Annotated in this window: 48 protein-coding genes (1 of these 48 running past the window's edge); 36 read left to right on the top strand and 12 right to left on the bottom strand. The window is 70.2% G+C overall.

What is annotated here, in order from left to right:
* The 4 genes from ABD401_RS18565 to ABD401_RS18550 all read left to right on the top strand — a co-directional run.
* Positions 1-720 carry the 3' portion of a hypothetical protein gene (locus ABD401_RS18565; RefSeq protein WP_344607466.1) on the top strand. The gene continues 300 nt to the left of window position 1, outside the view, so only the last 720 of its 1,020 coding nucleotides appear in the window; the start codon falls outside the window, past its left edge; it ends in the stop codon at positions 718-720.
* Positions 721-836: 116 nt separating this feature from the next.
* A complete protein-coding gene (locus tag ABD401_RS18560; RefSeq protein WP_344607464.1) occupies positions 837-1,721 on the top strand; it encodes a hypothetical protein in 885 nt (294 codons plus the stop codon).
* 137 nt (positions 1,722-1,858) lie between these two features.
* Entirely contained in the window at positions 1,859-3,676 is a 1,818-nt protein-coding gene (locus tag ABD401_RS18555; RefSeq protein WP_344607462.1) for an acyclic terpene utilization AtuA family protein, read from the top strand.
* Positions 3,673-4,611 (top strand): phosphate acyltransferase, encoded by a 939-nt coding sequence (locus tag ABD401_RS18550; protein ID WP_344607460.1) that lies wholly within the window; start codon positions 3,673-3,675, stop codon positions 4,609-4,611. Before ABD401_RS18555 ends, ABD401_RS18550 begins: the two co-directional genes overlap by 4 nt.
* On the opposite strand, the gene ABD401_RS18545 is transcribed toward ABD401_RS18550, so the two are convergent.
* A complete protein-coding gene (locus ABD401_RS18545; RefSeq protein ID WP_344607458.1) occupies positions 4,592-5,848 on the bottom strand; it encodes a hypothetical protein in 1,257 nt (418 codons plus the stop codon). The two genes, ABD401_RS18550 and ABD401_RS18545, sit on opposite strands and share 20 nt — an antisense overlap.
* A gap of 464 nt (positions 5,849-6,312) precedes the next feature.
* Here ABD401_RS18545 and ABD401_RS18540 point away from each other — a divergent pair, with 464 nt between their 5' ends.
* The 7 genes from ABD401_RS18540 to ABD401_RS18510 all read left to right on the top strand — a co-directional run bounded on the left by ABD401_RS18540 (position 6,313) and on the right by ABD401_RS18510 (position 14,919).
* The gene (locus ABD401_RS18540) at positions 6,313-7,332 is read left to right on the top strand and encodes an ester cyclase (protein ID WP_344607456.1); all 1,020 of its coding nucleotides are present in this window, start codon (positions 6,313-6,315) and stop codon (positions 7,330-7,332) included.
* A gap of 92 nt (positions 7,333-7,424) precedes the next feature.
* Positions 7,425-8,030: an NADPH-dependent FMN reductase gene (locus tag ABD401_RS18535; RefSeq protein WP_344607454.1), complete on the top strand. Its 606-nt coding sequence runs from the start codon at positions 7,425-7,427 to the stop codon at positions 8,028-8,030.
* Between the two features lie 42 nt (positions 8,031-8,072).
* Positions 8,073-10,352, top strand: coding sequence for a glycerol-3-phosphate 1-O-acyltransferase (locus ABD401_RS18530; RefSeq protein WP_344607452.1), 2,280 nt, complete (start codon positions 8,073-8,075; stop codon positions 10,350-10,352).
* Positions 10,349-11,833: an HAD-IB family hydrolase gene (locus ABD401_RS18525; RefSeq protein ID WP_344607450.1), complete on the top strand. Its 1,485-nt coding sequence runs from the start codon at positions 10,349-10,351 to the stop codon at positions 11,831-11,833. Before ABD401_RS18530 ends, ABD401_RS18525 begins: the two co-directional genes overlap by 4 nt.
* A complete protein-coding gene (locus ABD401_RS18520; RefSeq protein ID WP_344607448.1) occupies positions 11,830-13,266 on the top strand; it encodes a wax ester/triacylglycerol synthase domain-containing protein in 1,437 nt (478 codons plus the stop codon). The genes ABD401_RS18525 and ABD401_RS18520 overlap by 4 nt, the downstream gene beginning before the upstream one ends.
* 10 nt (positions 13,267-13,276) lie before the next feature.
* Positions 13,277-14,128, top strand: coding sequence for an alpha/beta fold hydrolase (locus ABD401_RS18515; protein ID WP_344607446.1), 852 nt, complete (start codon positions 13,277-13,279; stop codon positions 14,126-14,128).
* Entirely contained in the window at positions 14,125-14,919 is a 795-nt protein-coding gene (locus tag ABD401_RS18510) for an alpha/beta hydrolase (RefSeq protein ID WP_344607444.1), read from the top strand. Before ABD401_RS18515 ends, ABD401_RS18510 begins: the two co-directional genes overlap by 4 nt.
* 99 nt (positions 14,920-15,018) lie before the next feature.
* Here ABD401_RS18510 and ABD401_RS18505 read toward each other — a convergent pair whose 3' ends face one another.
* Positions 15,019-15,897, bottom strand: a complete 879-nt coding sequence (locus ABD401_RS18505; protein ID WP_344607442.1) for a prephenate dehydratase — start codon at positions 15,895-15,897, stop codon at positions 15,019-15,021.
* Positions 15,898-16,566, bottom strand: a complete 669-nt coding sequence (locus ABD401_RS18500; protein WP_019877523.1) for a TetR/AcrR family transcriptional regulator — start codon at positions 16,564-16,566, stop codon at positions 15,898-15,900.
* Between the two features lie 188 nt (positions 16,567-16,754).
* On the opposite strand from ABD401_RS18500, the gene ABD401_RS18495 reads away from it, so the two are divergent.
* From ABD401_RS18495 to ABD401_RS18470, 6 genes are all read left to right on the top strand, one after another.
* The gene (locus ABD401_RS18495) at positions 16,755-17,153 is read left to right on the top strand and encodes an SCP2 sterol-binding domain-containing protein (RefSeq protein WP_019877522.1); all 399 of its coding nucleotides are present in this window, start codon (positions 16,755-16,757) and stop codon (positions 17,151-17,153) included.
* Between the two features lie 160 nt (positions 17,154-17,313).
* Complete coding sequence (locus tag ABD401_RS18490; protein WP_028985041.1) at positions 17,314-18,360, top strand: zinc-dependent alcohol dehydrogenase; 1,047 nt, start codon at positions 17,314-17,316, stop codon at positions 18,358-18,360.
* Between the two features lie 47 nt (positions 18,361-18,407).
* Positions 18,408-19,745, top strand: a complete 1,338-nt coding sequence (locus tag ABD401_RS18485; RefSeq protein ID WP_344607438.1) for a cytochrome P450 — start codon at positions 18,408-18,410, stop codon at positions 19,743-19,745.
* Positions 19,746-19,943 carry a ferredoxin gene (locus ABD401_RS18480; protein WP_019877519.1) on the top strand — a complete coding sequence of 66 codons (198 nt, stop codon included), beginning with the start codon at positions 19,746-19,748 and terminating at the stop codon, positions 19,941-19,943.
* Between the two features lie 6 nt (positions 19,944-19,949).
* Complete coding sequence (locus ABD401_RS18475) at positions 19,950-21,179, top strand: NAD(P)/FAD-dependent oxidoreductase (protein WP_344607435.1); 1,230 nt, start codon at positions 19,950-19,952, stop codon at positions 21,177-21,179.
* 65 nt (positions 21,180-21,244) lie between these two features.
* Positions 21,245-21,562 (top strand): PRC-barrel domain-containing protein, encoded by a 318-nt coding sequence (locus ABD401_RS18470; protein WP_344607433.1) that lies wholly within the window; start codon positions 21,245-21,247, stop codon positions 21,560-21,562.
* Between the two features lie 94 nt (positions 21,563-21,656).
* Here ABD401_RS18470 and ABD401_RS18465 read toward each other — a convergent pair whose 3' ends face one another.
* Positions 21,657-22,817 (bottom strand): thiolase family protein, encoded by a 1,161-nt coding sequence (locus tag ABD401_RS18465; protein ID WP_344607431.1) that lies wholly within the window; start codon positions 22,815-22,817, stop codon positions 21,657-21,659.
* A 188-nt stretch (positions 22,818-23,005) separates the two neighbouring features.
* Here ABD401_RS18465 and ABD401_RS18460 point away from each other — a divergent pair, with 188 nt between their 5' ends.
* The 6 genes from ABD401_RS18460 to ABD401_RS18435 all read left to right on the top strand — a co-directional run bounded on the left by ABD401_RS18460 (position 23,006) and on the right by ABD401_RS18435 (position 29,736).
* Complete coding sequence (locus ABD401_RS18460) at positions 23,006-23,836, top strand: SDR family oxidoreductase (RefSeq protein WP_344607429.1); 831 nt, start codon at positions 23,006-23,008, stop codon at positions 23,834-23,836.
* Positions 23,837-23,840: 4 nt separating this feature from the next.
* The gene (locus ABD401_RS18455) at positions 23,841-25,106 is read left to right on the top strand and encodes a LuxR C-terminal-related transcriptional regulator (RefSeq protein WP_344607427.1); all 1,266 of its coding nucleotides are present in this window, start codon (positions 23,841-23,843) and stop codon (positions 25,104-25,106) included.
* A gap of 70 nt (positions 25,107-25,176) precedes the next feature.
* A complete protein-coding gene (locus ABD401_RS18450; RefSeq protein ID WP_344607425.1) occupies positions 25,177-26,523 on the top strand; it encodes an FAD-dependent oxidoreductase in 1,347 nt (448 codons plus the stop codon).
* Positions 26,524-26,678: 155 nt separating this feature from the next.
* Positions 26,679-28,283: an ABC transporter substrate-binding protein gene (locus ABD401_RS18445; protein WP_344607423.1), complete on the top strand. Its 1,605-nt coding sequence runs from the start codon at positions 26,679-26,681 to the stop codon at positions 28,281-28,283.
* Positions 28,284-28,465: 182 nt separating this feature from the next.
* Positions 28,466-28,960: a MarR family winged helix-turn-helix transcriptional regulator gene (locus tag ABD401_RS18440; RefSeq protein ID WP_344607421.1), complete on the top strand. Its 495-nt coding sequence runs from the start codon at positions 28,466-28,468 to the stop codon at positions 28,958-28,960.
* A 20-nt stretch (positions 28,961-28,980) separates the two neighbouring features.
* A complete protein-coding gene (locus tag ABD401_RS18435; RefSeq protein WP_344607419.1) occupies positions 28,981-29,736 on the top strand; it encodes an SDR family NAD(P)-dependent oxidoreductase in 756 nt (251 codons plus the stop codon).
* Positions 29,737-29,831: 95 nt separating this feature from the next.
* On the opposite strand, the gene ABD401_RS18430 is transcribed toward ABD401_RS18435, so the two are convergent.
* The 4 genes from ABD401_RS18430 to ABD401_RS18415 are packed head-to-tail and all read right to left on the bottom strand — an operon-like array spanning position 29,832 to position 33,390.
* On the bottom strand, positions 29,832-30,605 hold the full coding sequence (locus ABD401_RS18430) for an enoyl-CoA hydratase/isomerase family protein (protein ID WP_344607417.1): 774 nt from the start codon (positions 30,603-30,605) through the stop codon (positions 29,832-29,834).
* 9 nt (positions 30,606-30,614) lie between these two features.
* The gene (locus ABD401_RS18425) at positions 30,615-31,376 is read right to left on the bottom strand and encodes a 3-hydroxyacyl-CoA dehydrogenase (RefSeq protein ID WP_019877506.1); all 762 of its coding nucleotides are present in this window, start codon (positions 31,374-31,376) and stop codon (positions 30,615-30,617) included.
* Positions 31,377-31,430: 54 nt separating this feature from the next.
* Positions 31,431-32,315: an alpha/beta fold hydrolase gene (locus ABD401_RS18420; protein ID WP_344607414.1), complete on the bottom strand. Its 885-nt coding sequence runs from the start codon at positions 32,313-32,315 to the stop codon at positions 31,431-31,433.
* A 19-nt stretch (positions 32,316-32,334) separates the two neighbouring features.
* On the bottom strand, positions 32,335-33,390 hold the full coding sequence (locus ABD401_RS18415) for a phosphotransferase family protein (RefSeq protein WP_344607412.1): 1,056 nt from the start codon (positions 33,388-33,390) through the stop codon (positions 32,335-32,337).
* A gap of 363 nt (positions 33,391-33,753) precedes the next feature.
* On the opposite strand from ABD401_RS18415, the gene ABD401_RS18410 reads away from it, so the two are divergent.
* From ABD401_RS18410 to ABD401_RS18390, 5 genes are all read left to right on the top strand, one after another.
* Positions 33,754-34,920, top strand: a complete 1,167-nt coding sequence (locus ABD401_RS18410) for an FAS1-like dehydratase domain-containing protein (RefSeq protein ID WP_344607410.1) — start codon at positions 33,754-33,756, stop codon at positions 34,918-34,920.
* A complete protein-coding gene (locus tag ABD401_RS18405; protein ID WP_344607408.1) occupies positions 34,917-36,137 on the top strand; it encodes an acyl-CoA dehydrogenase family protein in 1,221 nt (406 codons plus the stop codon). Before ABD401_RS18410 ends, ABD401_RS18405 begins: the two co-directional genes overlap by 4 nt.
* 40 nt (positions 36,138-36,177) lie before the next feature.
* On the top strand, positions 36,178-37,278 hold the full coding sequence (locus ABD401_RS18400) for an acyl-CoA dehydrogenase family protein (RefSeq protein ID WP_344607406.1): 1,101 nt from the start codon (positions 36,178-36,180) through the stop codon (positions 37,276-37,278).
* 242 nt (positions 37,279-37,520) lie between these two features.
* Positions 37,521-39,134 carry an ABC transporter substrate-binding protein gene (locus ABD401_RS18395; RefSeq protein WP_344607404.1) on the top strand — a complete coding sequence of 538 codons (1,614 nt, stop codon included), beginning with the start codon at positions 37,521-37,523 and terminating at the stop codon, positions 39,132-39,134.
* Positions 39,135-39,575: 441 nt separating this feature from the next.
* Positions 39,576-41,084: an IS1634 family transposase gene (locus tag ABD401_RS18390; RefSeq protein ID WP_425566200.1), complete on the top strand. Its 1,509-nt coding sequence runs from the start codon at positions 39,576-39,578 to the stop codon at positions 41,082-41,084.
* 176 nt (positions 41,085-41,260) lie between these two features.
* Here the strand turns inward: ABD401_RS18390 and ABD401_RS18385 are convergent, their stop codons facing one another.
* Positions 41,261-42,196: a glycosyltransferase family 2 protein gene (locus ABD401_RS18385; RefSeq protein ID WP_344607402.1), complete on the bottom strand. Its 936-nt coding sequence runs from the start codon at positions 42,194-42,196 to the stop codon at positions 41,261-41,263.
* Between the two features lie 556 nt (positions 42,197-42,752).
* Between ABD401_RS18385 and ABD401_RS18380 the strand changes: the two genes are divergently transcribed.
* The 4 genes from ABD401_RS18380 to ABD401_RS18365 are packed head-to-tail and all read left to right on the top strand — an operon-like array spanning position 42,753 to position 45,958.
* Positions 42,753-43,352 (top strand): hypothetical protein, encoded by a 600-nt coding sequence (locus ABD401_RS18380; protein WP_344607400.1) that lies wholly within the window; start codon positions 42,753-42,755, stop codon positions 43,350-43,352.
* A 55-nt stretch (positions 43,353-43,407) separates the two neighbouring features.
* Complete coding sequence (locus tag ABD401_RS18375; RefSeq protein ID WP_344607398.1) at positions 43,408-44,388, top strand: GDP-mannose 4,6-dehydratase; 981 nt, start codon at positions 43,408-43,410, stop codon at positions 44,386-44,388.
* Positions 44,389-44,390: 2 nt separating this feature from the next.
* Positions 44,391-45,098, top strand: a complete 708-nt coding sequence (locus tag ABD401_RS18370) for a sugar phosphate nucleotidyltransferase (RefSeq protein ID WP_344607396.1) — start codon at positions 44,391-44,393, stop codon at positions 45,096-45,098.
* Positions 45,095-45,958 carry an NAD-dependent epimerase/dehydratase family protein gene (locus ABD401_RS18365; RefSeq protein ID WP_344607394.1) on the top strand — a complete coding sequence of 288 codons (864 nt, stop codon included), beginning with the start codon at positions 45,095-45,097 and terminating at the stop codon, positions 45,956-45,958. The genes ABD401_RS18370 and ABD401_RS18365 overlap by 4 nt, the downstream gene beginning before the upstream one ends.
* Here ABD401_RS18365 and ABD401_RS18360 read toward each other — a convergent pair.
* Complete coding sequence (locus ABD401_RS18360; protein WP_344607392.1) at positions 45,955-47,727, bottom strand: glycosyltransferase; 1,773 nt, start codon at positions 47,725-47,727, stop codon at positions 45,955-45,957. The two genes, ABD401_RS18365 and ABD401_RS18360, sit on opposite strands and share 4 nt — an antisense overlap.
* A gap of 218 nt (positions 47,728-47,945) precedes the next feature.
* On the opposite strand from ABD401_RS18360, the gene ABD401_RS18355 reads away from it, so the two are divergent.
* The 4 genes from ABD401_RS18355 to ABD401_RS18340 all read left to right on the top strand — a co-directional run bounded on the left by ABD401_RS18355 (position 47,946) and on the right by ABD401_RS18340 (position 53,913).
* Positions 47,946-48,863: a glycoside hydrolase family 16 protein gene (locus ABD401_RS18355; RefSeq protein ID WP_344607390.1), complete on the top strand. Its 918-nt coding sequence runs from the start codon at positions 47,946-47,948 to the stop codon at positions 48,861-48,863.
* A 44-nt stretch (positions 48,864-48,907) separates the two neighbouring features.
* The gene (locus tag ABD401_RS18350) at positions 48,908-50,341 is read left to right on the top strand and encodes a glycoside hydrolase family 16 protein (protein WP_344607388.1); all 1,434 of its coding nucleotides are present in this window, start codon (positions 48,908-48,910) and stop codon (positions 50,339-50,341) included.
* Positions 50,342-50,353: 12 nt separating this feature from the next.
* Positions 50,354-52,903: a bifunctional glycosyltransferase/CDP-glycerol:glycerophosphate glycerophosphotransferase gene (locus ABD401_RS18345; RefSeq protein WP_344607386.1), complete on the top strand. Its 2,550-nt coding sequence runs from the start codon at positions 50,354-50,356 to the stop codon at positions 52,901-52,903.
* 164 nt (positions 52,904-53,067) lie between these two features.
* Positions 53,068-53,913, top strand: a complete 846-nt coding sequence (locus ABD401_RS18340; RefSeq protein ID WP_344607384.1) for an FkbM family methyltransferase — start codon at positions 53,068-53,070, stop codon at positions 53,911-53,913.
* A gap of 7 nt (positions 53,914-53,920) precedes the next feature.
* On the opposite strand, the gene ABD401_RS18335 is transcribed toward ABD401_RS18340, so the two are convergent.
* Positions 53,921-56,491, bottom strand: a complete 2,571-nt coding sequence (locus tag ABD401_RS18335) for a bifunctional glycosyltransferase/CDP-glycerol:glycerophosphate glycerophosphotransferase (protein WP_344607382.1) — start codon at positions 56,489-56,491, stop codon at positions 53,921-53,923.
* 53 nt (positions 56,492-56,544) lie between these two features.
* A complete protein-coding gene (locus ABD401_RS18330) occupies positions 56,545-57,555 on the bottom strand; it encodes an FkbM family methyltransferase (protein WP_344607380.1) in 1,011 nt (336 codons plus the stop codon).
* Between the last annotated feature and the right edge of the window lie 116 nt (positions 57,556-57,671).

Genomic DNA, 57,671 nt, shown 5'->3' with positions numbered 1-57,671 from the left:
CCCGGCAAGGCCCCGACGATCACCTCGCAGACCTTCGGTCGGTTCTCGGTGAACGGCCAGGACTTCGGCTTCAACCAGAACGGGTTCCGCTACCTGGGCCAGGAGGCCAGCTCCAAGGACGCGATCGCCCAGGCGAACGAGGTCCTGAAGAACGCCGGGATCCAGCTCGACGTCGCGCCGATCGAGACGGCCACCGACGCCGCCACCGGGGCGATGACCTACACCATTGGTGGTCTCAAGGTCACGACGACGCAGGCGGTTCCCGGGGCGGAGCCGCTGACGGTCACGTTCATCCTGGGCCGCGCTTCGGTCAGCGCGCTCAACGACGCCATCGACTTCGCGAAGTCGGACAGCGTCGGATCGGGGTCGGCCAACTCGGGGGCGAGCACCGACTCCACGACCGCCGGCGGCATCAGCGGCGCCGACACGGGTGCAACCGTGGACGCCGCTGGTGCCCCGGCGGTCGATCTCGGCACCGGCGCCGTCGGTGCCCTGCCCGGTACGGACACGGGCCTGAGCCCGCTGCCCGAGGGCGTCGCCGACGTGGCCGGCCCGCTCGTCTCCGGGGAGATCCTCCCGACCTCACTCGGGTTCGTTCCTGCCGCCGCTCAGCGCGGCACCGACACGGAGCTGCTCTACGGGCTGCTCCTCCTGGGTGGCATGGCGGTGCTGGGCGGGCACCTCCTGTTCGGTCGGTTCGCGATGAACCGCGGCGTCTGACGGCGCTCTGGTTCCCGAGGTCCGTCGTCCCGGTCGGGGGCGGCGGACCTCGGCCGTTCGTCCCCGGTTCCCCAGCCCGACCTCCGGAAGCTCAACGCTGACCCGAAGGACTCCTGATGAATCGACTTCAGGGTGACGCGGGACCCGTCCCGCTGCCCACGCCGGAGACGTACGGCCGTGACCTCAACGAGGTCATGCAGACCGTCGCCACCGTCGGCCTGTGGGCGGGCACGATCGCTCTGCTCGTCTACGCCGCCAGGATCGGCCGCCAGGAGCGCTCGCCGCTCCCCGTGTTCATCGTCCTGGCCGTCGCCGCCGGCAGCATCTTCGAGCCCATCTACGACATCACCTACCACCTGCACTGGCTCGGAGCAGACGCCGAGGGCAACGGCCCCCAGTGGACGCTCTTCACCTCGTTCGGACTGCCGCAACCGGTCTGGGTCATGCCGGCCTACGTGGTCGTGTTCGCGTTGCCGGCGGTGCTCCTCTACCGCGCCTTCGCGGCCGGAGTGACGCTGAAGAAGATCTACTCCTACGCCGCGTTGACCGCCTTCACGACGGCGCTGTTCGAGACCATCGCGGTGAACTCGGGCCTGTACACCTACTACGGGGAGGCGCCGATGCGGTTCCTCAACTACCCGTTGTTCATCGCGTTCATGGAGTGCGCGCAGATCACCGGCTTCGCGGTGCTGTGCGCGGTGATCAAGCTGCGCGCCACCAAGTGGCAGCACAACCTGATCGTGTTCATGGTGTTCCCGGCGAACTTCGCGTTCGAGTGCCTCGGTGCGGGCTTCCCGACGCTGGTCGCGATGAACGCGCCGAACCCCTCGACGGCGATCATGTGGGCCATGGCTCCGGTGAGCATCGGCCTGGCCGCGGCCGGCCTGTACTGGACCAGCCAGGCGCTGTTCGCGGTCCAGCGGCTCGCGGAGCTCGAGGGCCGGGCCCCGTCGCTCTCGCCGATGAGCCGCACGGAGCGGATCGCCGCCACCGTCGTCTGACGACCGATAGTTGGTACCTTCGCCCGCCGGCTTTTCCAGTCGGCGGGCGGATGTGCTTAAGCTCCCAGCAGCTCCATCCGGCGGCGCACGTTAACTGTGGTTAACTGACCCGACACCGTCTCACCCGGAGGTTCCCCGTGACCGAGAAGATCGTCATCGCCAACTGCGGCGGGTTCTGGGGGGATGACCCCACGGCGGCGAAGCGGCAGGTCGAGGGTGGGCCGATCGACTACCTGGTCATGGACTACCTGGCCGAGGTGACGATGGCGATCCTGCAGAAGCAGAAGGCCAAGCGCCCTGAGCTGGGGTACGCGGGGGACTTTCTGACCCAGCTGCGGGACGTGCTGGTGCCGTGTGTGGAGAAGGGCGTCACGATCATCGCGAACGCCGGCGGGGTGAACCCGCATGCGTGTGCGGCGGCGGTGGAGAAGCTCGCGACCGAGCTCGGGGTCCGGGACAAGGTCAAGCTCGGTGTGGTGTCCGGGGACGACCTGTACACGGACCTGGACGATCTGCTCGCCTCGGGTCAGGCGCTGACGAACATGGAGACCGGCCGTCCGCTCAGCGACATCCGCGAGCGGGTGCAGTCGGCGAACGTCTACATCGGGGCACCGGCGATCGTGCGGGCCCTGGAGCTGGGCGCGAACGTGATCGTGGCCGGGCGGGTCACCGACACCTCGGTGGCGATGGCGCCGATGATCCACCGCTTCGGGTGGGCGGCCGACGACTGGGACAAGCTCGCGGCCGGGGTGGTGGCGGGGCACATCATCGAGTGTGGCTGCCAGTGCACGGGCGGGAACTTCACCGACTGGCACCTGGTCCCGGACCACCGCAACATGGGCTACCCGTTGGTCGAGGTGTACCCGGACGGGGAGTTCGTCGTCACCAAGCACCCGGGCACCGGGGGCCTGGTCAGCGTCCACACGGTCTCCGAGCAGTTGCTGTATGAGATGGGCGGCCCGGCCTACCTGTCCCCGGACTGCATCGCGCGCTTCGACTCGATCGAGCTGGCCCAGGAGGGCCCGGACCGCGTCCGCGTCTCCGGCATCGTCGGCGCGCCGCCGCCCGAGCTGCTCAAGGTCGCCGTCTCCTACTCCGACGGGTACCGCTCGGTCGGGCGGCTGCTGCTCTCGGGCCCGGACACGCTGCGTAAGGCCAACAAGGTCGCGGAGATCTTCTGGCACGCGGCCGGCGGGATGGACGCCTACGAAGAGGCCTCGACGCAGTTCATCGGCTGGGACGCCTCCCACCCCTCGCTGACCGCCACCGAGCCCAGCGAGGTGCTGGTCCAGTTCGGGGTCCGCGACCGGGACCGGGCCAAGATCGAGGCGAACTTCGCCCCGATGGTGGTCGGCATCATGCTTCAGGCCCTGCCCGGCATGACGGTGCCGGCCGACCAGGGCCGCCCGCGCGTGGCCGAGGTCGTGGCCCACTGGCCCGCGCTGATCGCCCGCGACGCGGTCAAGGCCACCGTCACCGTCGACGGCAACACCGAACCGGTCTCCTCGGCCGCCGCGGCCTACACCGATGTCCGCGTCGCGCCCGCGCCGCTGGGCAAGGCCACCCCGGCCGACGACGCCCGCGAGCTCGCCGACCTGCCCGGAGATTCGCAGACCGTCACCGTTCCGCTGATGCAGCTGTGCATCGCCCGCTCCGGCGACAAGGGCGACACCGGCAACGTCGGCATCCGCGCCCGGAGCCCGGAGATCTACCACTGGATCAAGGCGAACCTCACCTCCGAGGTCGTCAAGCAGCAGTTCAAGGGCATCTGCAACGGCGAGGTCGAGCGCTTCGAACTGCCCAACCTGCTCGCCCTGAACTTCCTGCTGCACGAAAGTCTCGGCGGCGGTGGCGCGAACTCGCTGCGCTTCGACGCCCAGGGCAAGACTTTCGCCCAGTACCTGCTCGCGATGGAGGTCACCGTCCCGGCCGCCCTGGTGGCCACCGCCGCGTGACGCTCTCGGAACGGCTGCGGGCCGGCGCCGCGGCCCGGCCCGCCCGGATCGTCTTCTGCGAGGCGGACGATCCGCGCGTCCGGGCCGCCGCCGGAACCTTCGGGGACGGCCTCGGCACGCCGGTGTTGCTGACCGCCGAACTGCGGGAGCAGGTCCGACCCGACCTGACGCCGGGTCATGTCGAGCGGCGCGCCGCCCGGGGCGTCTCCGCCGAGGACGCGGCCGCCGAACTCGACGACCCGCTTCTCGTCGGTGCGCTGATGGTCCGCGCGGGGCTCGCCGACGGGGCCGTGGCCGGCGCGGTGGCGACGACGGCCGCGACCGTCCGTGCCGCGCTCCGCGGCATCGGTCCGGCGGCCGGGGTGTCGACGGTCTCCAGCTTCTTCCTCATGGACTGCCCGCACGCCGCGGGCGGTCCGCGGACGGTCGTCTTCGCCGACGGGGGAGTGGTGCCCGACCCGACCGTCGAACAGCTCGCGGACATCGCCGTGGCGTCGTCGGGCAGCGCGCAGGCGCTGCTGGGCGAGACCGCCCGGGTGGCGCTGCTCAGCTTCTCGACCAAGGGCAGCGCCCAGCACCCGCGGGTCGACAAGGTCCGGGCGGCCCTCAAGCTCGTCCAGGAGCAGCACCCCGACCTCGCGGTCGATGGTGAACTTCAGGCGGACGCCGCGCTCGACGCAACTGTGGCCGCGGCGAAGGCGCCCGGCAGCCCTGTCGCCGGTGCCGCGAACGTCCTGGTCTTCCCGGACCTCGACGCCGCGAACATCGCCTACAAGCTCGTCGCCCGCCTCGGCGGGGCGGTCGCGGTCGGCCCGGTGCTGCAGGGCCTCGCGCTCCCGATGAACGACCTGTCGCGCGGCGCGAACGCCGACGAGATCGTCGACCTCGCCTGCGTCACCGCACTCCAGGCCGCCGCTATCCGGCCACCGGCGTAGCGCTCGGCTCCGGCGTTGCGGCCGGGCTCGCCGCCGGCGTCCCGCTGGGCTCCGGCGACTCCTCGCCACCCGGCGAGGCGTCGGGGGAGGCGCTGGGTTCGCCGATGGGCTCGTCCGGGACCTCCGGCAGCGGCGGCGGGGCGACCGCGGGGCGCTCGGTCAGCAGCGTCCGCGGGTAACCCGGGTCGCGCTCGCCGAGCCGGGCGTCGTCCCACATGCCGTTGCCGAGCAGCGCGAGCACCTGGGTGATCTCGATGGCCTCGGTCTTGAGCTCGGCCGGGACCAGCCGGCTGACCTGGGCCACGCGCATCGCCTCGGCCTGGGTGAGCAGGCCGAGCATGACGCGGGTGTTGAGTTCGCGCTCGTCCTGCGGGTCCGGGGCGGCGTAGAGGGCGTCGGCGGCCGCGGTCAGCTCCTTCGCGAGCCGATCCAGTTCGTCGGACGATCCGTCCCGGATCGCCTTCACCTCGGCTTCGACCGGGGGGATCTTCGCGGCCTCCACCGCCGCCTTCCAGTCCTCGATCGTGCCCTCGGGGCGCACGTTCTGGTACTCGCGGTTCTGCGGCACACCCGGCTGGGGCTGGGACAGCGGCGCGCCGGGTGCCAGGTCGGTCCCGGCGAATGACGGGACGTCGACGGCCCGGTTGTACTCGAAGCCAGGGACCTCCTGCTCCTGTGTGGTGAAGGGCGCGAGTTCGTCACTGCCGAGGTCGTAGGTCCGGTCGGCGATGTACCGGACGCGGCCCATGATCAGCTGGATTTGCCGGTTGAGCTGTTCGTTGTCCTTCCCGCGGAGCGCGGCGCCGAGCTTGGCGAGCCGGGCGTGGGCGATGTAGAGCTCGACCGCGTCGCGGTAGTTGGTCAGCGCGCGGGGGGCAGGAGGGAAGGGCTCCCGCTCCGCGAGCGACTCCCGGGTGGTCAGGAACTGACCGAGGGCGAGGTCAGCGGCTGCGTCGACGCTCCGCTCGTCGGCCTTGTCCGTCCGCCACTCGTTGACGGTCTGCAGGTACGAGACCGCGCCCTGGGACATCCCGGCGAAGTCACCGACGACCTCCCGCTTCCAGCGGTCGCCGGCGGTCTCCTTGTCGTCGTCCGAGCCGCTCAGGGCGAGGGCGACCCCGCCCGCACAGAGGACGACGAGCGCGACCACCGCCGCGATCCACTGATTGCGCCGCTTGCTGTACCAGCGGTTGCGCCGGGCGGCTTTACCGGTCACCCGGCCGGGTCGACGAGCCATGATCTCCGCATCCTGCGAGGGGTCCTGGGACGGGCGCCCCGGAGGGGCCCTGAAGTCTAACGACGCAGTTCGCGTCGGGGTCGGCGCCGAACGCCGGCTCTTCTACCTTGTCAGCTGTGTTTGGCCGTCAGTAACCTGTCCCCCGGGAGGGTCCCGCTGCCCACCCCCTTCGACGGTGCCCATCGCGGATGTCAGCCGCACCGGGCCCGACGGGGAGCCGGCGCACTGGGGATGGTGAGCCGGAGAAGCCGCGACCGCATGCGGAGGCTTCGAACTCCCCGCGTGCCGTCGGGTCGGTTCCACCGGGACGGGAACCGACCCGACGGCCTTCTCCTTCTCGCGGCCGTCCATCGCGCGCCTCCCTTCCCGTGTCGCGTCACTGAGAGTCGCTGTTAACCAAATCCTGGCCCTCGAACGGGCTTGCGCCGGTTCAATGTGCCCGGTTAGTGTTAACCACGATAAACGTGGACGCCCCCGGCGTCCCGTCCGACCCCCGACCGGAGGGACTCGCCGTGCACTACAACTTCGGGATCGAGTGGCTGAAGGCTTTTCGGGACGCCCCCGAGACGGTCTGCGCGCTCTATGAAGATGAGGGCTTCGTCTTCGAGGACGTCATGCTCGATCAGCACAACATTCACACCAAGCCCGACCTGCTGCGCCTGTTCTCGCTGTACGCCAACAAGGACGCGACGAACGGCTTCGGCATCCACAACTTCAAGATCCGGTCCTACGTCGGGGACCGCCGCTCAGGCCTGCTGCGCTGGGAGTGGGCCCCCGAGCACGCCGGGATGTTCATCGGCCTGGACGTCGCGGGCAAGCCCTTCGGCACCCAGGGCCACACCTTCCACATCTACAACGAGGCCGGCCGCATCGTGCGCGAGTCCTCCTGGTGGGACGCCGGCGCGGTCCTGCGCCAGGTCGGCCCGGTCAGCCCGACCAAGAGCCTGACCGGGGTCACGGGTGTGGCCAAGGCGGGCGACGGGTCGGCCTTCACCCGCGCCGGCTCCGGCCTGGAGCACGCGCAGCGTTGGTGTGCGGCGGTCAGCAACGACGTCGAGGCGCTCGGCCACCTCTACTCGGACTACTTCACGTCCGAGTGGAACATGGTCGACGACCACCTCGAGGACACCATCACCGACCGCGAGATGCTCGCCGCGCAGCTCGGCGGCCTCTCCAGCGGCGAGAACGGCCGCTGGACGCTGGAGGCGACCGAGGTCTTCGAGGGCAACGGGCACCAGCTCACCCACTGGAACCTCACCGTCGAGGGCGCGAGCACCTACCGGGGCCTGCCGACGAACGGCCAGACGATCCGGACCCTGGGCTCGACCTTCCACCAGTTCGACGAGGAGGGGAAGATTCTCCTGGAGTCGACCTGCATCGAGGACAACCGCGTCTTCGTGCAGCTGGGCGTCCCGATTCTCCGCCCGCACTACTGGGAGGAAGACTTCGACATGGCGGCCTTCGTGGCGAGCCTGGGCGCCTGAGCACGAGTTCGTCGCCGGCGCGGACGCCCGCTAGGTTGGGCGTCTGCGCCGGTGTTGATTCCGGCGTGACCGGAACACAGGAGGCGAGTGGCATGACCGAAAGCCCGATCCGGGTGCTCTGCATCGGGGGCTCGACGCGCCCGAACTCGAGTTCGGAGAAGGCCGTGCGGGTCAGTGCCGCGGCCGCGGAGGCCGAGGGAGCGGTGGTCGACCTGATCGTCAGCCGCGACCTGATGCTCCCCATTTACGACACGGAGACGTCGGAGCGGACCCCGGAGGCGGAGCGGTTCGTCGCGGCGGCCCGGGCCGCCGACGCCCTGATCGTCGCTTCGCCGGGCTACCACGGTTCGATGTCGGGGATGATCAAGAACGTTCTCGACTACCTCGAGGACACCAACAAGGACGAGCGCGTGTACCTCGACGGGGTCCCGGTGGGCTGCATCGCCGTGTCCTACGGCTGGCAGGCCACCGTCTCGACGCTGCAGAGCCTGCGCACGACCGTGCACGCGCTGCGCGGCTGGCCGAGCCCGTTCGGCGCCACCATCAACGCGACGGAGAAGATCTTCGATGGCGACGGCGCCTGCATCGACGAGCGCGCCAAGTTCGGCCTGGAGACCGTGGCCAAGCAGGTCGTCGAGTTCGCCAAACTGCGCAAGGCGGGGCTGGTCACGGACCTGGCAGTGGCCGGTACCGTCTGACCACGGCCGGTCCCGGCCGGTGGCCCGTCGACAGGAGCCTCGGTGAGCGTCCCTCCGGATGTACCCGTCGTCGTACTGGCGCAGGGGCGCACACGGACCGAACAACAGCTGATCCGCGAGTGGGTCGCCGCGAACCACCGCGGGGCCCCGATCCGCGACCTCGACTCCGAGGCCAGCTTCGACGACCTGTCCGACGACACCCTCCTGGTGCCGGTCCGGGTCACCTGGGTCTCGACCTCGTCCTCCTCGCGCCGGCCCTCCGAGCTGCTGGCCCACCTCTCGCCGCGGCGCCCACCGGGCCCGCTGCAGAAGGTCCTGGTGCGCAACTCCCCGGGCCGGGCCGGCGTCGTCCGCGGCGAGCCGGCCACGGTCGGGGACCTGCGTGCCCGGTTCGCCGAGGAGACCGGCAACGCGTCGTCGTTCGCGACCTTCGTGAGCCGGGTCGCCACGGTGGCCGTCGACCGGGCGGAGCGCCGCCTGATCGGTGACCGTTACAAGGTCCCGCGCCAGGTGGTCGAGCAGATCACCGCGTCCTCCCGCTTCCGCGCCAAGGCCGCCGAGCTCGCACAGCAGCTCAGCCGACCCGAGGCCGAGGTGCTCGCCGAGGCCCGCGAGTGCCTGAACGAGCTCGTCACCGTGCAGAGCCCGGCTGCGATCGACGCGTTCCGCACCGTCCTGTCGCCCATGCACTCGCGGGCGTGGAAGGTGCAGGTCGACACCTCGAACCTGGAGCGCCTGCGCGCGCTCAACAAGGAGCAGGCGCTGGTCTTCCTGCCCGCGCACCGCTCGTACGTCGACCCGCTGGTGCTCGCCGAGGTCCTCCACGAGAAGGACTTCCCGCGCAACCACCTGCTCGGCGGCAACAACATGTCGTTCTGGCCGATCGGGCCGCTCGGCAAGCGGGCGGGCGTCATCTTCATCCGCCGGGCGGACACCGACGCCGCCGGCGACGCGATCTACAAGTTCGCCCTGCGCGAGTACCTCGGATATCTGACGGCCAAGAAGTTCAACCTCGAGTGGTACATCGAGGGTGGCCGGACCCGGACCGGCAAGCTGCGGCCGCCGAAGATGGGCCTGCTCGCGTACCTGGTCCGCGCGCTCCAGGACGAGCGGACCGAGGACGTCGCGATGGTCCCGGTCTCGATCGTCTACGACCACATGGCCGAGGTGCGCGCGCTGGACGCCGAGCAGGGCGGCGCTGCGAAGGCGGCCGAGAGCACCCGGTGGCTCGCGCGCTACGTCCGCGGGCAGCAGCGGATGAGCGGCAACGCCTGGATCCGCTTCGGGGAGCCCTTCTCGCTCCGGCAGGCGCTCGACGAGGCGGGGGAGGGTCCCGCGCAGCTGGACAAGGTCGCGTTCCGCATCTGCGACGGCATCAACCGCGCGACGCCGGTGACCTCGTCGGCGTTGCTGACGTTCACGCTGCTCGGCAGTCACGACCGGGCTCTCACCCTCGCCGAGGTCGGTCGCGTCCTGGCCCCGCTGCTCGACTACCTCGACGCCCGCGGCATCCCGCGGACCGACAACGACTCCGCCTCGCCGCACTCGCTCCGCGAGGAGGCCGGGCTCCGCGCCGCCCTCGACCACCTGGTCGCCGTCGGCGTCGCGACGGTGTTCACCGGTGGCCCCGAGCCGGTGTGGTCGATCCAGGCCGGGCAGCACCGGGTCGCCGCGTTCTACCGCAACGGCGCCCTGCACCACCTGGTCACGCGCGCGATCGTCGAACTCGCCCTGCTCGAGGTGTCCGCCAAGCCGGTGTGCGAGTCCTCGATCGCCGAGTCGTGGGCGGAGGCGCAGCGGATGCGCGACCTCCTCAAGTTCGAGTTCTTCTTCCCGCCGAGCGAGCAGTTCCGCTCCGACGTGGTGAAGGAGCTCCAGCTGCTCGACCCGAACTGGGAGAACCAGGACGGGCCCGACGGCGGCGCCAAGATCCTGTCCTCCTCGCGGCTGCTGGTCGCGCACCGGGCGCTGCGCTCGTTCTTCGACGCGCAGCTCGTCGTCGCGACCGCGCTCGCCGAACGGGACCCGGCCGCGGAGGTCGTGACCGGTCCGTTCCTGGAGGAGTGCCTCGGTCTCGGGCAGCAGATGCTGCTGCGCGGGCGCCTGCACCGCGCGGACTCCGTGTCGCGGGAGCTGTACTCGACGGCGCTGCGTCTGGCCCGGCACCGCGGGTTGCTGGAGACGGCGGCCCCGGGCACCGTCGAGGCCGAAGCGGTGCAGGCCGCCCGGCATCACTACCTCGCCGAGGTGACCGACGTGCTCGAACGGCTCGGCCGGATCGACCGGCTCGAGGCTGACCTGCTCGAAGAGGTGCTGGGATGACTCTGGACAAGCTGCTGGCGGACGTCTTCTCCTCGCCCCGCGGGCCGGAGATCGGCGCCTTCTTCGACTACGACGGCACGCTGATCACGGGCTACTCCGCGACGACCTTCTACAACCAGCGCTTCAAGGACCTCGACATCGGTCCCCAGGAACTGGCCAGGACGCTGTGGACCGCCGTGCGGGGAATCCACACGGAGGAGGACTTCGCCGCGCTCCTCGAGCTCTCCCTCGGTGCCTGGAGCGGCAAGACCGAGGAGGACATGACCAAGCTCGGTCAGAAGCTCTTCGTCTCCGAGATCGCCGGCAAGCTGCACACGGAGATCTGGGAGCTGGTCGAGGCCCACCGCGCGATGGAGCACACCATCGTGCTGGCGTCGTCGGCGACGCGGTTCCAGGTCGAGCCGATGGCCGAGGCGATCGGGGCCGACCACGTGCTGTGCACCCCGCTCGAGGCGATCGACGGCGTCCTCACCGGCCGCACCGGCGGCACGCCGCTGTGGGGGAGTCAGAAAGCCAACGCCGTCGTCGATCTCGCCCGCGCCAAGGGCATTGACCTGACGCGCTCGTTCGCCTACAGCAACGGCGACGAGGACGTCCCGTTCCTGTCCACGGTCGCGCACCCCACCGCGGTCGCGCCCGACAAGGGTCTGCGCGAGGAGGCGGAGCGGCGCGGTTGGCCCGTGCTGGACTGCGTGCCGCGCGGGAAGCGCCCGGGCGTCGTCGATCTCGCCCGCACCGGCGCGTTCTACGGCGCCTTCGCCGGAGCGTTCGTGGCCGGCCTGGGCGCGGGCCTGCTCAACCGCAGCCGCGGGCAGATCGTCGACATCACCTCGACGATCGGCACCGACCTCGGCTTCGCGCTCGCCGGGGTCGAGGTGAAGGTCATCTCCGGCGCCGAGCACCTGTGGTCGCGCCGGCCCGCGGTGTTCATCTTCAACCACCAGAGCAACATCGACGCGGTCGTCGCGATGAAGCTGGTGCGCCAGAGCTACACGGGCGTGGCGAAGAAGGAGGCGAAGAACATCCCCGGCTTCGGCCAGCTGTTCCAGATCGCCGACGTCGCCTTCATCGACCGTGGCAACGTCAAAGACCCCAAGGCCGCGCTGGCGCCGGCGGTCGAGAAGCTCCGCAACGGCCTGTCGATCGTGCTCTCCCCGGAGGGCACGCGCTCGCCCACCCCGCGCCTCGGGCCCTTCAAGAAGGGCGCGTTCCACATGGCCATGCAGGCCGGCGTCCCCATCGTCTCGATGGTGATGAAGGGTCAGAACGAGGTCATGTGGCGGGGTTCTCAGACCGTGCGGTCCGGTGTCATCGAGGTCGTCGTGCTCCCGCCGGTCGAGACCACCGACTGGAAGGCCGAGGACGTCAGCGCGCACGCCGAGGCGATCCGCAACGACTGGCTGCACACGCTCGCGCACTGGCCGGGCCGGCCCTCCGCTCCCGAGTCGGTGACCGACGGCGCCGGAAAGGCGACGCCGTGACCACCGAGACCCCCATGGCGAGCGCCGAGTGGGGCGGCGGCAGCGACGTGATGAACGCCTTCGAGGCGCTCATGTGGCGGGTCGAGGACGCCTCCCCGGTTCGGTCGACCTGCGTCGGCATCGAGCTGCTCGACGGCACGCCGAACTGGAACGCTGTCGTCGAGACGCACCACCGCCTGACCCGGCTGATCCCGCGCCTGCGGCACCGCGTCGTCTCCCCGCCGATGGGGCTGGCGCCGCCGCGGTGGGCCGAGGACCCGAACTTCGACCTGCACTACCACCTGCGCCGGACGCGTCTGCCCGACGACGCGGGCTGGGCGGGCCTGCTCGCTGCCGCGGAGAAGGCGGCGATGCGCGGCTTCGACCGGGCGCGCCCGCCGTGGGAGGCCGTGCTCTACGAGGGCATGCCGGACGGCAAGTCGGCGTACGTCCTGAAGCTGCATCACTCGATCTCCGACGGTCTCGGGATCATGAAGCTGCTGACGTACCTGAATCCGCCGGCCGGGCTGGAGACCCCGCCCGGCCCGGAACTGACGCCCCGTCCGAGCAAAGTGATGACGCCCCTCGACGCCCTGCGCGCCCACGCGGTCGAGGGCGTGCTCGGGACGCCGGACGTCCTGCGGAAGGCCGGCGGCACCGCGCTGCGGGCGCTGTCGAACCCGCCGGAGTCGGTCCGCGCCTCGGCGCGTTACACCTCCTCGCTCAAGCGGGTGCTCTCGCCCCCCGCGGCGGAACCGTCCCCGCTGCTGGCGGAGCGGAGCACCAACTGGCGCTTCGCCGCGCTGGACGTCGACTTCGCCGCGCTGCGCGCGGCCGCGAAGACCGTCGGCGCCTCGATCAACGACGCCTACCTCGCCGCCCTGCTCGGCGGGTACCGGCTCTACCACGAGGCGATGGGGGTGCCCCCGCAGCCGGTGCCGATCGCCATCCCGATGTCGCTGCGTCCCGCGGAGGCCGCGAACGGCGGCAACGAGATCGCCAGCGCCCGCCTCGCCGGACCGATGGAGATCGTCGACCCCGCGAAGCGGATGCTCGAGATCGGGGATCAGGTGCGCCGCGCCCGCGCTGAGCCGGCGATGAACAACCTCAGCGTGATCGCCCCGGCGATCGCCCGGCTCCCCGCGGGCGTCATCGCCCAGATCGCGGGCGGCATGACGAGGGCGAACGACCTCCAGGCGAGCAACGTCCCCGGTCCCCGGGTCGAGGTCCACCTCGCCGGGGTGCGCGTGGAACGGTTGTACGGGTACGCCCCGCTGCCGGGGTGTCCCGCGATGATCACCCTCGCGACGCACGGCCCGGTCGCGTGCGTCGGCGTCAACTACGACGCGGCGTCGTTCACCGACCCGGAGACCTTCGTGCACTCGCTCGTGGGCGGGTTCGACGAGGTGCTGCGGGTCGGCGGCGACAACCCGCCGCCGGTGCTGGCGCGCTAGGAGGGCGGCGATGAGCGAGCCGTTGACCGATGCCTACGTGGGCGGCACCGGGACCCCGATGGTGCTCTTCCACGGCATCAACGGGTCCTGGCGCATCTGGCGCCCGGTGATCCCGACGCTCGAGCAGCGGCATGCGCTGTTCGTCCCGACGCTGATCGGCCACCGGGGCGGCCCGGAGCTCGCGGCCGGCCCCAACGGCATCCGCGTCATCGCGGACGACATGGAGAACCGGATGGACAAGGCGGGGATCTCCCGCGCCCATCTGGTCGGCAACTCCCTGGGTGGCTGGCTCGCGCTGGAGATGGCGGCCCGCGGCCGCGGCCGGTCCGTCGTCGCGTTCTCGCCGGCGGGCACGTACACCTCCGAGCGCGACCTGCGCCGGATCGGGACGCTGCTCAAGGTGGCGAAGGCGACCGCGCATCGGAAGTCCGTCGCCCGACTGATGGCGAAGCCGCGTACCCGGAAGGTGCTGCTGCGCTCCGCGATGCTGCGCGGCGACCTCATCCCGGCTGAGGACCTCGCCGGCATGAACGAGGACCTGCAGGCCTGCACGATGCTCGACGGCCTGCTCGCCTCGCTTCGGCAGACCGGCCCGACCCGCGAGCTCGCGATCGCGGCCGACTGCCCCGTCCGCATCGTGTGGGCCGAGCGCGACCGCACGATCCCGTACAAGCGCTACGGCGCGCCGTGGCGGGAGATCCTTCCCGGCGCCGAGTTCCTCACGATGCCCGGCATCGGGCACGTCCCCATGTACGACGACCCCGCGTTGGTGACGCGCACGATCCTGGAGTTCACCGACCGCGTCGACCACCCCACGACCCCACCAACCACCCGACGTGCGACGGAGGAACCCGCCGAATGACCACCACCGACTTCGAGCTCACCGGCTCCCAGGGCAAGCTCGTCGTCCGTAAGGCGACGCCGGCCACGGCACAGCGCGTCGTCGTGATCGCGCACGGCTTCGGTGAGCACTCCGGCCGGTACGCGCACGTCATCGACCGCCTGGTCGCCGACGGGGCCGTCGTGTACGCGCCGGACCACCGGGGCCACGGCCGGTCCGACGGCCCGCGGGCGGTCGTGGACGACGTGGAGGCGATGGCGGACGACCTGAACCTGGTCGTGGCGCGCGCCGCCGAGGAGAACCCCGGCCTGCCGCTGGTGCTCATCGGCCACTCGATGGGCGGGCTGATGTCGCTGCGCTACGCCCAGCGGTACGGCTCGGCGCTGACCGGGCTCGTCGTCTCCGGCCCGTTCCTCGGCAACCCGGCGATGGCGCCGCTGCTCGACATGGAGGTCCTGCCGGACATCCCCATCGACCCGGCCGCGCTCTCGCGCGACCCCGCCGTGGGCGAGGCCTACGCGGCGGACCCGCTGGTCTACCACGGTCCGCTGATCAAGGAGTCGTTCGTCGGCATGTTCGCCGCCGTCGAGGCCGTCGCCGCCGGCCCGGTGCTCTCGCTCCCGGTGCTGTGGGTGCACGGCGAGGCCGACCAGCTCGCCGACTACCCGTCGGCGAAGGTCCTCGTCGAGAAGGTCGCCGGCAACGACCTCCTCGCCCGTTCGTACCCGGGCGCCGCGCACGAGGTCTTCAACGAGACCAACAAGAACGAGGTGCTCGACGAGGTCGCGACCTTCGTCGCCCGCGTGGCCTGACGCCTCGTCACCCTTCTGCGGGATGACGTCCCGTACGCGCCCGTGTCAGCCCTCCTGCGGGCTGACACGGGGCGTCCCCGGGACGTCATCCCGGGGGCGTCAGTCGCCGGCGTTGACGAACTCGTGCCGGAGCGGGGAGCCGGAGAACGTGCCGAGCATCTTGAGCTCGGCCGCGAAGAAGGTGAGTTCCTCGAGGGCCCGCGCCAGACCCGGCGAGGCGGGGTGGCCGTCCACCTCGGCGTAGAACTGGGTGGCCGCGAACTGTCCGTCGACCATGTACGACTCGAGCTTGGTCATGTTCACGCCGTTGGTGGCGAACCCGCCGAGTGCCTTGTACAGCGCGGCCGGCAGGTTGCGGACGCGGAACACGAACGCGGTCACGACGTCGGGGGCGTCCTCGGGGACCTCCGCGGGCTCGCGCGCGAGCATGACGAAGCGGGTCGCGTTGTGCGCCTCGTCCTCGACGTTGCGCTCGGCGATCTCAAGTCCGTAGAGCTCGGCGGCCGGCTCGGGGGAGAGGGCCGCGGCCGTCGGGTCGCCCGCCTCCGCGATCTCGCGCGCCGCGCCGGCGGTGTCCCCGGCGACGACCGGGCGCAGACCGAGGCGGCGGATCGCCTTGCGGCACTGGCCGAGTGCGTGGGCGTGACTGTGCGCGGTGCGCAGCTTCTCCACCGGGGCGCCGGGCAGCACCATCAGGTGGAAGTGGATCGGCAGGAAGTGCTCGCCGACGATGTGCAGCCCGGACGTGGGCAGCAGGTGGTGGATGTCGGCCACGCGACCGGCCACGGAGTTCTCGATGGGGATCAGCGCGCGCTCGACCTCACCGTCGACCACGGCGGCGAAGACGTCCTCGAAGGTCGGCAGCGGCACGGTCGGGTGGTCCGGCCACGCCTGAGCGCACGCCAGCTGCGAGTTGGAGCCGGGCTCACCCTGGTAGGCGATCCGGCCGGGGGATCGACCGGGAGACGGTGAACTCACTCAGTCCTCAACTTCCAGCAGGGTCAGCGCCGCGTCGATCCAGATCGGTAGGTGCCGGTCCGCGGCCGGGTCCCGGGCGTCGAAGGTGTAGGTGAGCATGACCCCGCGCATCGAGGTGAAGAGCAGGTCGCGCACCGCCGGGAAGTTCGGGTGCGCCGAGAGCTTGGGCCCGTACATGACCGCGACGGTCTGCCGGATCGCCGCGCCGAGGCGATGCTCCTCGGGGCGGAGCGTCTCCCGCAGCTCCGGACGGGTGCGGCAGGCGACCCAGAGCTCGACCGCGGCCCAGAAGTAGGGCTGCTCGAACGTCGACCAGCACCGCTTGACGGCCGCGATCACCCGCTCGCGGTCACCGCCGGACTCCGGACCCAGCCCCGCGGCCCAACGCTCGCCGTCGAGCAGGCGCTCCGCGGCCAGGTGCTGGGCGGCCGCGACCAGCAGCGCGTCGCGGGAGGGGAAGTGGTGCAGCAGACGGCCGCGGGAGACTCCGGCGCGCGCCTGGATCGCGAGCGTCGTCGTGTCCGCGTAGCCCTTCTCGGCCAGGCAGTTCACGGCGGCCTCAAGGATCAGGGCGCGGCTGTCCGCGCTCCGGTCCCCGCGTCGGCGGCCGGCGCCCGGCGCTCCGTCGGTGGGACCGCCGGAGGAGGGGGCCTGCGCAGGGTCCGTCACGCACGTCAGCGTAGTGAACGGGGCCGGAATACCCCTCGACCTGCCAAGAGATATCCCGTTCGGCGCGTTGAACACCACCGAAGGCAGATGTGGTCTGATGCACACGTAACGGATGCTGCTCGGGCGGAGGCTGCAGGTTCGCCGTCCCGGGCCGGCAGCCGACCGACTAGCCAAAGGAGCAGCTCAGCATGGCTTACTTCGCCGACGCCAACGAGGTCGACAAGTACATCGGTGGTGTCTTCCGCGCTGCCGCGGAGCACCCGGAGAACGGCCCGAAGTTCAAGTCCGCGGGCATCGTGATGAAGGTCCTCTACACGGACCCCGACGTCGAGATGAACATCGTCATGCGCGACCCGATGCAGGTCGTCCTCGGTCCGATCGACGAGGAGGCCGACGTGACGCTGATGATGAAGGCCGACACCGCCGACAAGTTCTGGCGCGGTGAGTACAACCTCGCCGTCGGCATGGCCAAGGGCGAGGTCAAGGCCAAGGGCCCGGTCAACAAGATCCTCAAGCTCGTCCCGCTGACCAAGCCGCTGTTCCCGATGTACCGCGAGGCGATCGCGGAGAAGGACGCCCAGGGCTGACCTCCCCGGCGTCGGCCGTACCGGCGCCGTCGTACTGCAGCCGCGGCGGCGCCGGGCACCACCCGGACCCGGCGCCCGCCGCGCAGCTTCCCGGACATAAAATCCGGACAGCCTGTCCGAGCGACGGGGTCCGAGACGAAGGAGAGCAATCGTGGCGACGATGAAAGCGGTGGTGCTGCGGGGCCCGCACGACGTGGTCGTCGAGGAGGTGCCCGTCCCCTCCGAGATCGGCCCCGACGAGGTCCTGCTGAAGGTCGAGAAGACCGCCATCTGCGGCACCGACCTCCACGTCTACGACGGGCGTATGGAGCTCGAGCCCGACCTGCGCCTCGGCCACGAGTTCCTCGGCACGGTCGTCGAGGTCGGTTCCGCTGTCGGCCTGTTCAGTGAGGGTGACCGCGGCGTCGCGTCCTGCGTCGTCAACTGCGGCTTCTGCCACCAGTGCCGTCGCCAGCAGCCCGGCAAGTGCCAGGGCGTGCGGATGTACGGCATGGGCCTGACGTTCGGCGGACTCGACGGTGGTCAGTCCGAGTACGTGATCGTCCCCGCCGCGGACCTCTCGATGCGGAAGGTCCCCGAGGGCACCGCCGGCACCGACGACGACTTCCTGTTCGTCGGCGACATCATGACCACCGGCTACGAGTCGGTCCGTCACTTCGGCCGCCCCGGCGACATCGTCGCGATCGTCGGCGCCGGCCCGGTCGGCATGTGTGCGGCGATGGCCGCCCAGGCGCTCGGCATGGGCAAGGTCATCGTGATCGACAAGGTCGCCTCCCGGCTGAAGGAGGCCGAGGCCTTCGGCGCCATCGGTATCAACGCCGACGAGACCAACGTCGTCGACGCCGTCTACGACCTGACCGAGTGGCGCGGCGCCGACCTCGTGATCGACGCCGTGGGTCACCCGTCGGCCCTGGAGACCGCGCTGAAGCTGCCGCGCTTCGGCGGCTCGCTCTACATCCCCGGCGCCTACGCCGAGGAGTCGCTGGAGCTGCCGTGGGGCGAGATGTGGATGAAGAGCCTCAACATCTCCGGCGGCATCTCGAACTTCACGCTCTACATGGACGAGGTCATCAACCTCATCGCCGCCGGCAAGCTCTCGCCCTCCGCCGTCATCTCGCACACCTTGCCGCTCACCGAGGCGGCCGAGGCGTACCGCATGTTCGAGGCTCGCGAGGCCACGAAGATCCTGCTCGACCCCGCACGCTGATCCTGATCATCTGACTCTCCGTCACGTCCCGGACAGGAGCACCAGAAATGACGATCGAGCACCAGCTTCCCGACATCGACTGGGATGACGACGGCCAGGCCGACTTCCTCCCGGCGACGAACCTGAACAAGCCGGACTACGACCCGGTGGACGTCTCGTCGAAGGCGTTCTGGAGCCAGTTGCTCGAGGATCAGGACCGCTCGTTCGCGATCCTGCGCCGGGAGCGTCCGGTGTCCTGGCAGCGTCCCGTCGAGGACGCGGTGACCCCGGACCCGGACGACCCCGGCTTCTGGGCGCTGACCCGCCTGGAGGACATCCAGCGGGTCAGCCGCGACAACGAGACCTTCATCTCGGGGCAGGGCGTGCTGTTCGACATGCTCCCGCCGATCTTCCTGGAGATGTCGCAGTCCTTCCTCGCGATGGACGACCCGGAGCACGCGAAGCTGCGCCGGCTGGTGTCCTCCGCCTTCACCCCGAGGCAGGTCCGGCGCATGGAGGACAAGATCCGCGAGATCACCACGCAGTGCGTCGACGACATCGTCGACAAGGGGAAGATCGACTTTCCGGCCGAGTTCTGCAGCCGCTTCCCGCTGAGAGTCCACTGCGCGATCTGGGGCGTGCCGGACCACCTCGCCGAGGAGACCGGGGCCGCGGCCCGCGACGTCGTCGCCTGGGCCGACCCGGACCTGCTCGCCGGCCGGGACCCGCAGGAGGTCCAGGTCGAGGCCTGTGCCCGCCTGCACGACATCGCCGCCGAGATGATCTCGGAGCGACGGCAGAACCGTCGTGACGACCTCATGCAGGCGCTGATGGACGCCGAGATCGACGGCGAACAGCTCGACGAGGCGCAGATCGGCGCCTTCTTCGTGTTGATGTCCGTGGCCGGCACCGACACCACGCAGCACACCACGACATTCGCCGTGATGGGGCTCACGGAATTCCCCGAGCAGAAGAAGTGGCTGCTCGAGGACTTCGACAACCGCATTGACGGGGCGGTCGAGGAGTTCATCCGTTTCGGCACGCCGGTGATGACCTTCCGGCGCACCGCGGTGCGGGAGACGGAGATCGCCGGGCAGCGCATCATGCCTGGTGACAAGGTGGTTTTCCTCTACGCGTCGGGCAATCGCGACGACACGTTGATCGACCGCCCGTGGGAGCTGGACCTCTCCCGGGATCCCAACCCGCACTGCGGATTCGGCGGGGGAGGGGTGCATTACTGCCTCGGCAGCCAGCTTGCGAAAATGATGCTCCGGCACGCACTGAAGGAGTTGCTGTTCCGGATCCCGGAGTTTCAGACCAGCAACCCGCGCTTCATGGGGACAAACTTCATGCGGGCGGTCACCCACCTGGACTTCGAGTTCACGCCCGAGCGCAAGGAGACATGAATGCCACGCATCGTGGTCGACTACAACAAGTGCACCGGCCTCGGCATGTGCGAGGCCGAGGCGCCTGACCTGTTCGAGGTCCAGGACGACGGCAGCCTGAAGGTGCTCAACGACACCCCGGGTTCCGACGAGCTCGCGGCGGCGCAGGCGGCGGTCGACGCGTGCCCGACCGAGGCCCTGACTCTGGTGGAGGACTAAGCACCCGTGCGGAACTCCCGACTCGTCGTCGTCGGCGCCTCTCTGGCTGGTCTGCGGGCCATCGAGGCCGCACGCCGATCCGGCTATGACGGCCCCATCACGCTGATCGGCAACGAGCCGCATCTGCCCTACGACCGGCCCCCGTTGTCCAAGGCGTTCCTCGACGCCGACGAGGACGAGAACGGCGCGCCGGTGGTGCCGACGTTCCGCGACGAGGCCACGCTCCGCGACGAGATGAACGTCGACCTGCGGCTGGGGGCGCCGGCCACGGCACTCGCGCCCGCCGGCCAGGTCGTCCTCCTCGACGGCGACGCCGTTCCCTACACCCAGCTGATTATTGCCACGGGTGGCGATGCCCGGAACCTGCCCGGTGGCGAGTCGCTCGAGGGCGTCCACGTGCTGCGGACCCTCGACGACGCCCTCGCCGTCCGCAAGGCGCTCGACGCGGGCGCGCGGACCGTCGTCATCGGCGCCGGCTTCATCGGCAGCGAGGTGGCTTCCGCCGCGCGCAAGCGCGGGCTGGAGTGCACCGTGCTCGAGGCGCTGCCGGTCCCGCTCGTCCGGTCGGTCGGGCCCGAGACCGGCAAGGTCGCGGCCGAACTCCACCGCAAGTACGGCACCGACCTGCGCTGCGGGATCGGCGTCAAGGCGCTCGAGGGCTCGACGCGCGTCGAGAAGGTCGTGCTCGACGACGGCACGGTCATCGAGGCCGACCTGGTCGTCGTCGGCATCGGCGTCCGCCCGTCCACGGGCTGGCTGGAGAGCTCCGGCATCGCGCTGCACGAGCGCGACGGCGGGATCCTCTGCGACGAGTTCCTGCGTACCAGCCTGCCCGGCGTCTATGCCGCGGGCGACGTCGCGCACTTCCCGAACCCGCTCTTCGACGGCGAGATGATGCGCGTCGAGCAGTGGACCAACGCGGCCGAGCAGGGCGCCCTGGCGGCCAAGAACGCGCTGTTCCCCGACGAGGCCAAGCCCTCGCAGGCCGTGCCGTACTTCTGGTCGGACTGGTACGAGTCCCGGATTCAGTTCGTCGGGATCCCGCACTCCGAGGAGGTCCGCGTGGTCTCCGAGGAACTGGGCGAGGAGAAGTTCCTCGCGCTCTACCGGCGCGGCGACCGGCTCGGTGGCGTGCTCACCATCGACCGGCAGAACCAGATCATGAAGTACAAGCGCATGATCGCCCAGCGGGCGTCCTGGTCGGAGGCCCTGGAGTTCGCCGGCATCACCGGCTGAGCCTGGGGTAAGCCCGTCCCCACAAGCCGTTCCCGGTGCACACTGGGACGTGGGGGGTGGGTTGCATGCCGGACAGCTCGGTGCTCAAGGGCCAGCCGCTGGTCGACGCCGACGGGGAGACCGTCGGCCGGATCGACGACGTCTACGTCGACCCGGGCTCGGGCCGGGCGGAGTTTCTCGAGGTGCGGACGAGCCGCTTCCGCCGGAAGCGGCACCTCGTCCCGCTGACGCGGATCAACGTCGCGGGCGGGGCGGTCACCGTGCCGTACCCCCGGGAGAAGATCGTCGAGGCCCCGCTGCGCCCGCGCCGCGAGCTCACCGCCGACGACGAGGCCCTGCTGCGCGACTACTGGCACCTGCCGGCCGTGAAGAACCGGCCGTGAAGAACCGGCCGTGAAAAAAGGGTGACACCCCTTACTTCGCAGTAAGGGGTGTCACCCTTTTTTGACACAGTGGGCGCGCGCGGAGCGCGCCGCGTCAGAGCAGCTCGACGATCGTGGCGTTGGCCATGCCGCCGGCCTCGCACATGGTCTGCAGGCCGTACCGGATGCCGTTGGCCTTCATGTGGTGGACCAGGGTGGTCATGAGGCGGGCGCCGGAGCCACCGAGCGGGTGGCCGAGGGCGATCGCGCCACCGTTCGGGTTGAGGGCGGCCGGGTCGGCGCCGAGCTCCTGAAGCCAGGCGAGCGGGACCGGGGCGAACGCCTCGTTGACCTCGAACGCGCCGATGTCGCTGATCTTCAGGCCCGACTTGGTCAGTGCCTTCTGGGTCGCGGGGATCGGGGCGGTGAGCATGATGACCGGGTCGTCACCGGCGAGCACCGCGGTGTGGACGCGGGCGATCGGGGTGAGGCCGAGCGACTTCGCCTTCTCGGAGGTCATCATCAGCAGCGCCGAGGCGCCGTCGGTGATCTGCGAGCTGTTGCCGGCGGTGATCGCGCCACCCTCGGGGCGGAAGACCGTCTTGAGACCGGCCAGTGCCTCCAGCGTGCCGCCGCGGCGGACGCCCTCGTCGGTGGTGACGAGCTGCAGGTTGCCCTCGGCGTCGGGAGCCTTGACCGGGACGATCTGGGAGTCGAACGCGCCGGAGTCCTGCGCGGCCGCGGCCTTGGCGTGCGAGTCGAGCGCGAACTGGTCGAGCTGGGTGCGGCTGAAGCCCCAGCGCTCGACCATCATCTCGGCGCCGATGCCCTGGTTCGGAGCGTCGCCGGGGTAGCGGGCGTTGAAGCTCGGGCCGAACGGCTCGCCGGGGGCGAACGAGGAGAACATCGGGACGCGCGTCATCGACTCGACACCGCCGGCGACGGCGACGTCGTACTGGCCGGAGATGAGGCCGGCCGCGGCGAAGTGCACGGCCTGCTGCGAGGAACCGCAGGCGCGGTCGACGGTGGTGGCGGTGACCGTCTCGGGCCAGCCGGCCGAGAGCACGGCGGTGCGGCCGACGTTCATGGCCTGCTCGTTGACCTGCATGACGCAGCCCCACACCACGTCGTCGACGACGACGGGGTCGATGCCGGTGCGCTCGACGAGGGAGGTCAGGACGTGGGAGGACAGCTCGGCGGGGTGAACGCCCGCGAGGGCGCCGTTGCGCTTGCCGAGGGGGGTACGGACTGCATCGACGATGACCGCATCGCGCATGTGTCGGTCTCCAGAGGTCGGGGGCGGTGTACTCGCCAGTAAGGGAGCTCTCTCAAACAGTCACCGTTGACTGGAGGCGATGTCAAGGTTTCCGGTGTATGACCCCGCCCACTAGGCTCCGGCCGTCCGGTTCATCCCCCCGGACCCGGCGGGAGTACCCCGCGTAGTACCCGGCGAAGGAGTCCCCCTTGGGTACGGCATCGTCCCAGAAGCTGGCCGGCCGCACGATCGTCATGTCGGGCGGCAGCCGTGGCATCGGCCTGGCGATTCTGGTCGCCGCCGCGCGCGAGGGCGCGAACGTGGTCTTCCTCGCGAAGACCGACCAGCCGGATCCCCGGCTGCCCGGCACCGTGCACACCGCGGTCGCCGAGATCGAGGCGGCGGGCGGGAAGGCCGTCGCGGTGGTGGGCGACGTGCGCAACGAGGAGGACGTCCAGCGCGCGGTCGACACCGCCGTCGAGACGTTCGGCGGCATCGACATCTGCGTCAACAACGCCAGCGCGCTCAACCTGACCGGGACCGAGGAGCTGCCGGTCAAGCGCTTCGACCTGATGCAGCAGATCAACACCCGCGGCACCTTCGTCCTGTCGAAGGCGTGCGTCCCGCATCTCAAGCGCTCCGACGCGGGGCAGATCCTGACGCTGTCGCCGCCGATCAGCCTGGCGCCGCGCTGGCTCGGCCCGCACCCGGCCTACACGCTCTCCAAGTACGGCATGACGCTGCTGACGCTGGGTTTCGCGGCCGAGTTCGAGTCCGACGGCATCGCGGCGAACTGCCTGTGGCCGCGCACGACCATCGCGACGGCCGCGGTGATCAACCTGATTCCGGGCGCCGCGGACGCCTCCCGCTCGCCCGAGATCATGGGCGACGCGGCGGTCGCGATCTTCACCGGTCCACGGCGGTCCGGGGAGTGCCTGATCGACGACGACGTCCTGGCCGCGGCCGGGGTCACCGATCTGTCGAAGTACGGCGCCGGCCCCGATTTCGCCCCGGACCTGTTCGTCGACCCCGTGAGCTGACGTCGTGAGCAGCTCCCGCGTGGAGTTCATGCGCTCCCGGGACCCCGGCGCCCCGTGGCCCGGCCGTGGCTACCTGCTGCCCGCGGGTCGCCGCGAGCAGTTGCGCGCGCTGCTGGGCCGGGTCGCCGACCTGACCGGGCGCGACGACCTCTGGGACCCCGCGCTCGTCGTCGACTACGCCGCCGCGCACGACGTAATTGCCGCCGGGTGGGAGATCCTCCTCGGCGCACTCGGTACGCACCCGGTCGGTCACCCGGCCGGGACGAACGGGTCGGGTGCGCACCTCAACGGGTCGACGCCGGCGCTGGACGACCTGATCGACCTGATCCGCGACCTCAAGGCCTTCGACGACGACATCCGCGACGAGCGACTGGAGTTGCGTGACGCCGCTCTGGGCCGCGTTCGGGAGGCGCTGGCCGCCCTGCGCCGCATCGACGCGACGGCGACCCTGGTCAACGAGGCGGCGGTCGCGGTGTGCAGTCTCGGCTTCGACCGGGCGATCGTCTCGCGCATCGACCACGGCCGCTGGCTCCCGGAAACGGTCTACGTCGGCCGGGACGCGCGGTGGGCGGAGGAGATCCTCGCCGCCGGCCGGGAGAACCCCGTCGTGCTCGACGAGAACGTGCCGGAGTGGGAGATGGTGCGCCGGGGTACGGCGCTGCTGATCTCGGACGCCCAGCAGAACCCGGGTGTGAACCGGCCCATCGCGGAGACCTCCCTGTCCCGGTCCTACGTCGCGGCGCCGATCGTCGCGCACGGCAGCGTGGTCGGGTTCCTCCACGCCGACTGCTACTACCAGAAGCGCAACCTCGACGAGACCGACCGCGAGGTGCTGGCGGCCTTCGGCGAGGGCCTCGGGTACGCCCTCGCCCGCAGCGCCGTCCTGGACCGGCTCAACGCGGTTCGCGTCGACCTCGGCAACCTGGTCAGCGGAGTGACGACCGCGCTGCCCGTGGCGGACTGGTCGCTGCACCGGCCGCTCGATCCGCCGAGCGATCCGCCTGCCTCGAACGGACACGCGTTCCTGCAGACCTTCCTCGCGCCGGGCGAGGACGGCGAGGCCGCGCTGACCCGCCGTGAGGTCGAGGTGCTGCGCCGCATGGCCGAGGGCGACACCAACGCGCGCATCGCGCGGCGCCTGGTGATCTCCGAGGGCACCGTGAAGACCCACGTGAAGCACATCCTCCGCAAGCTCGGCGCCTCCAACCGCGCCGAGGCGGTCTCGCGATGGGTGCAGCTCGAGCGGCAGCAGCGGGTGCCGGGGGAGTAACCCGGAAGGGGGACGGTTCCACCCCCGAGTGCGGATCCCCGGGCCGGGTGCGGATCCCTACGCTCCCGCCATGGCTGACCTGAAGCGGGACCTGGAGCTGGACGTCGACATGGACGTCGACGTGGTGGTGGTCGGGGCCGGCGCGGCCGGACTCGTGACGGCGCGGGAACTGACGGCCCGTGGGCTGACGGTCCGTCTGTTGGAGCGCGAGTCGTACTCCGGGGGACGCATCCGAACGGAGCGGGAGGGCTCCGACCACTACGAGCACGGCGGCATCTTCCACACCGCCGGCTACCGCGCCTTCCGTGCCCTGCTCGGCGAACTCGGTCTGGCCGGCGACGTTGTCGCCCTGCCGACGGCGTTCTCCGCCTGCGTCCGCGTGGCGGAGCAGTGGGAGCACGTCGACTACGGGTCTCTGTGGGGTCCGGTCGCCTTCGGTGCGCTCGGGTGGCGCGACCGGCTGTCCGTCGTGCGCGCGGCGATCCCGGCCCTCCTCGCCAAGCGGGCGGCCTCGCGGGACCTGGGGGACCTGGTCGGACTGGCGCACCTGGACACCCGGGCCGCCTCGGCCGGTCTGACGACGCGAGCGTCGACCTACTTCACCGCGGGCCCCCACGAATTCCTCTGGGGCGTCCCGAGTGAGCAGATCTCCTACGCGATGCTCGCGCTGCAGCTGCACGTCTTCACCGGCGACCTCTGCGAGCTGCGCGGCGGGGCGAGCCGATGGGTCGAGGCGGTCGCGGCTGACCTGGACGTCCGGTACGGCACGGCGGTGGAGCGGGTGGAGGAGGACGGTGCCGGCGTCGTCGTCCGGACGGCGGACGGCGGGTCGCTCCGCGCCCGGGCGGCCGTGCTCGCCTGTCCCGCCGACGTCTCGGCCCGGTTGTGGCCGCAGGCCCCCGCGCCCGTCCGGGAGCACCTGACGCGCACGGTCTACTCGCGCATCGACTTCGTGTACCTCCGGACTCGTGACGCCCTGACCCTGCGGGCGGGCGGGCGGCCGGTGGGCATGGAGGTGATCACCCCGCCGGAGGTGGCCGGCCGGACGGTCGGCGGTGTCTACGTGGCGAACGGCTGGGTGCGCGCGGGCGGGCTGTGGCTCGTCACCGCCGCGAACGGTGCGGGCGCGGCCACGAAGAGCGACGAACAGCTCGCAGACGAACTGCAGAGCGACGTCGAGAAACTGCACCCCGAGATGGTGGGTCAGGTGACGGGGCGTCGGGTCGTACGCCACGACCCGTACACGCCGACGTTCACCGCCGGGTCGGTGCAACGCCTCCGTGCGGCCCGTGCGGCTCTGCCGGGGTCGCGCATCGACCTCGCCGGCGACCACATGACGGCGCCGTGGGTGGAGGGTGCCGTGCGCAGCGGGCAACTCGCTGCGGAGCGCGTCGTCCGCACCCTGCAGGGAACGTAGACCGACTGCCCCGGTGGAGGGAGACATGTCCCCCCAAAGGACCGGGATCTACCCCCTACGGGGGGTGTAGCCCTCGAGGGCCCGCCGAATACTGGCGTTGCTCTCGGGAAACACCTGAGCCTCCGTCAGGTGTGAGTCCGACTCAAGGAGTGAGCATGCGCAGAGCGAAGAAGCACGGTCTGCTCGCGGCCCTTCCCCTCGTCGTCAGCGCGGCGCTGGTGCTGAGCGCGTGCGGCGGCGGTTCCGGCAGCGACGAGAACGCCGCCCAGCAGGAGCCGGCCGCCGCCCTCGACACCGCTGCCGAGGCCGCGCCCGCACCGGACGTCAGTGGGGCCGCGCCGGTCGACACGGGGACCGCGGAGGGAGTGGCGGACGCCGGTCTCGCTCCGGTCGACGCCACCGGCGCCGCCCCCGTCGCCGACGCCGCGAAGTCGGGCTCCAGGGCGAAGACCAATGCGAAGTCCGAGAGCGGGAAGACCAAGGCCGCCACGACCGAGGTCGGGGACACCGCCGGCCTGACGGGCATCGACAACGCCGCGCAGCGGGCGGCGAACGCGAAGATCGCGGCGCAGAAGAACGGCGCCACGGACATGGGCGTCACCAAGGACTCGATCAAGTTGGGCACGGTGTCGATGCACGGCGTCGCCCTCGGCAACCTGATCGTGAACCCGATGCTCAACGGGACGAAGGCGACGTTCGCCTCGATCAACGACCGCGGCGGCGTCCTCGGCCGGCGGCTCTCCCTGGTCGACTGCGACGACGGCCCGGGCGAGGTCTCGCGGTCGAAGGCCTGCATCAAGAAGCTGGTCGGGCAGGACAAGGTCTTCGCGCTGCTCGGCTACCTGAGTTGGGCCAGCGCCTCGGTGCACTCCGACCTCGCGCAGTACCGGCTGCCGGCCGTCGGGACGTGGGCGTACTCCCAGACCGAGTGGCAGGACCCGTACATGTTCCCGACCCACATGTCGATGATCCACGAGGCGATGGCCAACGCGCAGTGGGTGAAGAACGTCGTCAAGCCGAAGACCTACGGCCTGATCTGCCTGACCAGCCCGGAGATGCAGCTCTCCTGCGACGCGGTGAAGAAGGTCCTCGACGCCTCGGGTGCGCAGCTCGTCAAGCGGATGGACGTCGGAATCTCGGAGACGTCGATGTCGGCGCAGGTGCTCGCGATGCGCGCGGCGAACCCGGACACGATCGTGCACTACGTGATCAACCCCGCGACGATCGTCAAGTTCATGGTCGAGGCCGCGCAGCAGGGCTACTACCCGCCGAAGGGGATCTCGGGCAACCACCTCGCGGCCGAGGTCCTGGGCCAGCTGTTCGGCAAGCACCCGGCCGGTCGGTACTGGACGAACACGACCTACAAGCTGTGGGGCTCGGAGTTCATGGCCGTGATGAACAAGTACGCCCGCGGCAACAAGGGTCTGAACCACCACATCGTCCAGGCCAACTACGTCGGCGCCCTGGTCTTCGAGCGGGCGGCCAAGGCCGTGGGTCCGAACCTGACGCGCGAGCGGTTGATGGCGCAGCTGAGCAACGGGGACGTGTACGCCTCGGACGCCTCGCTGGACCAGCGGTTCTCGTACTCCAAGGCCGAACGCGGCGGGTCGCAGGAGAACCAGACCTGGAACCGGAACTACGGGCAGGGCCGCGAGTTCATGTACAAGTACAACACCACGAACACGGCCTCGAACCCCGACGGGTCGCCGAACGGCTGGCAGCCGGACCCGGACCAGTTCATCATCTACACGGACAAGTGACCGACCGCCGAACGACGCGCGTCCCCGCTCTCCGGGCGCGCTGACCAGAGCATCCCCCGTCGTCGTCCCGGCCGCCTCCTCACGGCCGGGACGTCGGCGTTTCGTGATTGCTCCAGTGCCCAAATATCTGACGCTGCAGTATCCTGCGGGCGAGGGCGGAAGCCCGGACGACAGGAGACGCCGTGGCCGAGGATTCCGACGCGATCGGGTGGATGCGCGCGCGGTGGGAGGCCCGTGGGGCGCCGGCTCCCGCTCAGTTCGCCGCCTTGTTCTCGGTGATGCGGGCCGCGGCGTTGATGACCGAGGAGGTCGACCGCGTCCTCAAGGAGCAGGGCCTGACGCGTACCGGCTACATGGTGATGATCACGCTGCAGGCGTCTGACGGGGCGTCACGTCCGCTCGGACAGCTGTCGAAGCGGCTGCTCGTCCACCCGACCACGGTCACGATGGTCATCGACCAGCTCGAGAACGCGGGCCTGGTGGCGCGGCGGCCGCACCCGACGGACCGGCGGACGGTGCTCGCCGAGCTCACTCCCGAGGGGGACGAGACGGCCACCCGCGCGAGCAAGGCGCTGGCGGCCGTAGGGTTCGGCCTGCCCGGTGTCGACGACGCGACCGCCGACCGGATCACCGCGGACCTCCGCGCGGTGCGCCGCGGCCTGGGTGACACCAAGTAGCGCGAGTACCGGGAGTCGGCGTGCACGATCTGACCGGCCGGACCGTCGTCGTCACCGGCGGCAACTCCGGCATCGGGCTCTCCCTCGCGGCCGGAGCGGCGCGCGCCGGGGCGGACGTGGCGATCTGGGGCCGCAACAAGTCCCGGAACGCGGGCGCTGCGGCCATGCTCGCGGTGCACGGACGCCGCGTGCTGCCCGTCCGCTGCGACGTCGGCGACGAGGGCGAGGTCGCGACCGCCATGCAGGAGACGCTGGCCGAGTTCGGCCGGCTCGACTGCTTCTTCGCCAACGCCGGTATGCACGCCGCGGCGCCCATCCAGGACATGGCCTTCGAGGACTGGCGCGAGGTGATGCGCGTGAACCTCGACGGCGCGTTCCTCACCACGCGTGAGGCCGCGCGCGTCTTCATCGAGCAGGGGACCGGTGGCTCGATGGTCGTGGTCTCCTCGACGATCTCGCGCTACGGCGGCGCGGGTCAGGCGTCCTACGCCGCCAGCAAGACCGCGCTGATCGGTCTGGGCCGCACGCTGGCGGTCGAGCTCGCGCGCCACCGGGTCCGGTGCAACATCCTGATCCCGGGCTGGACCCGGACACCGCTGAACGCCCAGGCCCAGGCCAGCGAGAAGTTCATGACCGCGACGACGGCCCGCACGCCGGTGCGACGCTGGGCCGACCCCGAGGAGTTCGAGGCGGTCGCCCCGTTCCTCGCGGACCCCGGCCTGACCTTCCACACCGGCAACGAGATCGTCGTCGACGGCGGCTACACGATCTTCTGATCCGACGCGGCATCACTCCCGAAAGCGCACTACGTCACCCCGATTTGACCTTCGCGGGTGCCATGCTGCGCTTTCGGGAGTCTCGGGGGCCGGGATCACCGCCCGGAGTGGGTCGCCTTCCCGGGGCCGTCGGCCAGGAACGAGGCGACCGCGTTGCGGGTGTCCGCGGTCTCGAACAGGGCGCCGGCGAGGTCGGCCGTGATCGCGGTGGCGGCGGGTGCACCGGCGGAGCAGGCGGTGTCGATCAGGTGCTTGGTCATCGCGTGCGCCCGGGTGGGTCCGTTCGCGAGCCAGCGGGCGACCTCGCGTGCGGTCGCGTCGAAGTTGTCGGCGGGCAGGACGCGGTTCACCACGCCCCACGACTCGAGCGTCGCGGCGTCGTAGCGGTCGCCGGTGTAGACGAACTCCTTCGCCCGCGCCGGGCCGACGCGCAGGGCGAGGCGCTGGGGCCCGCCCATGAACGGGCTGAGGCCGACGATCTGCTCGACCAGGGCGAACTGCGCGCCCTCGGCGGCGAGGAGGAGGTCGCAGGCCAGGGCGAGTTCGAAGCCCCACGTCAGGCAGAGGGCGTGCGCGGCCAGGACCGTCGGGTACGGGAGCGCGGCGATCCGGTCGGCGATGCCGAGGAGTTCGCGCGCGAGGGCGGTGCCGCGTTCGGCGTCCAACCCCGAGAACAGGTGGACGTCGACACCCCCGGTGAACACGCGACCCTCCGCGCGGACCAGGAGTCCACGCGGAGGGTCGGCGTCGAGCGTGTCGAGGGCCGCGACGAACGCGGGCCCCGTCGTGGCGTCCCACAGGTTGAGCGGCGGGTTGGCGATGGTCAGAACGGCCAGCGGCCCGTCCCGCTCGATCCGGAGGGGAGCCATGAGGACTTTCTACCGCGGCGCCATCCGGATCGCGCCGTCGAGGCGGATCGTCTCGCCGTTGAGCATCGGGTTCGACACGATGTGGTCGATCAGGTCGGCGAACTCGGCCGGGTCGCCGAGGCGCGACGGGTGCGGCACCGACTTCTCGAGCGAGGCGATCGCCTCCGGCGGCAGGCTGTCGAACAGCGGGGTCTTGAACAGGCCCGGGGCGACGGTGACGACGCGGATCTTCGTCGAGGCGAGGTCACGCGCGATCGGCAGGGTCATGCCGACGATGCCGCCCTTCGACGCCGAGTACGCGGCCTGGCCGATCTGGCCGTCGAAGGCCGCGACCGAGGCGGTGTTGACGATGACGCCACGCTCGCCGTCGACCTCGTCGTTCTTCGCGATCGCCGCGGCGGCGAGGCGGATGACGTTGAACGTGCCGATCAGGTTGATGGTGATCGTGCGCTCGAAGCTCTCGAGGTCGTGCGGGCCCTCCTTGCCGAGGGTCTTGATCGCGTAGCCCATGCCGGCGCAGTTGATGACCACGCGGAGCGGGGCGAGCGCGCCCGCGGCGTCGACCGCGGCCTGGACGGCCTCGGGGTCACGCACGTCGGCGCCGGCGAAGACCGCACCCTCACCGAGGCTCTTGGCGACGGCCTCGCCGTCGGAGGACGGAAGGTCGACGATCACGACCTTGGCGCCGGACGCGTGCAGCTTCTTGACGGTGGCCAGGCCGAGGCCCGAGGCCCCGCCGGTGACCAGGGCGGAGCTTCCGCTGATGTTCACGTGCTTCTCCTCTGCCAACTACTCGGGGGTAACAGGAGGATGCCACCTCCACGGTCAGCGCTGACCGTTGGGGTCCCGCTCGGCGATCCACCGGCCGATCAGGCCGTTCACGACCTCCGGCTTCTCCAGCTGGAGGAAGTGGCCGGCGTCGTCGACCGCGACGGCGCGGCTGCCGGGCGGCAGGTGCGGCTCGGCGAGCGGCAGGAGCTCGACGCGCATGCAGCCGTCGTCGACCCCGTGCAGGTACAGCAGCGGCGCGCCGAGCGGGGCGATGCCGGTCCGGATCGCGCCCGGGCGCAGGTTGTCCCGGTAGTAGCGGAGCGCGGCGCGGCGGTTCTCCGGTCGCTGCAGCGCCGTCAGTGCGGTCTCGGCGTCGCCGCGGCCGGCGAACCCGGGGGACCAGTCGCGCCAGAGCTTCGGGATCAAGCGGTCCAGGGAGCGCTCCGCGATCCCGGGCAGCTGGTTGAACGCGGTGTACCAACTCCGGCGCAACTGGCCCAGGCCGATGGTCAGCGTCGCGCGCCGGCGGAACGGGGCGATCACGGCGGCCGTCGGCGGAACCGCGAGCGTGACGTACCGCGCGAACGTCGCCGGCGCGGCCTGGGTGACGGCGTAGGTGACGACCGCGCCCCAGTCGTGGCCGACCAGCGCCGCCCGTGTGTCCCCGCCGAGCGCGGCGTGCAGCGCGAGCACGTCCTGAGCGATGGCCGGCGCCGAATAGTCGTCGTCGGGCGCGAGGTCGGTCGGCGCGTAGCCGCGGAGGAACGGCGCGACCACGCGGCGGCCGCGCGCGGCCAGGTACGGGCCGAGCTCCCGCCAGGTCCACGGGGTGTCGGGGAACCCGTGCAGGCACAGGACGAGCGGATCGTCCGGGCGGCCCCAAACCAGCACCTCGAACGCCAGACCGTTCGCGGAGACCCGCAGTCGCTCGGGGTTCACCGTCGACTCCCGTGCCGGATCAGCCGGACTTCGTGAGCGCGAGGGCAGCGGCGAGCAGGCGCGGGTTCGCCGTGTCCAGGCACGCGAAGAACGGGTCGTCCGTGGTTCCGGCGAGGTGGCGGGTGTAGCTGGCCTCGAGCAGGAGCGCCATCTTCCACATCGCGAGGACCTGGTACCAGCGCAGATCGTCCATCGTGAGCTTCTGCTGCGTCAGCTCGGCGTAGATCTCGACGAGGCCGGCGCGGTCCGGGAAGCCCTCGCCGAGGGTGACCTCGCCGAGCAGCTCCGAGAAGACCGCGGCGGTCTCGGGGGAGTCCGGCCAGAAGGAGAGGAGGAATCCGAGATCGGCGAGGGGGTCGCCGATCGTCGCCATCTCCCAGTCCAGGACGCAGGTGACCCTGCTGGTCTCGGGGTCGACGAGGACGTTGTCGAGCTTGAAGTCGCCGTGGACGAGCGTGGAGGCCCGCTCCTCGGGCTGGTTCGCGAACAGCCACTCGCGGATCGGCGGCTCGTCGGCGAGGGGACGGACGCCCTTGGCGACGAATTCGTCCCGCTGGCCGGACCACCGCTTCAGCTGACGCGACAGATACCCGCCGGCGCGGCCGAGCTTGGCGGCCTCGAACGGCTCGATCGGCAGCGCGTGCAGCTCGGCGAGCGCGCTGACGAGCTCCCGGCCGACCGTCGCGCGCTTCTCCGGGCTGTCCAGCCATGGCGGCGCCTCGGTCCGGATGGCCTCGCCGGGCAGGCGCGTCATGACGTAGGCGGGTCCGATGCCGGCGGCGTCCCCGGTCTCGGCGATCGCGACGACCCGCGGCGTGCGGGTCGAGCCGACGTCGGCGAGCACCGTCAGCAGGCGTGCCTCGCGCAGCACATCGTGCGCGGACGCCGCGTACTCGCCCATCGGCGGGCGGCGCAGGATGTAGCGGTCCTCGCCCCGGCGCAGGGCGAACACGAGGTTCGAGTGCCCCGCGACGAGGGGCTCCAGCTCGATCGGCCCGTCCCCGGGCAGCACGCCGGGCAGCCAGGCGAGCACCTTCTCGGTCCACGCGGCGGTCAGGGCTGACGGATCGCTCATGGGATGCATGTATACCGACAGTCGGGGGGCTCCGCCTCCCGACCTCCCCCCGACGACCCCGACAGTCGGGGGGCTCCGCCTCCCGACCTCCCCCCGACCTCCCCCCGACGACCCCCCGGGGGATGCGCCCGACAACCGGCGGTCGGAGCCGAGGTGCGCCGAGTGTGCACTTGAGCACCGGTGCGGGCGGTGGGGTCGGGGCCGAGGTGCGCCGAGTGCGCAGATCGGCCCCGCCGGACCAGGTAGTCGCGTCACAAATACTCGACAACTAGACTATTGAGCCGTAGCGTTTGTGGACCGGAGTCGAGTGCGAGGGACCGCGTGAGCGTCGAGACAGCAAAACCAGCCGAGAAGCAAGCCCAGATGCCGCAGGCGGTCATCACCGACGAGATGATCGCCTCGATGCAGGCGAAGGTCGGCGCGAACCTGCGGATCGACCACTCGGTGAACAACGAACTGGCCTCGCGGATCGCGGTAACCAAGTTCGTCGGCGGGATCGGCGACATCAACCCGCTGTGGACCGACGCCGAGCACGCCACGGCCTCGCCGTACGGCGCGCCCGTGGCCCCGCCGAGCTTCATCATCGGCTGCTTCTCCGGCATCCAGTTCGGCTGGCCGGGGCTGGGGTCGTTCCACTCGGAGTCGACGCTGACCTTCCACCGCCCGGTCTACTGGGGCGACGTGGTCGACGCGTCCTGCGTGTACACCGGCTTCGACGGTCCGTCGCCGAGCAGCTTCGCCGGCCGCACGGTGACCGACAAGTTCTGCAACAGCTACCACAACCAGCACGGCGAGCTGATCGCGACGATCGAATGGAACGTCATCAACTTCGAGCGGGGCAGCGCCTCGCAGAAGCAGAAGTCCACGAACGCGAAGCCGCAGCCGCAGCTGCCGCACCCGTGGGCCGAGGAGGAGATCGCCGAGATCGAGGCGCAGGTCCTCGCCGAGCGCCCGCGTGGTGCGGAACCCCGCTACTGGGACGATGTGACGGAAGGTCAGGAACTCGACGTCGTCACCAAGGGCCCGATCGGGCTCACCGACGAGATCGCCTTCGTCGCCGGCGGCGGCACGCCGATCCCGCGGCTGAAGGCCCACGCCGCCGCGCTGCACGACTACGCCGCCCACCCCGCGTGGGCGTTCCGCGACCCGATCACGGGCGCCAAGGAGCCGATCTACTCGGTCCACTACAACTACCAGGCGGCGCGGGCGATGAGCGTCGCGTTCCAGTACGACGTCGGGTTCCAGCGCCAGTGCTGGCAGCTGCACCACCTCACGCACTGGTCCGGCGACCACGCCTGGATCAAGTCGGCGCACTCGGAGTACCGGAAGTTCGTGTACCTCTCCGACGTCGTCCGGCTGACCGGCACGATCACCGGCAAGCGGGTCGACGAGGACGGCGACCACGTCGTCGACATTCGGACCGCTGCCGTGAACCAGCGCGGCGAGACCGTGATGCCGGGCTGGGCCGTCGTGGCCCTGCCGGTGCGTGGCGAGGACGGCTCCCCGGCGGGGCGCCGGGCCCGGGCATGAGCGAGCGACCCTCCCTCGAGGAGTTCACTGCGGCGGCGCGGGCCTGGCTGGCCGAGCGTTACCCCGTCGCGGCGGCCGACACCGGCAAGCGCCGCTTCGTGTGGGGCGAGGGCAGCGACGAGATCCGCGTGTTCGCCGAGCCGGACCCCAGTTCGGAGGCGGACGCCGTCGACGCCATCCGGGCGTGGCGGGCGGGCCTGTGGGAGGCCGGCTACGGCTGGATCACCGGCCCGACCGAGTACGGCGGGGCCGGGCTCCCGGCGGCGTACCAGCGTGCCTTCGAGCAGGTCAGCCGGCAGTTCGACGTCCCCGGCGACGCGTCGCTGACCATCGGGCTCGGGATGATCGCGCCGACGATCCTTCAGCACGGCACGGAGGAGCAGAAGCAGCGCTACCTGCCGGCGCTCTACCGCGGCGAGAAGATCGCCTGCCAGCTGTTCAGTGAGCCCGGGGCCGGGTCCGACCTGGCCTCGATCAGCACGCGGGCGGTGCGGGACGGCGACGTCTGGCGGATCAGCGGGCAGAAGGTGTGGACCTCGGGTGCCCACCTCTCCGACATCGGCGAGATCATCTGCCGCACGTCGCCCGAGCCGCGGCACAAGAATCTGACGGCCTTTCTGGTCGACATGCATGCTCCCGGCGTGACCGTCCGTCCGCTGCGGCAGATGACCGGCGGCGCGGCGTTCAACGAGGTCTTCCTCGACGACGTCGTGGTGCCGGACACCGACCGGCTCGGCGAGGTCGGCGAGGGCTGGACAATCGCGATCACGACGCTCGCCAACGAACGCAACTCGCTCGGCAGCAGCTCGTTCGGCGGGGTCGGGATCCTCTCGACCGACCGGCTGGCCGGGCTGGTCCGGCACCAGGGGCTCGACGACGACCCGGCGGTGCGACAGCAGTTCGGCGAGGTCGTCTCGCACCTGCGCGCGGCGCGGTACGTCAACGAGGTGGTCGGGGCCCAGGCCCGGGCCGGTCGTCCGCCCGGCGCCGAGATCGGGCTGAGCAAGATCGCGCTGTCGGACAATCTGCGCCGGCTCGGCGACTTCGTCTCCGAACTGCTCGGCCCCGAGGTCGCGGCCGACACCGGGGAGTGGGGGACCTACGCCTGGTCGAGCCTCGTGCTCGGCGCCCCGGGCTTCCGGCTCGGCGGCGGGACCGACGAGATCCTCAAGAACACCGTCGCGCAGCGTGTGCTCGGCCTACCCCGGCCCAGCTGACCGAGACCGGAACGTCGGCGACGACCTGAGGGAGCATCAGATGACTGCCGAGCTCGTGCCCAGCGAGGACGAGCGCGCCCTGGCCGAGACCGTGCGCGACGTCCTGACCGACCTGTCGCCGATCGCGCAGGTTCGCGCGGACTTCGACTCCGAGGCCGGCTACGCCGCCACGGCGTGGAAGGCCCTGGCCGGCGACGTCGGGCTGTGCGGCCTGCTCGTCCCCGAGCAGCACGGTGGGTTGGGGCTGAGCTGGTCGGCGGCGAATGTCGTCCACCACGAGCTCGGCCGCGCCCTGTATCCGGGCCCGTTCCTGGCCACGTCGCTGGCGACCACCGCTCTGCTGGCGGCCGGGGCCGAGGCGGCCGTTCCGTCCGTCGCGGCGGGCGAGACCGTGGCGACGGTCGCGCTCGCCGACCGGCGCGGGAACTGGACCGGCGAGGGCGTGACGGCGACCGAGTCCGGCGGCGCCTGGCGGCTGACCGGCCGCCGGTGGCACGTGATCGCGGGTTCCGCGGCCGACCTCGTCGTCGTGCTCGCGCGTACCCCGGCCGGAGACGCCCTGTTCGTCGTCGAGCCCGGTGCCGCGGGCCGCACGTCCGCGCCCATGACCGGCATGGATCTGACGCGCCGTCTGGCGACGCTCGACCTCGCCGAGACCCCGGCAACACTGCTGGGGGAGCCCGGCGGCGCCGCGCCGCTGCTCGCGGTGGTCGGGCGGCACCTGCGGCTGGCCCTGGCCGCCGAGGCCGCGGGCGGGCTGGACTGGTGCGCGGGCACGTGCGTCGAGTACGCGAAGACCCGGCAGCAGTTCGGCCGCATCATCGGCTCGTACCAGGCCGTCGCGCACGCCTGCGTCGAGCTCTACGGGGCCGCGCGCTCCGCGCACGCCGCGGCGCGCTGGGCGGCCGTCGCGGCCGAGAACGGGGCGGGCGAGGCCGACCTCGCGAGTCACGTGGCCGCGCTGCGGGCGGGGGAGGACTACCGCGTCCAGACCGAGGCGGGCGTGCACCTGCTCGGCGGCATCGGCTTCACCTGGGAGCACGACATGCACCTGTACTACCGGCGCGCCCGAGCCGCCGGCACCCTCGTCGGGGGCGCTGCTGCCCACCGACTCGCCGTGGCGGACCTCGCGGGCCTTTGAGGGCCAGACTTCGGGGCCAAGAGCCCGTCAACCCGCCGCGCCGAGCGTGGCGCAAGCGGGAAAAAGTACCCCCAGGTCCCCCGTCCGGGTGACAAATACCCATTTCGGGCGATGTGACCCAGCGCACGCGAAGGCCAAGATTTTCTCAGCCACTTTCTTCGGATCTCCAGGCGGTCGGAGCCCGGAGTGGCGGCGTCCCGATGCGTGCGTGAGCGCGCGCCATTCACCCTGAGGAGATTCAGGTGCGGAGAGCGAAGAAGCATGGTCTGCTCGCCGTCCTACCCATCGTCGTGAGTTCGGCATTGATTCTCAGTGCCTGCGGCGGCGGTAGTGACGACGCGGACAACGCAGCACAACAGGACCCCGGCGCGGTTGCGGCCGACGTCGGGGCGGCGCCGGCCGATGCGTCCGGTGCGGCCACGGGCACGACCGACGCCCCCGCCGGCGCTGCCCCGGTCGCCGAGGGCGCCACGGGCGCAGCCCCGGTCACGGGTGACGCGGGCGCGGCCCCCGTCGCCGGCCAGAACAAGGGCCAGAAGGGCGCAGCGGCCAAGACCGGCACCAAGGGTTCGGCCGGTGCCAAGACGGCGAAGGCGGCCGACCTCAAGGGTCTGACGGCCATCGACACCGAGGCCCAGCGTGCGGAGAACGAGCGCATCGCGGCGTCCAAGAACGGTGCCACGGACATGGGCATCACCAAGGACAGCATCAAGATGGGCACCGTGACGATGCACGGCATCGCGCTCGGGAACCTGCTCGCCACCCCGCTGGTCAACGGCATCAAGGCCACCATGGCCTCGGTGAACGACCGCGGCGGCGTCCTCGGTCGCCGGATGTCCCTCGTCGACTGCGACGACGGTCCGGGTGAGGTCTCGCGCTCGAAGGCCTGCATCAAGAAGCTGGTCGGCCAGGACAAGGTCTTCGCCTTCCTGAGCTACTCCAGCTGGGCCTCGGCGTCGATCCACTCGGACCTGGCGCAGTACAAGATTCCGGCCATCGGTACCTGGGCGTACTCCCAGACCGAGTGGCAGGACCCGTACATGTTCCCGACCCACATGTCGATGATCCACGAGGCGATGGCCAACGCTCAGTGGGTCAAGAACGTCATCAAGCCGAAGACCTACGGCCTGGTCTGCCTGACCAGCCCGGAGATGCAGCTCTCGTGCAACGAGGTGCAGCGCATCCTCGACGACAGCGGCGCGAAGATGGTCAAGAAAATCGACGTGGGCATCTCGGAGACCTCGATGTCGGCGCAGATCCTCTCGATGCGCGCGGCGAACCCGGACCACATCGTCCACTACGTCATCAACCCCGCGACGATGACGAAGTTCATGGTCGAGGCCGCGCAGCAGGGCTACTACCCGCCCAAGGGCATCTCGGGTAACCACCTCGCGACGGAGATCCTGGGCTCGCTGTTCGGCAAGCACCCGGTCAACCGGTACTGGACGAACACGACCTACAAGCTGTGGGGCGCCGAGTTCATGGCGACCATGAACAAGTACGCCCGCGGCAACAAGGGTCTGAACCACCACATCGTCCAGGCCAGCTACGTCGGCGTCCTCGTCTTCGAGCGCGCCGCCAAGGCGGTCGGCCCGAACCTGACCCGTGAGCGCCTGATGGCCCAGCTCGGCAACGGCGACATCTACGCCGCCGACGCCTCGCTCGACCAGCGGTTCTCGTGGAGCAAGGCCGAGCGTGGTGGCAGTGGCACGGACCAGACCTGGAACCCGGAGAACGGCCAGGGTCACGAGTACATGTACAAGTACACGTCGACCAACACCGTCTCCAACCCGGACGGTTCCCCGTCGGGCTTCCAGCCGGACCCCGACCAGTTCCACATCTACACCGGCAAGTGATCGATCGCCGGTGATCCCGGCGTAGCAGCTCCGCACAACCCGGGGCGGGCACCGATTCGGTGCCCGCCCCGGTCGCGTGTGAGGCGCCGACGAGGAGGCGTGGGGAAGCGCGCGCCGACGAGGGCGCGTAGGGGGCCCGCTGCGGGCGCCGGAGGGCCGGTTCGGTCAGCCGGCGAGGAAGAGCGGGGTCGACTGCTGCTGGGCCGCCTCGTGCTCCTGCACGACCTGCATCAGCATGTCGAGCGGGACCGTCGTGAGTCGGCGGCGCTCGATGTCGGCGACGATCGCCGGCCACTGGTCCGGGTGGGAACGCAGATAGCGGCGAATGACCTGACTTGGCTCACGCCCGGGGTCTGAGCGGTGGCGCGGTTGGCTGACCTGCGGGTTCGTTCGTGGGAGCCGCAGAATTTGTGCACTAAGGCGGGCTTCTAGGCTCGCTGGATGGCCTACGTGCGGACGGTGAAGACGGCGTCCGGGGCCACCGCGGTGCAGATCGTGCACTCCTCGCGGCGGGGGTCGCGGGACATCGAGCACGTCGGTTCCGCGCATGATGACGCGCAGCTCGAAGCGCTCAAGGTCGCGGCGGCCGCGCGCCTGGCGGGCGGGCAGTCCGAGCTGGATCTGGGCAGCGCGTTGGCGGGCGAGGCCGGGACCGCGCAGCGGCCGCTGGAGATCGCCGGCTCGCGGATGGGGCATCTGTGGGACGCGCTGAACCGGGCCTTCGACGCCCTGGGCTTTCCCGCAGCCACCGGTGGGGACGAGGTGTTCCGTGACCTGGTGCTGGCCCGGATTATCGAGCCCACTTCCAAACAGGACGCGCTGCGGGTCCTGGACGAGGTCGGGGTGCCCTCGGCGTCCTACGCCACCCTCAAGCGTCGCCTGCCGGAGTACGCGAAGGACTCCTGGCGCGACGGGCTCGCGGCGGCCTGCGCGAAACACGCGGCACTGGGGCCGGCTTCGTTGGTCCTCTACGACGTGTCCACGCTGCACTTCGAGGTCGACGCCGGTGACGGGTTCCGTGAGCCGGGGTTCTCCAAGGAACGCCGCCTGGATCCGCAGATCACCATCGGGCTGCTCACCGACGCGAGCGGGTTCCCGCTGATGCTGGAGGCCTTCGAGGGGAACAAGGCCGAGACGCACACGATGTTGCCGGTGATCACCGCGTTCATGACGGCCCATCAGATCAAAGACGTGATCGTCGTCGCGGACGCCGGGATGATTTCCGCGGCCAACCAGCTCGGGATCGAGGCCGCGGGCCTGTCCTTCATCCTCGGCACCCGCATCCCCGACATCCCTTACGTGGTCAGCCAATGGCGCCGGCAGAACCCCGACGCCGAGATCCCAGACGGGCACGTGTTCACCCAGCCCTGGCCGGCCAGCTCATTGGAGAAGGAGCGCGGCCGCCGGGACCAGACGATCTACTACCAGTACAGGGCCGACCGCGCCCGGCGCAGCCTGCGCGGGATCGATCAGCAGGTGGCCAAGGCCGAGAACGCTGTCGCCGGGAAGGCCTCGGTGAAGCGGAACCGGTTCATCACCTTGACCGGAGCGAGCAAGAGCGTGAACCGGGACCTGGATGCCAAGGTCCGCGCTCTGGCCGGGATAAAGGGCTACACCACCAACATCACCAACCCGTCCCCGGAGTTCGTGATCGGCGCCTACCACCAGCTCTGGCGGATCGAGAAGTCCTTCCGGATGTCCAAGCACGACCTGCGGGCCCGCCCGATCTACCACCACAAGCGCGAGTCCATCGACGCGCACCTGGCCATCGTCTTCGCCGCCCTGGCCGTCACCCGGCTCATCGAGGCCCGCACCGGCTGGTCGATCAAGAAGTTCGTCCAGACCGCCCGGCGCTACCGCACCGTCCAGATCCGCGCCGGCCAACACCTGCTCACCGCCGAAGACCCGCTCCCGGCCGACCTACGCAATGCCCTCGCTCAAATCGTCTGATCCGAGGTGCGCACTAATTTGAGCCAACTCGGGTAGCAGCTCCGCACAACCCGGGGCGGGCACCGATTCGGTGCCCGCCCCGGTCGCGTGTGAGGCGCCGACGAGGAGGCGTGGGGAAGCGCGCGCCGACGAGGGCGCGTAGGGGGCCCGCTGCGGGCGCCGGAGGGCCGGTTCGGTCAGCCGGCGAGGAAGAGCGGGGTCGACTGCTGCTGGGCCGCCTCGTGCTCCTGCACGACCTGCATCAGCATGTCGAGCGGAACCGTCGTGAGACGACGGCGCTCGACGTCGGCGACGATCGCCGGCCACTGCTCGGGGTGCGAACGCAGATAGCGGCGAATGAACGCGGTGACGCTCCGGCGCAATTGCCGCAGAGCGACCGCGTGCCACTCCTCGGTCGGGTGCAATTCCTCGAGCCGCTCGAGGATGTCGAGGCGCTGCGTGACGTTGAAGTCGTAGGACGGCGACTGACGCGACATCGACCCGGGGACGACGGCGCGGTAGTAGGTCGCGTTCGCGTCCAACGGACAAATGCGGATCTTCAGCGGGTGCCGCATGAAGAAGCGGATGTAGAAGGCGATGTCCTCGCCGTTCCGCAGTTCGGGGTCGAATCCGACCTCGCGCGCCAGGGCGGTCGGCATCATCTTGCCGACGCTGTAGGTCAGGGCGACCGGAATTTCGCTGATGTGCAGGGTGCGGCCCGCGAGTTCGAGCTGCCGCGACATGCGTGTGTCGAAGTTCGGGGCGACGCCGTTGCCGTGGACGTCCGCGAGGTGCGCGAGGCCGACCGTGTCCGGGGCGCTGCAGGTCAGCAGCCCCGCCAGGTAGCCCGGCGAGACGGTGTCGTCGTCGTCCACGAAGGTGACGTAGCGGCCGCGGGCCATCGCCATACCGGCGTTCCGGGCGCGGCCGAGTCCGAGGGCCGAGTACGCCAGGTGGCGAATGATCAGATCCGGGTGTTCTTCACGGATCTCGTTGATGACCTTGATCGTGTGATGCCGCGAACCGTTGAGCACGACGACGATCTCGAAACGCGACTTCGCCAACGTCTGCGCGGCCAGAGCGCGCAACATGCCGCCGATCTTGGTGGCGCCTTGATAGCTGCCAATGATCACAGAAACGTCGAGTTCGTCTGCAGAAACCCGATCGTTATGATCGAATAGCGGGAGAGCGCGGGAGATCAATTCGATACCTCCCTCACTCTGGGCCGCCCTTCTGACGGCAATACCGGCCGAATACTAGCGTGAAAAGGCTCCGGATCCCGATCCGCTAATCTGTCGGGATGCTCACAGCGCTACCCACTTCCGCGTGACGGCAATCCCGTCCGCCGTGCGCACCCTTCCTTCCCTGCCGGGCCGAGCGCTGGTCATCGCGCCGACGATCGAGCGTGCCGCCGCGTTCGCCATGGGGTTCGACGACGTCGTCGCCGCCACCCCGGACGAGTTGAGTGACGTTCTTGCTACGGAATGTCACGACTTGTCCGTGGTGGGTATTGCCGGCTTTCCAGCCCGTGGGGGGCAGTTGGCGGGCATCGTCCGGCACGTCCTGGACGGGTGCCCTGGCAATGTCGAGATTGTCCTGGATGTCGCGGGTTCGCTCCAGACACAATTGAGCGACAACAGCGACGCGCTCCGTGGCCTAACCGTTATCGAGGGCCTTACCGTCGCCGGCGTGCCGTGCCTGCGCTTCGAGCGGGCGCCGCTGCGGGAGTCGGTCCCGGACGTGAGCGCCCTGCTGGCCGAGGTCGACGTGCCGGCGGTCCCCGCGGCCACGATGCTGGAGCTGCGGGCGGAGGTCGCGCACCTGCGGTCCGCCCTGGCGTCCGCCCAGGAGCAGTTGCGCGCCCACGAGGCGGTGAGCAGCTCCCCGGCACCCCCGGCCCGGGACGGGATCCTCAGCCGCGGTGGCCGGATGCTGTTGGCCTGCGCCGGGGCGATCGTCGTCGTCGCGGCGCTGGTGCTCGCCGTCAGTGAGGCCTCGTTCGTCGAGGTGGTGGTGTCCGCCGTGGGCGCCCTGGTCCTGCTGCAGCTCGTCTACGGCTGGCGCGGTGTCGAGCGCGGCCGCTCGAACACCGCCAAGCTCGCCCAGGAGATGCTCACCGTCCGCCAGCAGATGACCGAACTGCAGAAGGTGATCGGCGGGCTCAACGCGCGCCTGCAGCAGATGGAGAACAACCTCGCCGTCGCGACCGCCACCTCGGCGGACACCGCGCACGCGGTCGCCACGGTGCAGGAGCGGCTGCGCGGCGGGCTGCCGCCGTTCGGGAACTGAAGTCCGGGAACTGCCTCGGCCGATCCGGGGGCCCGGTGCCCTAGCATCCACTGCGATGAGCGCCTGGGTGGGTCGAGACGTCCTCGTGACGGGTGGTTGCGGGTTCATCGGCTCGCACCTGGTGGAGGCACTCCTGGCGGAGGGCGCGCGGGTCCGGGTTCTCGACCTGTACAACGCGGCGAACTCGCGGGGGTTCCTCGAGGGGCTGTCCCACCCGGACCTGGACATCCGGCTCGGTGACGTCTCCGACCAGGAGTTCACGCGGGACGTGGTGGCCGGGTGCGACACGGTCTTCCACCTCGCCGCGCTGATCGGGATTCCCTACTCGTACGTGGCTCCCGGCCACTATGTTCGGGTCAACGTCGGCGGCACGCTGGCGGTGCTCGAGGCCGTCCGACGCGAAGGGGTGCGACGGTTGATCCACACCTCCACCTCCGAGACGTACGGCACCGCGCAGTACACGCCGATCGACGAGAAGCACCCCGCTGTCGCGCAGTCGCCGTATGCGGCGACCAAGGTGGCCGCGGACCAGCTCGCCGGCAGCTACCACCGCTCGTTCGACGTGCCGGTCGTGACCATCCGTCCGTTCAACACCTTCGGGCCGCGGCAGTCGATGCGCGCGGTGCTCCCGACGGTGATGGCGCAGGCGTTGTACGCCGACGAGGTCAAGGTCGGCTCGGTCGAGCCGCGGCGCGACATGACGTACGTGTCCGACACCGTCAACGGCTTCCTGCTGGCCGGGGCGGCGGAGGGCCTGGAGGGCGAGGTCTACAACCTCGGCACCGGCGTCGCCCACAGCGTGGGCGAGATGATCGAGATGGTGTTCGAGGTGACGGGGGAGCGGAAGCCGGTCCGGACCGACAGCGAGCGGGTCCGCCCTGAGCGCAGTGAGGTCGACGAGCTGCTGTCCGACTTCAGCCGGGCCCGGGACGCGTTCGGCTTCACCCCGCAGGTGTCGTTCCTGGAGGGGCTGCGCCGGCTGCGCGACCACGTTGCGGAGAGCCGGCCCACCGACCCGACGAGCTACACGGTCTGACGATGCGTGCCTTCGTCCTGGCCGGCGGCCTCGGTAACCGCCTGCGTCCGCTCACCATCGTCATCCCGAAGCCGCTCGTGCCCGTCGGGGAGTTCTCGATCATCGAGATCCTCGCGAAGCAACTGGCTGCGCAGGGCTTCGACCGCATGACGATCGCCGTGGGGCACCTCGCCTCGCTGATCCACGCGTACTGCGGTGACGGCAAGGCGTGGGGGATCGAGATCGACTACGTGCACGAGGACGAGCCGCTCGGCACGGCCGGCTGCCTCTCGCTCGTCGAGGACCTCACCGACGACCGTGTGCTCGTGCTCAACGGCGACATCCTCACCAACGTGGACTTCGCCGAGGCCTACCGCGCCCACGACCCCGCCGACGGCGCGACGATCTTCGCGAACCAGCGGTCGGTGGCCGTCGACTACGGCGTGCTCGAGAGCGACGGCGACGGTTATCTCGCCGAGTACATCGAGAAGCCGAAGCTCTCCTACGCGGTGAGCATGGGCATCTACGTCATCTCGGCGGACGTCATCTCCGGGTTCGTCCCGCCGGGGCAGCGCCTCGACATGCCGGATCTGATGCGGGCTCTGATGAAGTCCGGGCGGCGCGTCCGGGTGGTCCCGAGTGACGCGTACTGGCTCGATCTCGGCGCGATGGACGACCTGAACGCGGCGACGGAACGCTTCAACGAGGATCCCTCGTTCTTCCTGCCGTGAGAGTGCTCGTGACCGGCGCGGGCGGGATGCTCGGCCGGCACCTGGTTCCCGTGCTGCGGCAGCACGGCCACGAGGTGGTGGCCGCCGACCGTTCGGACGGTGACCTGGGCGAACCGACCGCCGCCCGGCGGGTGGTGCGGGACGCCGCGCCCGACGCCGTCGTCCATCTCGCGGGTGGGCCGGGCGAACGGCCGGAGGAGATGCGCTACGCGAACGTCGACACCGTGCGGAACGTGCTCACCGCGGCCGGGGAGACGGGGCGTCCGCACGTCGTCGTGATCGGCTCGGCGGCGGAGTACGGCGACGGGGAGCCGGCGGGCGGGCTGATCGGGGAGGACGCCCCGCTGCGCCCGGTGACCGAGTACGGCCGGGCGAAGGTGGCGGCGACCGTGCTCGCGACCGACCTCGCGCAGAGTCTCGGGATCCCGCTGACGGTCGCGCGGCCTTTCAACGTGGTCGGGGCCCGGCCGCCGGCCCGCACCCCGCTGGGGAACCTGAGTGCCCAGTTGCTCGCGCAGGACGGCCCGGAGCGACTCGTACGCTGCGGACGCCTGGACGTGGTCCGCGACTTCGTGCCGGCGACCTTCGTGGCTGAGGCGCTCACGGCGCTCGTCGAGGGTCGTCACCTCGGCGTCGTCAACGTCTGCTCGGGGATCGGGACGACTCCCGGCGAGGTCCTGGCGGCGATGGGCGCCGTGCTGGGGGTCGAGGTCCGGGTGGAGCCTGTGCCCGAACTCGTGGCCCTGCCGGCCGCGGACCGGGTCGTCGGGGACCCGGGTCGACTGGCTGCCCTCGGCGTGCGCTGCCGGCCGACGAGCCGCGACCTGGCGGAGCTGTGCCTCGGAGGCGGGCAGGCCTAGCGCGCGACCCAGGGGTGCGGGAGCGCGTCCAGCTGGGGCGGCGGCGCGAACCCGGCGGTCCGGGGGACCTCGGCGTCGAGCCAGAACTGCGAGCCGGTCGCCGGCGTCCAGGTGTGCCCCTGGCCGCGGTAGTACAGGAAGCCGAGGTCGTGGATGCCGTAGATCCAGCCGCCGGACTCACGGACGGCCCGGATCAGGTGGGCGTCCTCCCCGACGGGGACCGCGGGCCAGCCGCCCAGAGCCGTGAGGTCGTCGCGGGCGAGCAGCATCGTGCCGCCGTGGACCCAGGTGGCGGCGGCCTCGGTCGGGTTCTTGGTCCAACGGAGCGTGGCGTCGGCGTCGGCGACGTAGAGGTGGTAACCGCTCGAGCCGACCAACGTCGCGCCGCTGTGGGCGTGGGCCTGCACCAGGTCGGTGACGTGGTGGACGCCGTACCAGTCGTCGTCGTCCATCTTGGTGACGAGGCGCCCGCTGCAGCGTTCGAGCCCGGCCTGCAGGGCGCGCCCGAAGACGACGTCCGCGGGGACCTCGACCACGGTCAGCGGCCGGCTGAGCGACGCGGTCGCCGTGGTGACCGCCGGGTCGTCCGCGGCCGCGCCGTGCAGGACGAGGATCACCTCGAGGCGCGGATGGTCCTGGCGCTCGACCTGCGCCAGCGCGAACGACAGCAGTTCGGGGCGGCGGGTCGCCAGCACGACGCTGACGGTGGGCCCGGCGTCGCCGGTGCGGGTCCGCCAGTAGGCGTCGGGGGAGAAGCGCCCGAGCGCGGTGCGGCGGGTCGACACGGACCAGGCCTCGCGGGCGAGCGGATCCTCGAGCTGGCTCGGCGTCAGATCGCGCAGCCGGGCGGCGAGGTCGGGCCCGAGTTCCTCGTCGAGGTCGGCCGTCAGGTCGGGGGCGCAGACCGGGACGCCCGCGCAGCTCAGCTGGGAAAGCACGCGGGACAGACCGGGTGCGGAGACGTCGGCGACGCGGACGGCGGCGAACTCCCGCAGCGACCGGATGTGATTTTCCGTCAGACCGACCAGAGGGTCGAGTGCACCGAGAGTTCCGGTCGGGCCCTGCAGGAGCAGGCCCTCCGGGGTCGCGACGACGTCGGCGAACCCGGCAGCGTCGGCCCGGAACCCGGCGGGGGAGCAGAACGCCGTGTCGACCGGCGGCAGGCCGGCGCGCTCCGGGCCCAGCACGAGGTCCGGCGCCGGGAGCGGGTCGGCCGCATCGGCCTCGCGGGCCACCGGGACGTGGGGGAGCCCGAGAGTCCAGGACAGGGCCCCCGGGTCGGTGACGGCGGCGCGGAGACCCGGTGCGCCGTGGCGGCGGCCGATCTCCTCGACCGGGGACAGACAGGCTCGGACGAGGGTGGCGACCGCCGCCGGCTTCGTGAGCTCGACCTCGATCTGGAGCGGTTTGCGGGTCAGCCGGGTGCTCGCGACCGCCCGGTTGCCGACGAGCGCCGGCGGCCGGAGGGCCCGGGGCCGGTCGGTCCGCGTCACGGTGAGGCGCAGCCGGGGAGTGCGGCCGGCGTGAGCGAGCCAGGGGAGCGCCCGGCGGAGCTCGGTCAGGGACCCGGCGCGAACCTCGACCTCGGCCCAGTCCTGGGCGTGCCCCGGGCCGAGGGTGTTGAGGTCGACAGCCGTCCAGCCGTCGGTGGCCGGGGTTGCCGTCCCCGCGCTGACCAGCAGTTTCGGGCCGGCGGACGGGGTAGCCGCCGGGTCGACCGGCGGGGCGGACCGTCGGACCTTGTCCGCCACGGAGCGGAACCGGGCCATGGGGCAAACCCTAGGGCACCGGACCCCTCCGGACGGGCACAGCGGGACTCGTCCGGACGGTTGGACATCCCACCCATGTGGGTCATTTCGGGCCGCTGCGCTGGCGCGGACGGCCCAGGCTTGTCACAGTCGAGGAAAGGCGTCTTTCACCGGGCGTCCTTCGTAGTCTGTGACCGCACCGGGGGAGCCCCGGTTCTGCTCCGAAAGGGCCCCCTGTCATGAAGCGATCTCTGGTCGGTGCCTCCACCGCCGGTGCCCTGGCGATCACCGGCGCCCTGTCCCTGGCGACCGTCGGTGGCGCCTCCGCCGGCGAGACCGCGCCGCAGCAGCAGGAGTCCGTGACCGTCAAGGCCGCGGAGAGTGCGGCCGTCCAGACGTCGGCGAAGAAGAAGTGGAAGCTGGTCTTCAGCGACAACTTCTCCGGCAACAAGCTCTCGTCGAAGTGGTACACGTACCCGACCGGCCCCTGGGCGGGTCGCACGTGCGCGACCGCCGCGCCCTCGATGGCGAAGCCGAAGAACGGCAAGCTGCAGGTGCGCGCGACCGTCAACAAGAGCAAGGCCGGCACGTCGCAGTGCAAGAAGTTCTTCTACAACGGCCAGATCGCCTCGACGAAGGCGTTCCGCTACGGCAAGTTCGAGGCCCGGATCAAGTACCAGTCCTCGCCCGGCGTGGGCGGCGCGTTCTGGCTGCTGCCCGGCAAGGAGAACCCCACCGACGTCTCGCCGAGCAACCTGGCGGCCTACCGCGGCGGCGAGGTCGACATCGCCGAGTACTTCGGTGACCGCTACAAGCCGGTCGGCAGCATGTACCACTTCGTGTACTGGCCGAAGCAGACCTCGGGCGGGGTCAAGACCATCAAGACCGGTGGCGTGCAGCCCGGCTCGAAGAAGGCGCTGAAGGGCAAGCTGCCCTCGAAGGGCTTCCACACCTACACGCTGGAGTGGACCCCGAAGAAGTACGTCTTCAAGATCGACGGCAAGGTCACGGCCACGATCACGAAGGGCGTGTCGAAGCGGAAGCAGTTCATCCTGTTCAGCATGCTGACGTCCGACTGGATGCTGCCGCTGCAGAAGAGCAACTCGATGCCGGCGACCATGCAGGTCGACTGGGTGAAGGTCTACCAGAAGAAGTGATCATCTGCCTCTAGGCTGACCCGCAACTCACGGGGAGGCAAAGAGTGAAGGTCAGGGCTTCCGGGCTGTTCGTCGTCCTGCTGTTGCTGCTCGGCCTCGCCGCCTGCGGCGGCGGGGGCGACGAGAAGACGGCGGTGGGCGAGGGCCCGCCACTCGAGGTCTCCGTGGAGCCGCGCAAGCCGCTCGCCGGTGAGACGGTGGCGATCACCGGCAAGGCCGGACCGGCCGGCCGTGCGGTCAACCTCGAGCGCCTGGCGGGTTCGGCCTGGGAGCAGGTGGAGTCCACGACCTCCGGCGAGGACAACAGCTTCCGCTTTCAGCTCGAGCCCGGTTCCGAGCCGACAACGTACCGGGTCGTCGCGGTCAGCACCGGGTCGAACAAGACGCGGATCTCCGAGCAGGTCGAGCTGCGGACCTACGACAGCGGCGGCACGCTGCTGATCCGGCCCGCGATCGGACTGCGCCCCGACGGCAAGACCGAGCTGGTGCCTGGCGTCGCCGCGTTCACCCCGTCCCGCAAGGGCGCGCCGGTGGTCGTCGAGAGCAGGACCAAGGGCGGCTCGTGGTCGAAGGTCGCCTCCGGGCAGCAGGACGAGAACGGCGAGTTCGCGTTTCGCCTGCCGGCGTCCGCGGACGCCGACACCGAGTATCGCGCCCGGAGCGAGGGCGAGAACAAGGCCGAGGAACTCGTCACCGCCGTCGTCCGCGGCACGCCGTGGAAGTTCGTGTGGGGCGACGAGTTCGACGGGACCGAGCTGAAGCCGCACTGGCGGATGTGGACCTCGTACCGGCCCTGCACGGTCAACGACCCGTCGCAGAACAAGGTCAAGGGCGGCGTCCTGGAGATGTTCGCCAGCTGGGACACCTCGAAGAAGCCCCTGAAGACCGAGAAGTGCAAGGACGGCCAGTTCCTCACGAGCCAGATCGGCACCGACCAGGCGAAGAACTTCACCTACGGCATCTTCGCCGCGCGGATGAAGGTGCACCCCAACGACGGCGTCCACTCGGCGTTCTGGCTCTACCCGGCGCCCGGGACCGGCCCGGCCAGCCCCGCGCCCGACGACCCGGCGGAGAAGGGCGCGGAGGTCGACATCGTCGAGTACTTCGGCGACGACTTCGGCAACGGCGACTACCACAGCTACGTCTACTGGCCCCGCCGCGAGGCCGACGGGACGATCACCAACGTCAAGACCGGTGGCGGGCAGAAGAGCGGCCAGCTCCTGCCGAAGGGCCGGTTCCCGTCCCAGGACTGGCACATCTACTCGGTCGAGTGGACCCCGACCGAGTACATCTTCCGGATGGACGGCATCGAGACCTCCCGCGTCAAGGTCGGCATCTCCCACCGGGAGCAGGCGATCATCCTGAGCATGCTCGCCTCCGCGTGGGAGACCCCTCGCCTGGACGACGACAGCCTCCCGACCAGCATGCTCGTCGACTGGGTCCGGGTTTGGCAGCGGGACGAGAAGCCCGCCCGGTAGCGTCAGCGCTCCATGACGTCTGCAGCTCCTGGCTCGCCGCGGTTCTCGATCGTTTCCGCGGTCTACAATGTCGCGCCCTACCTCGACGATTTCATCGCGTCGATCGAGGCTCAGACGTTTCCCCTGGACCGGGTGGAGGTCATCGCCGTCGACGACGGCTCGACCGACGACTCCCTCGCCCGGCTCCGGGCCTGGGGCGAGCGCCGGCCCGGACTGGTGACGGTGCTGACGAAGACCAACGGTGGCGCTGCGTCCGCTCGGAACCAGGGGATGCGGCAGGCCCGGGGGGAATGGATCACCTTCACCGACCCCGACGACATGATCGCCCCGGGGTACCTGACTGCGGTCGACGAGTTCCTCCGGGCGAACCCGAGCGCCGACCTCGTGGGATGTCGGCGCACCCTCGTGCTGGAGCCCTCCGGCGAGCGCGCCGAGCATCCGCTGGACCACCACTTCGCGCTCGGCGACCGGCTGGTGGATCTCGACTCGTCCCCCTCTCTGTTCTACGGCAGCGCGCCCTGCGCCTTCCTGCCGCTGAGCCGGGTGCATGAACTCGGGATCGAGTTCGACGAGGAACTGCGGCCGAGCTTCGAGGATGCTCACATGTTGGGCCGGTACCTCTTGGCGGTGGGCGCCCCGCAGGTCGGCTTCCTGGCCTCCGCCGAGTATCTGTACCGACGGCGCAGCGACTCGACGTCGGAGGTGGTCTTCACCGACCCCCGGCGCTACACGACCGTGCCGCGGCGGGGTTATCTCGACCTGCTCCGCCGCGCGGCCGAGCGTCCGGCCGGTGTCCCGTTGTGGCTGCAGAACCAGGTCATCTACGACCTGTCGTGGCTGTTCTCCTACGAGGATCGGCAGAGCGGTGGCGGTGGTGGACCCCGCGGCGACGTCGCCGCCGAGTTCCACGCCCTGATGGCTCAGATCGTGAGCCACCTCGACGCCGAAGTGATCGAGAACTTCAACGCCCGCCCGTTCCCGTACCTCTGGCGGGAAGTCCTCGCGCACGGCTACTCCACGGACCCCTGGCGCCCCACGTTCGTGGTGCGCGACCGGAGGGACCGGCGGGCCCAGCTCGACCGCATCCGGTACCGCTACACCGGCGATCTGCCGGCGGAGGAGTTGGTCGTCGACGGCACGGCCGTGGCCCCGGTTCATGCCAAGACCCGGGACCTGGACTACTTCGATCGACTGATGCTCCGCGAGCGGATCGTGTGGGTGCCGAGGGGCGAGGCCACCGTTTCCCTCGACGGTGCGCCCGTCGAGCTGCGCGGGTCGGACCCGCGACCGCCGCTCCGTGACAAGCCGCCGGGCTGGGTGAAACCGAAGGCTGCCAAGAAGCGCTTCCCCTCGCAGGACGAACTCCTGCGGCGCCTCGCTCGTACCCGGGTGGCCCGGCACTACCTGCGCCAATCCTGGGTGTTGATCGATCGCGTGCACGACGCGGACGACAGCGGCGAGCATCTCTTCCGGTGGATACGGGAGAACCGCCCGAAGACCAACGCATGGTTCGTCATCGAGAAGGGCACGCCGGATCACCAGCGGTTGCGCAGGGAGAAGATCCGCCGGGTCATTCCGTACGGTTCCCTCCGGTGGAAGTTGCTCATGCTCAACTGTGAGCACCTGATCTCGTCGCACGCGGACGCCGCGATCACGAACCCGGCCGCGCTGAAGTCCCTGATTCCGTCGCCGACGTGGCGGTTCACCTTCCTGCAGCACGGCGTCATCAAGGACGACCTTTCAGGCTGGCTCAACCCCAAGAACATCTCGGTGTTCGTGACCAGCACACCGGACGAGTACGAGTCGGTCTGTGGCGACGGAACCCGGTACGTCTACACGACGAAGGAGACGGTCCTGACCGGCCTCCCACGGTTTGACCGCGTTCGCGAGGCCGGGCTTCAGGTGGCGCCGGAGGCGCGTGATCTCATTTTAATCGCGCCCACCTGGCGGAACTGGCTCGTCCGACCGGTCGCCGTGGGATCGCAACGGCGGGTCGCGGCTGACGGATTCGCTGAGACCGAGTTCGCCACCCAATGGCGCTCGTTGATCGGCGCGCCGGAACTCGGCCAGTTGGCGGCGGAGACTGGGCTGAAGGTTGCAACGTTGCTCCACCCGAACCTGGAGGCCGTGGCCGACGACCTGCGCCTGCCAGATTCCGTCATCCGTTTCTCCTTCCAGGACCAGGATGTCCGCGAACTGTTCGCCCGTGTCCGCGTGCTCGTGACGGATTACTCCTCGATGGCCTTCAACGCCGCCTACATCGACCGTCCTGTCGTGTACTTCCAGTTCGACGCCGATGCGATGTTCGGCGGAGCCCATGTAGGTCGGCGGGGGTACTACGAGTACTCGTCGCAGGGGTTCGGTCCGGTGACTCACAAGCTGGACGAGGCTGTGGCCGCTATCGTCGACACAGTCCGTCGCGGACCCTCCCCAGCCGAGGAGTACCGGCAGCGGATCGGTGCGGCCTTCCCAACTCGTGATGGCCGGTGCTGCGAGCGCGTTTTCGACGCGATCCAGTCGTCGGCCCAGGGCAGCTCCCTGTCGACCCCTTCTCGAGCTTGATCGAAGCCAATAGGGTCTCGTCCACCATCGCGCCCCGCCGGGGGTGTCGACGGCGAACAGGAGGGAATGACACTCCGAACAACGCTCAGGAGGGCACGTTGAGTCTGCCGAAACAGCTTCGGGGTGCGTACGTGTTGGCGCGGCGTGACGGAGGCCGCGCCGTCGTGGACGAGCTGCGCCGACGGGCGGCGCTGACGATCTATCCCGACGTCCTCGCGGCGGCGGACCGGGCACGGCGTGCAGAGCGCCAAGCCCGGGCAGTGACGCGGCGCGACCGGCAGGCGCCGGCGAAGCCCGCGGCAGTGATCCCGACCGCGACGGACGTGGCGCTCGACCAGGCGATCGCCTTCTTCGCGCGACGCGAACGTACTTACGAGGCTCTGGCAAACGCCGTGTCGCCCTACCTCGACCGCTCCGGCACGGTCCTCGATGTCGGGGCCAACATCGGTTACTTCGTCACGACCCTGGAGCGCGTGCTCGGGTTCCGCGGCACGGCGCACCTGTTCGAACCGGTGGAGCACCTCGCCGGTCTGAGCGAGCAGTACTTGGCCTCGGCGGGATTCGCCTGGACCGTTTATCGGGTGGGGCTCGGCGACGCAGATGTCGAGACCGAGATCCACATCTCGGCGAACGGCAACCTCGGGTGGAACACCCTGGTCTCGGAGCAGGCGCAACCCGATATGCGGCGTCAACCGGTCTCGATCCGACGATTCGACGGCCTGGGCATCGAGGAGCGTCCTTCCTTGATCAAGATCGACGTGGAGGGAGCGGAGTACCGCGTCCTCCAAGGGCTGCTTCCGTCGTTGGAGAAGTGGGACCCGAAGCCGGTGATCCTGTGCGAGATCGGTTGGGGATGCCATCACCCTGCATGGGAGGAGGAAGTTGCCATGTTCCGGGCGCTGGAGCAGATCGGTTACCGCACGCTGAACCTGGCCGGCGAGCCTGTCGAAGTCAGCAACATCGATCGCACGACGGATGTTCTGTTCGTTCCGTCCTCGGTACCGAACTGACGGAACGTCAGGAGCTGTACGGCTGCGCCGACTCTTTGATCGCAGCGACGACACGGGCTCGATTCTGACCATCCCGCATCGGGAACGCAGCCTCCATTCGCCCTAGGTAGTCGGGGGCCGGGTCCGGCCCCCGGTCGAGTGCTTCGCATACGGCACCGATAGCGCTCGATCGGTCGGTCGTCACGGGCCCGAAGCCGTCCCGTCGGTACTCGAAGTAGCCCAGCCGCCCCAGATGACCGCCGGCGAAAACCCTCTCGTGATCGAACTGGAAGTACACGACCGGCCGCAGCAGAAAGGCGCCGTTGAACGCCATTGAGGAGTAGTCCGTGACGAGGACACGGGCGCGGGCGAAGTGCTCCCGCGTGAGACCGCTCGCGAAGCGCAGGGGCTTGATGTACGAAGGCAGGTCCAGCGCCGGCGCCAATCGTTGCAGATTGTGGTGCAGGAGCAAACCGATCTCGAGGTTGCCCTTCTCCGCGCGATCCCGGAGCTCGGGAGCGGTGAGCAGTGCCCGCCACTCCACGGCGAACTCGGACTTGACGAAGGCGGCCGCCGCCTCTTGAAATCCGTCCGGTCCGGATCCCGGGTTCAGCCAGTTCCGCCACGTCGGCGCGACCAGGACGAGGTTGCGCTTCTCTCCCGGCCAGGCCTCTCCGGCGCGGCGCAGCAGGTCGAAGCGTGGCAGTCCGGTCATCCTCACTTCCTTCTCTGTCAGCCGGTACGGAGAAGGATCGCCGGTCACCGACGCATGCTCGGCCGGTGTGCTTGTGATCATGAGATCGATGTGCTTCGTGTTCAGCCAGGCCGAGATGTCATCGCGAATGACGCCGTGCTGGAGAAACGTGAAACGCCACTGGGGGCGGGGAAGGATCGGCAGGATTTCCGGCGGGCGGACAATCGGTTCGTCGATATGGGACGAGATCAAATGGGCGCAGTTGAGCATCAAGAGTTTCCACGTCGTTGATCCGTGGGCGACGACGCGGCGGTGGTATGTCTTGCGCAACCGTTCGTAGTCCGGTGACGCCGCGTCCACCACGAACCATGCGTTGATCTCGCGGTGCTTCCGCCGCAAGTAACGGAAGAGATGCTCGGCGCTGTCATCGGCTTCCGTAATCCTGTCCATCAGGACCCAGGCGTCAAGGAACGTCCGCTTGACGGGGGCCGACTGACTCAAGCGAACCAGCGCGTCGGTCCGGAGTTGCTCCGGGTTGAGAAGGTCGCGGGCTACGACCGGCTTGCCCGTCGGCACATGACGGGTCAACCAACCTCGTGGCGCTGACCGGAGTTCGCTCGCCGGGTCTTTCAGTTTGATGGCGAGATCTCGGCCGTTCACGCTCACGCGCAGAGCGCCTAAGGGTAACCACGCGATGCGTTCGAACAGCAAGGTTCGCTCGAAGTACGTGATGGACCGTGACTTCGCGGCGACAGGTTCCGTTGGCGCCCCCTCCACGTAGTAATCGACTCGAGGCAGGGCACCGGTGTACCGGAAGGAGACGCGGACGAGTCCCTGCTGCTTGTCGCGCCAGTCCACGGTCACGTAGTCCTGATGCCAGGGCGCATCCGAATATCCGTGCAGCAGTGCGTCGCGCCAGTCCGGCTTGAACGGCCGGAAAGAGAACGAGCTGATGCGGTCGGGGTCGATGTGCACGAGCAACTGCGGGAGCAACCGGTGAAACTCGTCGGCGACCTCGCCGTGGGCGGCGTTCTCAGCGGACGTGAAGCGGTCCTCCGAGTCGAAGTACCACCACAGCTCGTAGAGCACGAAGGTCTGGAGCCATCCCGGGACGGAGCCGAGCTTGGCCTGGGCCGTCTTCAGAAGATCCAGGTATCCGCGCTCCACCACGGTTGTGTATCGCCCGGGGTCGAGGTCTGCTTTCGACAGCGTCGAACTGGCGTCGGCGCGCTTGCGGTACGTGTACTTAGCGTTGGAAGCGAAGCCAACGATGGGACGCTTCCGCTGCAGGAGATAGCGACTGCAAAAGTGCCCGTCCTCAAATCGCGGCCTGAGCTCCTCGTCGAACCGGAGGCCGGTCTCGTTCAAGGAGTCCAGCAGGAAGAACGCCGCGGGCGCGCTGCCGTGAAAGTAGTCCGGATCGGTGGTCAGATCCCGCACGTGGTTGCGGTTGCCGAACTGGCGGGCGAGCGGGTGCGGTGCAGTCTTCCCCGTCTTCTCGATGTAGTTGATGCGGTTCGTGGCGACCATGTAGATCTCGGGGTTGGTCGTCAGGAACTTGTCGACCCGCTTGAGGTAGGCCGGGTCGAGGATGTCGTCCGGGTCGGGAAAGGTCACCCACTCGCCGGCCGCGACGTTCAGACCGCGGTTTCGCGCCGATGACTGGCCGCCGTTCGGTTTCGACAGGACCTTGGTGTGCTCCGGATTCCGTCTGGCCCAGGCCTCGAGCTTGGCGAGTGAGCCGTCCGTCGACCCGTCATTGACGAGGATGACCTCGTAGCGCTCTCGAGGAAAGGTCTGCTTGTCCAAGGACTGCAGGAATTCGTCGAGATACTGCTCGACGTTGTAGACCGCGACCACCACAGAGAACCGGTAGCGGGGGAACAGGTTGTCACCTTGGTCCACGAATGCGCCTTAGCTCCGAAGCGGGGGCAGAACGACCCCAGGGATGGGAAAGGTCAACGACTACGAGCCTGGAGGGCGGCGGCTTTGCGCTTGGCCCGAAGCGCCAACCGCTTCGATCGACGCAAGGCTTTCTTCGCCACTCGGACTGCTTTTTCCGGGCCGGTCTTCGGCGCGGCGGAACGCGCCGGAGTCGGCTTGGGAGTGCTCGGCGCCGACTCCGCCTGGCGCTGCGGTTGAGCCTCGGTCGGCAGCACCGCGGTCGAGGTGAAGCGGGCCAGGGCGGCGCGGAAGGGTCCGGGGCCATCGAGCAGTTCGCGGCGCAGCAGGACGACGTTGTGTTGGTGGGCGTATTCGAAGTCCCGCGCAACGGGAATCAGGCCCAAGTCGTAGAGGAAGGAGAGCGTCTGACTGCGAAGCCAGTGCTCTTCGCCCCAGTACGCCTGGTCCTCGACCTCGACGATGACGACGGACGCGTTGCTGAGCAACTTGGTCGCGCCGGGGAGTACGAGTCCACAGCCGCCCTCGACATCGATCCAGACGGCCGAACGCATTCCGAGATCGGCTGCGAAGAAGTCGTCGAGCGCGACTGCGGGGACTCGGACCTCCTCGAAACCGTGCTCGCGGTCGCGCGCCGACTTGGTGCGCTTGAGGAGCGAAGCCTCACCGTTGGCGATCGGCGCGCCGCGTTCGTCACGGTGGACGTTGATGATCACGTCGCCAGAGGAGGTCGCGGCGGCGAGGTGGTGGTACTCGATGCCCTTACCCGCTAGTCGCGTGGAGTTGTTCTCGTACGTGTAAGGGCTGGCTTCGAACGCGACGACCCGGGCTTCAGGGAACCAGGCCTTTGCCCGTGTGCTGGCGGCGGCCTCCCGTGCACCCACCTCGATGAACAGCTCGATCTCGGCCAGGTTCGCAAGGTCGAAGAAGAGCCGCGAGAGAATCGTGCTCGATCGCTTGCGGTCGGCCGGTTGATCGAGATTGAACCGTGCGGCGGTCGCTCGCATCGCCAGGTCGGAACTGTGCAGGATCGCCTGCTTCAACGCGTCCAGCGGTTCGGTCTGCATGTCCCCAGCTTAGGGTCAGCCGAGGTGCGTCTCACGCCCGGCGAACTACCGGTCCTAGGGCGTGTTGATCAAGTGATCTGAGGGGAAGTTCGGCCAGGCTCGGGGTCATGGTCAGG

Origin of the sequence: Sporichthya brevicatena (genome assembly GCF_039525035.1) — a bacterium.
Classification (GTDB): Bacteria; Actinomycetota; Actinomycetes; order Sporichthyales; family Sporichthyaceae; genus Sporichthya; species Sporichthya brevicatena.
The sequence above is the reverse complement of the archived record's forward strand: the minus strand, read 5'-3'. Positions and strand labels throughout refer to the sequence as shown.

Bases quoted from the DNA above. Each gene is read 5' to 3' on its own strand.
- ABD401_RS18560 (WP_344607464.1), top strand. From the start codon at position 837: ATGAATCGACTTCAGGGTGACGCGGGACCCGTCCCGCTGCCCACGCCG.
- ABD401_RS18545 (WP_344607458.1), bottom strand. From the start codon at position 5,848: ATGGCTCGTCGACCCGGCCGGGTGACCGGTAAAGCCGCCCGGCGCAAC.
- ABD401_RS18535 (WP_344607454.1), top strand. From the start codon at position 7,425: ATGACCGAAAGCCCGATCCGGGTGCTCTGCATCGGGGGCTCGACGCGC.
- ABD401_RS18525 (WP_344607450.1), top strand. From the start codon at position 10,349: ATGACTCTGGACAAGCTGCTGGCGGACGTCTTCTCCTCGCCCCGCGGG.
- ABD401_RS18515 (WP_344607446.1), top strand. From the start codon at position 13,277: ATGAGCGAGCCGTTGACCGATGCCTACGTGGGCGGCACCGGGACCCCG.
- ABD401_RS18510 (WP_344607444.1), top strand. From the start codon at position 14,125: ATGACCACCACCGACTTCGAGCTCACCGGCTCCCAGGGCAAGCTCGTC.
- ABD401_RS18495 (WP_019877522.1), top strand. From the start codon at position 16,755: ATGGCTTACTTCGCCGACGCCAACGAGGTCGACAAGTACATCGGTGGT.
- ABD401_RS18490 (WP_028985041.1), top strand. From the start codon at position 17,314: ATGAAAGCGGTGGTGCTGCGGGGCCCGCACGACGTGGTCGTCGAGGAG.
- ABD401_RS18485 (WP_344607438.1), top strand. From the start codon at position 18,408: ATGACGATCGAGCACCAGCTTCCCGACATCGACTGGGATGACGACGGC.
- ABD401_RS18480 (WP_019877519.1), top strand. From the start codon at position 19,746: ATGCCACGCATCGTGGTCGACTACAACAAGTGCACCGGCCTCGGCATG.
- ABD401_RS18470 (WP_344607433.1), top strand. From the start codon at position 21,245: ATGCCGGACAGCTCGGTGCTCAAGGGCCAGCCGCTGGTCGACGCCGAC.
- ABD401_RS18465 (WP_344607431.1), bottom strand. From the start codon at position 22,817: ATGCGCGATGCGGTCATCGTCGATGCAGTCCGTACCCCCCTCGGCAAG.
- ABD401_RS18450 (WP_344607425.1), top strand. From the start codon at position 25,177: ATGGCTGACCTGAAGCGGGACCTGGAGCTGGACGTCGACATGGACGTC.
- ABD401_RS18445 (WP_344607423.1), top strand. From the start codon at position 26,679: ATGCGCAGAGCGAAGAAGCACGGTCTGCTCGCGGCCCTTCCCCTCGTC.
- ABD401_RS18430 (WP_344607417.1), bottom strand. From the start codon at position 30,605: ATGGCTCCCCTCCGGATCGAGCGGGACGGGCCGCTGGCCGTTCTGACC.
- ABD401_RS18415 (WP_344607412.1), bottom strand. From the start codon at position 33,390: ATGAGCGATCCGTCAGCCCTGACCGCCGCGTGGACCGAGAAGGTGCTC.
- ABD401_RS18410 (WP_344607410.1), top strand. From the start codon at position 33,754: ATGCCGCAGGCGGTCATCACCGACGAGATGATCGCCTCGATGCAGGCG.
- ABD401_RS18405 (WP_344607408.1), top strand. From the start codon at position 34,917: ATGAGCGAGCGACCCTCCCTCGAGGAGTTCACTGCGGCGGCGCGGGCC.
- ABD401_RS18400 (WP_344607406.1), top strand. From the start codon at position 36,178: ATGACTGCCGAGCTCGTGCCCAGCGAGGACGAGCGCGCCCTGGCCGAG.
- ABD401_RS18390 (WP_425566200.1), top strand. From the start codon at position 39,576: ATGGCCTACGTGCGGACGGTGAAGACGGCGTCCGGGGCCACCGCGGTG.
- ABD401_RS18375 (WP_344607398.1), top strand. From the start codon at position 43,408: ATGAGCGCCTGGGTGGGTCGAGACGTCCTCGTGACGGGTGGTTGCGGG.
- ABD401_RS18370 (WP_344607396.1), top strand. From the start codon at position 44,391: ATGCGTGCCTTCGTCCTGGCCGGCGGCCTCGGTAACCGCCTGCGTCCG.
- ABD401_RS18360 (WP_344607392.1), bottom strand. From the start codon at position 47,727: ATGGCCCGGTTCCGCTCCGTGGCGGACAAGGTCCGACGGTCCGCCCCG.
- ABD401_RS18355 (WP_344607390.1), top strand. From the start codon at position 47,946: ATGAAGCGATCTCTGGTCGGTGCCTCCACCGCCGGTGCCCTGGCGATC.
- ABD401_RS18345 (WP_344607386.1), top strand. From the start codon at position 50,354: ATGACGTCTGCAGCTCCTGGCTCGCCGCGGTTCTCGATCGTTTCCGCG.
- ABD401_RS18330 (WP_344607380.1), bottom strand. From the start codon at position 57,555: ATGCAGACCGAACCGCTGGACGCGTTGAAGCAGGCGATCCTGCACAGT.